Source organism: Variovorax pasteuri (genome assembly GCF_051216435.1).
In the GTDB taxonomy this organism is placed as follows: Bacteria; Pseudomonadota; Gammaproteobacteria; order Burkholderiales; family Burkholderiaceae_C; genus Variovorax.
On the sequence record NZ_JBPJZS010000002.1, the window covers coordinates 1,222,358 to 1,277,365 of the forward strand.

Genomic DNA, 55,008 nt, shown 5'->3' on the forward strand with positions numbered 1-55,008 from the left:
CGGCCACCGTCTCGGCCACCGTCACCGCACGGCCCAGCGGACGCACGATGCCCAGCGTCAGGCGCCACGCGAACAGCGCGCCCAGCACCAGCGCAATGGCGGCCAGCACCATCAGCATGGTGCGTCCGCTCTTGAAGTCGGTGTCGATGCCCTGGGCCGTTGCGTCGATCTTCTCGCGCTGGTGGTTGGCCAGCGCTTCCACGGCGCCGCTGTAGACAGCCAGCGCCTCCGTGAACTTGGTGTCGACCAGCGTGTTGGCTTCGGCCTGCTGGCCGCTGTCCTTGAGCTTGTTGAGCACGCCCACCGTCTCGAGCACCACGGCGCGCGAAGCCGCCACCTTGGCATAGAGCGCCTTTTCCTCGGGCGTGCTGAGCATCGATTCGAGCTTCTTCTGCGCCGGGCTGATGCGTGCGGAGCCGGCGGCCTGCGTCTTGGCGAAGTAGGCGGCGATCTGCGGATCGGTGGTCTTGACCATGGCGAAATTGGCCACGGTGTTCGAGCGGAGATTCGCGAGCCATTCAGTCGCGAGCCGCTCCTTGACCAGCGCCTGCTCCACCATCTCGTCGGTGGCATTGCCCACGTGGGTCAGCCGCAGCACGCCGATGCCCGCGATGAGTGCCATCAGCAGCAGCATCACCGTGAAGCCGAAGCCCAGGCGGGTGCCGATTTTCAGATCTTTCAAACTCACAGCTCCATTCCTTCCGTCACAGGGCGACAGGGCCACCGCGGCAATGCCGTCATCCTGTTATCGGCAACGGACCGCCAGACTTGAGACCTTTGTTCTCAAAAGAAGGAAAGATCGGCGCCGCACGCACAAAGCCGCCCGGCTGCGCGTGCGCTGCAGCGTCTTCCAGCTTGAAGACACTCACGGTCTTCACGAGGCTGCCGGCCTGTTCCTGCAGCGACTGGGCGGCCGCCGAGGCCTCTTCCACCAGCGCGGCGTTCTGCTGCGTGACCTGGTCCATCTGGCTGATGGCCTGGTTGATCTGCTCGATGCCCGAGGTCTGCTCCTGGCTCGCCGCCGTGATCTCGCCCATGATGTCGGTCACGCGCTTCACGCTGCCGACGATCTCTTCCATGGTGCGGCCGGCTTCTTCCACCTGCTTGCTGCCCTCTTCGACCTTCTCCACCGAGTCGCCGATCAAGGTCTTGATTTCCTTGGCCGCTGCTGCGGAGCGCTGCGCGAGGCTGCGAACTTCCGAGGCCACGACCGCGAAGCCACGGCCCTGTTCGCCGGCGCGAGCGGCTTCCACCGCCGCGTTCAGCGCCAGGATGTTGGTCTGGAATGCGATGCCGTCGATGACACCGATGATGTCCACGATCTTTTTCGACGAGGCATTGATCGAGCCCATGGTGTCGACCACCTGCCCGACCACGCTGCCGCCGCGCACCGCGACCTCGGAGGCCGACACAGCCAGCTGGTTGGCCTGGCGGGCGTTGTCGGCGTTCTGCTTCACGGTGGAGGTCAGCTCTTCCATCGACGCGGCTGTTTCTTCGAGCGAACTGGCCTGCTCTTCGGTACGCGACGACAGGTCCTGGTTGCCCGAGGCGATCTGGCTCGACGCGGTAGCGATGGTGTCCGTGCCCGTGCGCACTTCGCGCACGATGCGCACCAGGCTGGCGCGCATGGTTTCCACGGCGCGGGTGATCACGCCGATCTCGTCGCGGCGCTGCGAGGCCAGCCGGCCCGACAGGTCGCCGCCGCCGATGGCCGCGACATGCGCGCTCAGCGCGCTGATGGGGCGCACCGTGCGCCGGATGAACGCCACCAGCCCGAAACCCAGCACCAGCGCGGCGATCGCGATGCAGCCGCCCAGCCATGCCAGCTGGCGGCGCAGGCCGGCCATCACCTCGTCGGCCGGCACCTCGGCCACCACCAGCCAGCCGGTGGCTTCGCTGCGGGCGACCGACGCATGGTGCGCGCCCGCCGCGCCCGGCGCCAATACCGCCGGTGCGTCGTCGATCCAGAAGGCGTCGCCGCCCTTCAGGCGCTCCAGCCATGCATTGGCATCGCCCTTCAACACATCCGACAACGGCTTGCCGGCCGCGCTGGGATGGAACACGAGCGTGGGCCCGGGCGCCGCGCCGGGGCCGCCGGCGCCCGCGCCAGCCGGGTTGACGATGTACAGGCCGCCTTGCGTGTAGATGCGCGTGCCCTTCACCGCCTCGGCAAAGGCGGCCTGCTGCTGCGAGATGTCCAGCCCGATGTAGAGCACGGCCACCACGCGGCCGGCCGCGTCGCGCACCGGCTCGTACACCGTGATGTAGGGGCGCCCGAACAGGGTCACGCGCCCCACGAAGCGCCTGCCTTCGCGCAGCAACGGATAGGCCGCGCTCTTGCGGTCGAGCAGCGTGCCCACGGCACGCTCGCCGTTTTCTTTCTTCACCGAGGTGGTCACGCGCCGGAAATCTTCGGCTTGCGCGACGAACACGGTGGCGTTGGCACCGGGGAAGTCGCTCGCGAAGCGGTCGACCTCGCTGGTGGTGGCGGCGTCAATGGGCGTGCCGTCGCTGGAAAGGATGCCCGAGGCATCGAGCGCCAGCGTCTGCGCGAACTGCCGCCGGAACACGCCGAAGGCGTTGCCGGCGGTCGACTGCATGGTCTGGTCGAAGATGTCCAGGGACCGCGCGATGGCCTCCGCCTTCGCGTTGGCATATTGGGCGGCGCCGCGCTGCTGCTGCTGCGACGCCAGTGCGTAGAAGATGCACAGCATCAGCCCCGTGACCCCGAGGATCGCCACGCCCGCGCGGATGCTCAGCGTGCGCGCGAGCGATACAAAGGCGGGCGGCGGTGCGTCGTGTGGCTGCGCACCAGGTCGTTCGAGGCTCATCGGTTCTCTTTCAGGTCAAGGGAACGGCCCCTGCTTCGCGGCCGGACGCCGCGGCATCGCCGTGTTCCTGTATCGGCATCGCAGCGCCGGAGTTGAGGGCTTTTTTCTCAAAACTCGGTCCAGTCGCCTTGGTTGCCGCCGGCCATGGCGAGTTGTGGGGCGGACGCGGCCTTGCGATGGGCGGGCAGCGCCTTGGCCGCCGGCCGGACGGTCTTCGAGACGGGGGCAACGGGCCTGATGGGGGTGATTCGTGTGAAGCCCGGGCGCGCGAGCGCCCGCTCTTCGCCGCCCAGCTTGAAGACACTCACGGTCTTCACGAGGCTGCCGGCCTGTTCCTGCAGCGACTGGGCTGCCGCCGACGCCTCTTCCACCAGCGCGGCGTTCTGCTGCGTGACCTGGTCCATCTGGCTGATGGCCTGGTTGATCTGCTCGATGCCCGAGGTCTGCTCCTGGCTCGCCGCCGTGATCTCGCCCATGATGTCCGTCACGCGCTTCACGCTGCCGACGATCTCTTCCATGGTGCGGCCGGCTTCTTCCACCTGCTTGCTGCCCTCTTCGACCTTCTCCACCGAGTCGCCGATCAAGGTCTTGATTTCCTTGGCCGCTGCTGCGGAGCGCTGCGCGAGGCTGCGAACTTCCGAGGCCACGACCGCGAAGCCACGGCCCTGTTCGCCGGCGCGAGCGGCTTCCACCGCCGCGTTCAGTGCCAGGATGTTGGTCTGGAATGCGATGCCGTCGATGACACCGATGATGTCCACGATCTTCTTGGACGACGCATTGATCGAGCCCATGGTGTCGACCACCTGCCCGACCACGTTGCCGCCGCGCACCGCGACCTCGGAGGCCGACACAGCCAGCTGGTTGGCCTGGCGTGCGTTGTCCGCGTTCTGCTTCACAGTGCTCGTGAGTTCTTCCATCGAAGCCGCCGTCTCTTCGAGCGAACTCGCCTGCTCTTCGGTGCGCGACGACAGGTCCTGGTTGCCCGAGGCGATCTGGCTCGACGCGGTAGCGATGGTGTCCGTGCCCGTGCGCACTTCGCGCACGATGCGCACCAGGCTCTCGTTCATCGCCTTGAGCGCGGCCATCAGCCGGCCGGTTTCGTCCTTCGAATGCACGTCGATGCGCGAGCTGATGTCGCCTGCGGCCACCTTCTCGGCCACCTGCACGGCTTCGCCGATCGGGCGCGTGATGGTGCGCGTGATGAACCACGCGATGGCGGCGCCCGCCGCGACGGCCAGCGCGCCCAGCGCCAGCATCAGGTTGCGCGCCCACGCGTAGCCGGTGCCGGCTTCGTCGTTCGCCGCGCGGGACAGGCGGCTTTCGTGCGCGTCCAGGTTGTCGAGCTCCACGAGCACGGCCTTCACGGCCGGCTGGAACTTGGTGATGAAGAGCATCGTCGCTTCGTCGTTCTTGTTCTGCAGCGCCAGCTCCGACAGGGCGGTGTTCAGCGGCACGAGCACGCCCACCTTCTCGTCGATGCCGGCCAGCAGCGCCTTGCCCGCCGGCGAGGCGAGCAGCTTGACCAGGGTCTCACGAGCTTCGGAGAAGCGGTCTCGCGCGCCGGAGATCTTCTTGGCTTCCTCGCGCATGGCGGCGTCGTCGCTCAACAAGATGAGGTTGCTGTCGAGGATGGCGATGTCGCGGATCGCGTCCGCCATCTTGTTGACGGCGGCCACCTTGGCGTTGTTGCCGGTGACGATGCCGTTCAGCCGACGCTGGATGTCGGCCATCGAGTCGAGGCCCAGGCCGACCAGGCCGGCCAGCAACAGGAGCACCGCGGCAAAGCCGATGCCGAGGCGGGTGCCGATTCTGAGATTGAGGATGGAGTTCATGGAAAGTGTCAGGAGTCGCTTGCTTTTAGATTCTTGAAAACGCTGTCCAGGCGCCGGGACACCAGTTCGGCGTCGCGCGACGAGCGGGCAATGGAGCGCGTGACGCACCAGGCAACGAGCACGCCGGCCAGCAGCGCGGCAACGCCCAGGCCGAACACGGCGTGGCGCGCCCATTCGAAACCGGCGCCGGCCTGGAAGCCAAGGCTCAACGCCGCGGCCAGCACGAACAACGACACGGCGAAACCGGTGCCCAGGCGAAGGGCGATCTTGGGACTGAGACGAATGCGCACGGTTGCTTCAGGCCCCCAGCAAGAGGGGTTCGTCGGCGTCGAGCTTGAACGTGCTCACAGCCCGCATCAAGTCGTCGGCCTGCTCCTGCAGCGACTGCGCGGCGGCAGAAGCCTGCTCCACCAGCGCGGCGTTCTGCTGCGTGACCTGGTCCATCTGGCTGATGGCCTGGTTGATCTGTTCGATGCCGGAGGTCTGCTCCTGGCTGGCCGAGGTGATCTCGCCCATGATGTCGGTCACGCGGCGCACGCTGCCCACGATCTCGTCCATGGTGCGGCCCGCTTCGGCCACCTGCTTGCTGCCCTCTGCGACCTTGTCGACCGAGTCGCCGATCAGCGTCTTGATTTCCTTGGCGGCGGACGCGGAGCGCTGCGCGAGGCTGCGCACTTCCGAGGCCACCACGGCGAAGCCCTTGCCTTGTTCGCCTGCGCGCGCCGCTTCCACGGCCGCATTCAGCGCCAGGATGTTGGTCTGGAACGCAATGCCGTCGATGACACCGATGATGTCCACGATCTTTTTCGACGACGCATTGATCGAGCCCATGGTGTCGACCACCTGCGAAACGACATGGCCGCCCTTCACCGCGACTTCCGATGCCGACACGGCCAGCTGGTTCGCCTGGCGCGCGTTGTCCGCGTTCTGCTTGACGGTGCTCGTGAGTTCTTCCATCGAAGCCGCCGTCTGTTCGAGCGAACTGGCCTGCTCTTCGGTACGCGACGACAGGTCCTGGTTGCCCGCTGCAATCTGTCGCGAAGCAACCGCGATCGAATCGGTCGAGGCCTTGATGCGGGTCACCAGGTCGGTCAGCGTGTCTTCCATCTCGCCCATGCCGCGCAGCAGCCGGCCGAAGTCGCCGCCGCGCTCGGTCTCGAAGTCCTTGCTCAGGTCGCCCGAGGCGACGGTCTCGGCAATCAGCAGCGCCTCGCCGATCGGGTCGACGATGCTGCGGGTCAGCGCCCATGCGACCACCGTGCCCACCACGAGCGAGAACATGGTCAGCGTCAGCACGTAGATGCGGCCCGAACGGTACTGCGTGTCGATGTCGGCGGCGGTGGTGTCGATGTCCTGCTGTTGCTGCGCCAGCATGGCGCGAATGCTCGCGTCGTAGGCTTCCAGCGCGGGCAGCATCTGGGCGTCGGTGAGCCGGGCGGCCTCGTCGCCGCGGCCCTCGGCCTTGAGCTTGAAGATGCGGTTGCGCAGTTCGACATAGTCGCCGCGCTTTTTCTTGATGTCGGCGCTCAGCGCCAGCTCGGCCGGCGTCTGCAGCATGGCCTCCAGCTTCTTCTGCGTCTCGCTGATGCCGGCGCTGGTGGCGTCGATGTTCTTCTGCAGATAGGCCTGCACCGCAGGGTCGTTGGTCTTGAGCAGCGACAGGGTGCGCACGCCGTTGGTGCTGGTGCCCAACTGCCAGGCCGCGGCCAGGCGCTCCTTCGCGAGCGAGCGCTTGGCCATCGACTCCGTGGCCTCGCCCACGCCCTGCAGGCGCAGCACGGCAATGCCCGCGGTGATGAGCGCCAGCGCCAGCACCAGTGCAAAGCCGGCGGCCATGCGCCGCCCGATCTTCCAGTTTTTCATGTGTTGCTCCTCGCAGGCCCTTGTGTCTTTGTCGTAGTCGTTGTCTTGCTTGTCGCGGCCTTCATGCGGCCTTCATGCGGCCATCTTTTCGACGAGGCCCATTTCGTCGCTGGACATGAGCCGGTCGATGTCCACCAGGATCAGCATCCGCTCGTCCAGCGTGCCCAGCCCGATCAGGTAGTCCGCGTCCAGCACCGAACCCATCTCCGGCGCAGGCTTGATCTGCTCGCCCGTCAGCGTGATCACGTCCGACACGCTGTCCACCACCATCCCCACCACACGCCCACCGATGTTCAGCACGATCACCACCGTGAACTGGTCGTACGTCGGGTCGCCCAGCTTGAACTTGATGCGCATGTCGATGATCGGAACAATGATCCCGCGCAGGTTCACCACACCCTTGATGTAGTCCGGCGCGTTCGCAATGCGCGTCACCGCGTCGTACCCGCGCAGCTCCTGCACCTTCTGGATGTCGATGCCGTATTCCTCTTCGCCCAGCTTGAAGGTCACGACCTCCAGGCGCGCGGCGACGATGTGTTGCGACTGCTGCTTGTGGGCGATGCCCGCGATCTCTGTCATGGCGTTTCTCGGTAGGGTGTAGCCCGCCCCGAAGCCGCGGGCAGGCGGACGGGCCGGGTGCGGCTCAACCGAACTTCTGCATGATGCGAACCAGCTTCTCGCCGTACTTCGGATCGGTGGCATAGCCCGCGCGCTGCAGGCCGTGCGCGGCCGCGGCGGGGTCGTCGGTGGCCAGCACGTTGGCGTAGCGCGGGTTGCGCGTGATGAACTGCGCGTAGTCGGTGAAGGCCTCTTCGTACGAGCCATAGGCCCTGAACCTGGCGCGCATCTTCTGCGGTTCGCCGTCGACGTATTCGGTGGTGGTGGTTTCGACCGTCGCGCCCTTCCAGCTCTTGTCGGCCTTGATGCCGAACAGGTTGAAGCTCTGCGTGCCGTCGTCGGCGCGGATCTCGCGCTTGCCCCAGCCCGACTCCAGCGCGGCCTGCGCCAGGATCAGCGGCGCGGGCACGCCGCTGGCCGTGCTGGCCGCCTGCGCGGAGGCGCCCATGCGGCCCACGAAGTCGTCGACCTTGCCCTGCAGCGAAGCGTCGCCGCCACCGCCCGTGCCGTTGCCTCGGCGGTCGCTGTTGAACTGGTAAACGCTCAGATCGGCCTGCGTGCCCACGCGGCTGCTGGGCGCCGAGCCCAGCGGAATGCCCGCGTTCGGCGCATACGGGAAGCCGCCGCGCGGCTCCAGCGACATGGGCTTGGTGCCGATGGCCGCGTCGGCCTCGAAATCGGTCGGACCCGAGGGCAGCTGGCGGCGCAGCTGCGCGAGCATCGACTCGGCCAGCCCCACGCCGCGCCCCGAGAGGTTCTGCGTGAGCTGCTGGTCGAACATCGACATGTAGACCTTCTGGTCCTGGCTGTCGAGCAGGCCGCTGGAGGGCGTGGCCTCGCGCATGCTCTTGAGCACCATGTTCATGAACAGCGCCTCGAACTGCCGCGAGACCTGCTTCAGGCCTTCTTCGGGCGAGGAGCGCACGGTGTGGCGCAGGGCGTCGACGCCCTGCACGTCGAGCGCGAAGCGCTGGTCGAGCGCACCGGTGCGGCTGGCCGCGTCGGCGCCGCTCCAGGCGCTGGAGGTGGATACCGTCATTGCGTCGTCCTCAGATGATCTCGAGCTCGGCGCTCAGGGCGCCGGCCGACTTCATGGCCTGCAGGATCGACACCAGGTCCTGCGGATTCGCGCCCAGGGCGTTCAGCCCCTTCACCACGTCCGCCAGCGAGGCGCCGCCGCGCACCATCTGGATCGCACCGCCGCCCTGGTTCACTGAAATCTGCGAGGTCTGCGCCACCACCGTGCTGCCGCCCGAGAGCGCGCCCGGCTGGCTGATGACCGGCTCGGTGTTGATCACCACCGACAGGCTGCCGTGCGCAATGGCGCAGTCGCGCACGCGAACCGCCTGGTTCATGACCACCGAGCCGGTGCGCGCGTTGACCACCACGCGGGCCGCGGCCTGCGTGGGCGTGACCTCGAGGTCTTCCAGCCGCGCGAGGAAGCCCACGCGCTGCTGCGGCTCGGGCGCCCGCACGCGGATCGCCCGCGCGTCGATGGCCTCGGCCGTGCCGGGGCCGAACTGCCGGTTGATGGCGTCCACCGCGCGCTGCGTGGTGCCGAAGTCGGAGCGGTTGAGCTCGATGGCGAAGGTGCCTTCCGCGCCCACGGGCGCTTCCACCGTGCGCTCCACCAGCGCGCCGGCCGGAATGCGGCCCGAGCTCAGCTGGTTGATCTGCACCTTGCTGCCGTTGGCCGCGGCGCCGGCGCCGCCGATCACCATGTTGCCCTGTGCCACCGCGTAGGTCGCGCCGTCCACGCCCTTCAGCGGCGTCATCAGCAGCGTGCCGCCGCGCAGGCTCTTGGCATTGCCCATGGACGACACGGTGACGTCGATGTTCTGCCCCGGCCGCGCGAACGAAGGCAGCGTGGCCGTGACCATCACCGCCGCCACGTTCTTCAGCTGCATGTTCACGCCCTGCGGGATCGTGATGCCCAGCTGCTGCAGCATGTTGTTCAGGCTCTGCGTGGTGAACGGCGTCTGCATGGTCTGGTCGCCGGTGCCGTCCAGGCCCACCATCAGGCCGTAGCCGATCAACGGGTTGTCGCGCACGCCCTGGATGCTGGCGAGCTCCTTGAGCCGCTCGGCATGAACGGGTGCGAGGCACAAGGTGCCGAGGACCGCGAAAGCCGCGGTGCGCAGGAGCGCCGAGGTGCGCGAAGCCAGGATGTTTTTCATGTTCAGAATGGCATCACGTTGAGGAAGATGCGCTGCATCCATCCCATCGTCTGCGCCTCGTCGATGTAGCCCTTGGCCGAGTACTCGATGCGTGCATCGGCCACCAGCGTGGAGGGCACGGTGTTGTTGCCCGACACGGTGCGCGGGTTCACCACGCCCGAGAAGCGGATGTACTCGGTGCCCTGGTTGATGCCCATCTGCTTCTCGCCGCTCACGAGCAGGTTGCCGTTGCCCATCACGTCCGTCACCGTGACCGTGATCACGCCGTTGAAGGTGTTGTTGGCGTTGGCGCCGCCCTTGGCGGTGAGCGTGTTGGTGCCGCTGAGCTTGGAGTCCTGTCCGTCGAGCAGGCCGCCGATGAGCTTCGGAATGACGGCGAACACGCTGGCGGTGCTGCCCGCACGGCTGGCGTTCGCGCCGGAGTTCTTGGTGGCGTTGACCTTCTCGCTGATGAGAATGGTCAGGATGTCGCCGACGTTGCGCGGACGGCGGTCCTCGAACAGCGCGTTGGCGCCGGGGCCGTCCTGGAAGATCGCGCCCGGAGCGCGTCGCGGCTGCAGGGCCGCGTAGCTTTCGGCGCGCGCCGTCATCGGCTGGTGCACCAGCGGCTCGCGCGGCAGTTGCGCGCAGCCCGCGCCCAGCGCGGTGACGCACACCAGCACCAGCGCGCGAGACATCGCGCTGCCGCCTCGCACGGCCCGATGAAGAAGACGCACGCCCCGCATCACATCTGCGCCAGGCGCTGCAGCATCTGGTCGGAGGTCTGCACGGCCTTGCTGTTGATTTCGTACGAACGCTGGGTGGCGATCATGTTGACCAGCTCTTCCACCACGTTGACGTTCGACGCTTCCACATAGCCCTGGCTCAGCGTGCCCGCGCCGTCGACGCCGGGATTCACCTGGTTGGGTGCGCCCGAGGCATCGGTTTCGGCGTACAGGTTCTCGCCCTTGCTTTCCAGGCCGGTGGGGTTCATGAAGGTCGCGAGCTGGAGCTGGCCGACCTGCACGGTGTTGGTGCTGCCCGCCTGCACGACCGAGACGATGCCGTCGCGGCCCACGGTGATGCTGGTGGCGTTGGCCGGAATGGTGATCGCGGGCTGCACCGGGAAGCCGCTGGCGGTCACGAGCTGGCCGTCGCGGTCTTTCTGGAACGAGCCGTCGCGCGTGTACGAGGTGGTGCCGTCGGGCATCAGCACCTGGAAGAAGCCGCCGCCGTTGATGGCCACGTCGGTGGGCTTGTCGGTCTTGGTGAGGTTGCCTTGCGAGTGGATGCGCTCGGTGGCGACCACGTGCACGCCGGTGCCGACCTGCAGGCCCGAAGGCAGGCGGGTCTGGTCGGACGACTGGCCGCCGCTCTGGCGCAGGTTCTGGTAGACCAGGTCCTCGAACACGGCGCGGCTGCGCTTGAAGCCGGTGGTGCCGACGTTGGCCAGGTTGTTGGAGACCACGTCGAGCTGCGTCTGCTGCGCGTCGAGGCCGGTCTTGGCGATGTAAAGGGAGCGAATCATTTCTTGGGAGTCCTGCGTGTGTGGCGAGGCGGGTGGCGACTGAAGCGGGCGCGTGGGCTGCGAATCAGCCGTACGACAGCAGCTTGTTGGCCGACTGCGCGTTGATGTCGGCGCTCTGCAGCGACTTCATCTGCATCTCGAAGCTGCGCGCGTTGGCGATCATGGCCACCATGGCCTCGACCGGATTGACGTTGCTGCCCTCGATGGCGCCGCTGACCAGCGTGACGGCCTCGTCGGCCTGCGCCGGCTGCTGGCCCGCGCGCATGCGAAACAGACCGTCGTCGCCGCGCTCGAGGTCGGCGTTGTCCGGGTTCACCAGCTTCAGGCGGCCCACTTCGGCAATGCCGGTGGAGGTGCCCGAGGCGGGGTCGCGCGCCGCGACCAGCCCGTTGGAGGCGATGGTCAGCGCGGAGCCGGGCGGCACGGTCATCGCGCCGTTGTCGCCCATCACCGGGCGTCCGCCCATGGTGGTCAGCTGGCCGTCGGCACCGATCTGCAGGTTGCCCACACGGGTGTAGGCCTCCCCGCCATCGGGTGTCTGCACCACCAGCCAGCCGGGGCCGCTCACGGCCACGTCGAGCGGGCGGCCGGTCTCGGTGAGCGGGCCGTGGGAAAAGTCCGCGCCCGGCGTGGTGGCGGCGACGAAGGCGCGCGTGGGCGCTTCCCCGCCGACCACGGGCACCGCGCGGAAGTTGGCAATCTGCGCACGGAAGCCAGGCGTCGAGACGTTCGCCATGTTGTTGGCGACCGAGGCCTGCTGTTCCATGATCTGCTTGGCGCCGCTCATGGCGACATACAACATGCGATCCACTGGGTGTTCCTGGTGTGAGTCGTTGGGGGGCGGTGCGTCAGCGGATGTTCATCAGCGTCTGCATCACCTGGTCCTGCGTCTTCACGGTCTGCGCATTGGCCTGGTAGTTGCGCTGCGCGACGATCAGGTTGACCAGTTCGGACGTGAGGTCGACGTTGGACGACTCCAGCGCGCCGGACTGCAGCGCGCCGAGCTTGGTGCCCTCGCCCGGCGTGCCGGTGAGCGCGGCGCCCGAGGCGGCCGTTTCGGCCCACACGTTGTCGCCCTTGGGCTCCAGGCCGTTGGGGTTGGAGAACGACGACAGCACGATCTGGCCGAGCAGCTTGGTCTGCTCGTTGGAGAACTTGCCGGTCAGCGTGCCGTCTGCGTTGATCGAGAACGAGGTGAGCTCGCCCGAACGGTAGCCGTCCTGGCTGAGCTTGCTCATGGCGTTGGCCGCGCCGAACTGGGTGGTGCCCGAGAGGTCGATCTTGGCCGTGAGCGGCGCGGAGCCGTTGGCGAAGTTGAGCGGGCCGATGTTCACCGAGCCGCCGGCGGGCGCCGTCATGACGCCCTTGGTGTCGAAGGTCACGCCCGTGAGGATGGGGCCGGTGCCGATGGCCGCGCCGTCGGAGGAGCCGTACACGTCCCAGGTGTTGGCCGCGGTCTTCACGAAGTACACGGCAACGTCGTGCGGGTTGCCCAGCGAGTCGTAGATCGGGCCGACGGCGTTCGAGTAGTTGAAGGTGTCGGAGTCGGCCGCGTTGAACGGCGTCTTCGTGGGGGCGGTCACGCGCGCGTCGATGTTGAACTCGGCCTTGATGTTGCTGGTCGGGTTGGGCGTCATGGCCGCGGTCGGGATCTGCAGGGCGGTGGGCGTGCCGCCGCTGATGCCGCCGCTGGCGTTCACACCGTAGCCCGTGAGCCGCAGGCCCTGGGCGTTGGTGATGTAGCCGTCCTTGTCCTTGGTGAACTGGCCGTTGCGCGAGTACATGATTTCGCCGCTGGCGCTGGCCATGCGGAAGAAGCCTTCACCGTTCAGGATAGCCACGTCCAGCGGGCGGCTGCTCGACTGCGTGGTGCCCTGCGTGAAGTTCTGCGACACGCCCGACACCGAGGCGCCCAGGCCCACCCGCGAGCCGGCGTACACGTCCTGGAAGGTGGCGGCGGCCGACTTGAAGCCGACGGTGCCCGAGTTGGCAATGTTGTTGCCGATGACGTCGAGGTTGGCGGCGGCCACGCCGAGTCCGCTGATGCCCTGGGAAAAAGCCATGATGGTTCCTTAATTCGTTTGCGTTGGATGCGTTGGATGACTCAGAGGAACAGGCGCACGTCGGCCAGGCCGATGTTGTTGCCCGAAGACAATTCGAGCGTGACGCCGTCGGTGCCCTGCTTCACCGCAGCCACCTGTGTGAAGGTGAGCGCGGTGGCCTGCACGGCAGTGCTGCCGTTGGTGGCGTCCACGGTGAAGCGGTAGGCGCCCTCGGCCACCGCATTGCCCGCGTCGTCCTTGCCGTCCCAGGTGACGGCGTTGACGCCTTCCTTCATGGCGCCGGCGTTGATGGTGCGCACCACGTTGCCGGAGGCGTCGAGGATCTTGATGTCGACGTTGGCGGCCGTGCCCGGCAGCTCCACGGCGAAGGCCTGCGTGGCCGGGTCCTTGCCGTCCTCGGGCTTCTTGGTGGTGAGCACGTCGCCGGGCGACAGCACGTTGTAACCAATGAGCGAGGCGGCCTGCAGCACCTGGTTGGAGCCGGTCTGGTTCACCAGTCCCGACAGCGTGGTGTTGAGCTTCTCGATGCCGCTCACGGTGCTCATCTGCGCCAGCTGCGAGGTGAGCTCGGCGTTCTGCATCGGGTTGAGCGGGTCCTGGTTGTTGAGCTGCGTGACCAGCAGCTTGAGGAAGCGCTGCTCGCTGTCTTCGTTGGAGACGCTGCTGTTGCTGGAGGCTGCGGCGCTGGTGGCGTTCTGCCCGGTGATGGACGAGGTGTCGGAGATGGCCATGGTGTTGAGGGGGGGTCTGTGGAAGAGAGGGATTACTGGCCGAGCGTCAGCGTCTTGACCATCAGCGTCTTGGCGGTGTTGAGCACTTCGACGTTGGCCTGGTAGCTGCGCGAGGCCGAGATCATGTTGGTCATCTCCTCGACCACATTGACGTTGGGCATGGCCACGTAGCCCTGGGCGTTGGCGTTCGGGCTCTTGGGGTCGAACACCATCCGGGGCGGCGAGGAGTCCTCGATGACGCCGGACACCCGCACGCCGCCGATGTCCTGCATGCCCGAGGGAGCGACCTCGAACACCACCTGCTTGGCACGGTACGGCATGCCGTCGGGGCCGGCCACGCTCTCGGCGTTGGCCATGTTGCTGGCGGTCACGTTCATGCGCTGCGATTGCGCGGTCATGGCGGAACCCGCCACGTTGAAGATGTTCATGGATGTGCTGGGAAACGGCATGCGTGCCTCCTGGGCTTAGGGTGCGACCGCCGAAAGCATCGACTTGATCTTGGCGTTGAGCACCGTGAGGTTCGACTCGTAGCGCAGCGCGTTGTCGGCAAAGGCGATGCGCTCCACGTCCATCTCGACCGTGTTGCCGTCGATGCTCGACTGGTTGGGGGTGCGGTAGAGCAGGTCCTTGTCGGAGGCCGTCTGCGCCTGGCCCTCGATGTGGCGCGCGGACGTGGTGGCCATCGACATCGACTGCGACGAGCGTCCGCGTTCCACGGCCTCGCTCAGGCGGGCGCTGAAGTCGAAGTCGCGCGCCTTGTAGTTGGGCGTGTCGGCATGGGCGATATTGGCCGCAATCACCTCCTGGCGTTCCGCCCGGAGGTTGAGGGCTTCGCGGTTGAAGCGAAACGCCGCATCCAGCTTGTCGATCATGTGTGTTCCATCCGTTGAAGCGTCGCGAATGCGCAAGGCGCGGCGACAGATGGAAAGCGAGTCTATGCATGACCCGCGTTTGCAATCGTTCGAACAAAGGGGGTTTTCGCCTGCTGCTCGCACCTTCGATCACCCGGGGAATTTCTAGAATTTCGGGGCGGTGGCTTGTGCCCCCTGTACAGGACGCACCGCATTCCACGCCCCTATCCAGACGCCTCCGATGACCCTCTTCAAGCTGCGCACCCGCCTGCTGCACACCGTGCTGGCCATGCTGCCGGCGGCCTGCTGCCCGGTGTCCGCACTGGCGGCGCAGCCCGCGCAGCAGCCCGTTCAGCAGCCCGCTCAGGATGTGCCGAACCCGGCCGCGGAAGCCGCCATTGCAAAGTACCTGCAGGTGCAGACCGCCGGCCTGCCGGGCAAGGTGACGGTGCGCCTGGAAGGCCACGGCACCGCCGCCCTGCCCGCCTGCGATGCGCCCGAAGTGTTCTTGCCGCCGGGCGCGACGCCCTGGGGCCGCGTGTCGGTGGGCGTGCGCTGCCAGACCGAACGGCCCTGGACGCGCTTCGTGCAGGCCCATGTGTCGGTGGAAGGCAGCTATTTCGTGGCCGCGCGCGCCATCGACGCGGGCCGGCCGCTGGGCGCGGGCGACTTCGCCGAACGCACGGGCGACCTGTCGCGGCTGCCGCGCTCGGTGATCACCAGTGCCGGCGAACTGAACGGCGTGGTGGCGTCCAACCGCATTGCACCGGGTGCGCCGCTGCGCAAGGAGCTGGTGCGCGGCGTCACCGTGATCCAGCAGGGCCAGTCCGTGAAGGTGGTGGCGCAGGGCCAGGGTTTCGTGGTCAGCACCGACGCCAAGGCCATGAGCGGCGCCGCAGTGGGCGCCGTGGTGCAGGCCAAGACGCTCGACGGGCGGCTGGTCAGCGGCGTGGCGGACATGCAGGGGCAGATCCAGCTGGCCCAGTGAACCGAGCGGCCCGTGAAGACTTGCCGTACGCTTTGTTGCAAGCCGCTTCTAAAGTTCTTGCCCGTGCTGCCGATATATGGGTCAGCCCCTGAGGAATCACCTTGAAAATCGATCAACCCGCCCCTTCGGCCACGCCCCTTCCCCGACCGCCCGCCACGGGCGCGGCCGCGACGAGCGCCGCCGCCACCACGGCAGCTGCTGCTGCTGCCGCGCGCCCCAAGGAAGCGGCACAGCCCTCCGCGCACGTCCACACCATGCCCAGCGCCGTGGGTGGGAACGATTTCGATGCCGCCCGGGTGGCCGCGATCCGCGAGGACATCCGGGCCGGGCGCTACCAGATCCGCCCCGAGCGCATCGCCGACGGCCTGCTGGCCAGCGTGCGCGACCTGCTCGACGCCCCGGTCGAGGCCAAACCCGATCCGAAAGGCCGCGAATGACCGCCTCCTTGCTGACGCACCTGCGCACCGAAGCCGCCAGCATCCAGGAATTCCTGGCGCTGCTGGACCGCGAGGCCAAGGCGATGTCTGACCACGTGTTCGGCGACCTGGCGGGCATTGCCGCGGAGAAAACCCGCCTGCTGGACCGCATGGCGGCGCTGGACATCGAACGCGAGGCGCTGCAGGTGGCGCTGGGCTTTGCGCCCGGCCGGGCCGGCGCGGACGCCGCCGCGGCGGCCGACGGCAAGCCCGTGCAGCAGGCCTGGGCCGAGCTGCTGGTGCTGGCCGTGCAGGCCCGCAGCCACAACATGCGCAACGGCTCCATGGTGTATGCGCACCTCGACTTCACGCAGCAGGCCCTGCATTTCCTGCAGGCCAGCGCACAACTCTTCTACGGCCCGGACGGCGTTCGCAAGACCCAGCCGGGCGCCGGCACACGCCTCGCAGCGGGCTGAACACCGGCCCCAACCCCTGAGATCCGATGGAAGCTATCGACACGAAGAATGCCCAGGGCTCGCGCCAGGTGGCCATGGTGGGCTGCGACGAAGCCCAGACCCAGTCGTGGGGCCACAGGCTGCGCCTGATGGGCTGCACCCCGGTGCGCTTCGACAGCAGCTCCGAGTTCCTGCTGGCCGTGACCCACGGCAGCCAGTTCGGCCTGCTCCTGGTGGTGCTGAAGGACGAAGGGGCATGGCCGGTGCTGACCTCGATGTGCAAGGCGCTGCGCCTGCCGATCTTCCTGGTGGCCAATGCGCTGCAGCGCGAGCTGCTGGCGGCGGTGCTGTCGTCGGTCGACAGCGAGCCGAACGGCGCCTCCATCGACTTCGCGGTGCTGCCGGTGGACGATTTCGAGGTGGAACTGCGTGCGCGCGAGGCGCTGCGCCGCAACCAGACGCTGCTGCATCCGCAGACGGTGAGTGCGAGCTTCGGCGACTACCAGTTCCTGGGCAGCCGCAAGCTGGTGATGCACAAGGGCGAGGACATCCGCCTGAAGCCCCGCGAGTTCGAGCTGGCGCTGCTGCTGTTCCGCAATGCCGGCAGGCTGCTGGAGCGCGACTGGCTGCTGGCCTCGCTGTGGATGGACTCGCGCATCGAACGCAAGAGCCGCGTGCTCGACTGCTGCGTGGCGAACATCCGGCGCAAGCTGGCGCTGCACAAGCAGAGCGAGTTCGTGCTGCATTCGGTGTACGGGCGGGGCTACGAGCTGCGCCACCTCCCGGTGACGCCGGCGCCTGCCGACACCACGGGGCACGGTTCGGCGTTTCCCGCCACGCCGACCGAGCCGAACTGGCGCACGGAAGCGCCGGCGCTGGCCTGGGCCTGAACCGGGTCGAACCGGCCTGGGCCGGCCGGAACAGGCCTGAATCGGGTGGGGCGGAGGTTGTCCCCGCCGATTGGGGACAACACTGGGGACAACCGTGCGAAGTTCGCGCGGAATCGTTGCCTGGCTTGGCCTGCAACACGGTGCCTGCGAAACGGGCAGCGTGGAAAACCCTCGCTGCCACCCCCGCACCGACCTCGAAGATGGGACGATCACCGGCTTCGAGGAACCACCCCTGTGGGGCGGGTGCCTGAGCGACCTCTACCAGCGCCAGCTGACCGTCCCGACCAGTATCGCCCGCCCACCTTAAGCCGGGCTGAAGCGCGGCGGCCGGGGGGAGCGGAATTTCAGGGCTGCTTGCGGTCCGCCGGCGCAATGAGCACCATGGCGCCGTCCTGGCCGCGGCGGATGCGCAGGCGGGTACCCTCCAGCAGGCGGTCCAGCGCCGCCTCGGGCGCGATCTTTCCCTTGACGCCGCGCGTGGACAGGTCCTTGACATCCTCCACCTTGTAGATGAGCTGCACGCCCGACTGGGCGATGAAAGTGTCGAGCGCGGGCTTGAGCGCGCCGCTGCCCACGTCAAACTCGCGGGCCGGCACCGAAGCCGGCGACGGCAAGGCCAGCAGGACGCCGCTCAACGCAAGGGCCAAGGCCATGTGCCGCCGGACTCCGACAGGGGGGGTGACGCTCTGCCTCCCGATTCGATTCATTTGGATGTGCTTCCCGCGATGTGATTTTTCTTGTGACCCTTGTGAGACGAGCCAGCCCACGGTTTCCGGTATTTCCGTCGTGCGTTACCGGAAATCCTGTCGGCGTTCGTCTCACTGTCTGTCGCCAATCCCGGCGGCCCGTCGTCATCCCATCCGGCCATTCCCAGGAGCGCTCTTTTGGTTCTCAGTGACTTGGACACCTGGTTCGTCAGCGAAGTGCTGCCGATGGAGGCCGCGCTCACGCGGTTCCTTCGCCGCAACTGGCGGGACGACGCCGAAATACCCGACCTGCGCCAGGACGTTTACGTGCGTATCTATGAATCGGCTGCCAAAGCCCTCCCCGACCTGGTCAAGCCCTTTGTCTTCGCCACCGCCCGCAACCTGCTGATCGACCGCGCGCGGCGGGCACAGATCGTGTCCATCGAAATCATTGCCGACCTGGACGCGCTCGACTTCTCGGCCGACGAACTCACGCCCGAGCGCCATGCCGCGGGCCGCGGCGAGTTGCGGCTGCTGCAGACGGCGCTCGACGCCCTGCCCTCGAAGTGCCGCCGCGTGGTGGAAATGCGCAAGATCGACGGCCTCTCGCAACGCGAGGTGGCCACGCAACTGGGCATCACCGAAGACACGGTCGAGCGCCAGGTGTCGCGCGGCGTGCGGGCATTGGCCGACGCCATGCTCGCCAGCGGCGTGCAGCTAGACACCAAGGCCTTCGGCCGGGCACAGAACGACAAGAGGCTCTCGCCATGACCGACGCCGAACGCATCGAATCCGCCGCCGCCGACTGGCTGGCCCGCCGCGACAGCGGCAGCTGGGGCGACACCGACCAGCAGCAGCTGGACGCCTGGATCGCCGAGTCGGTCGCGCACCGCATCGCGTGGCTGCGGCTGTCAAGCGCCTGGCAGCGTGCCGACCGCTTGAGCGCCCTGCGCGCGCCACCGGCCCCGGCCCCGGCCCCGACCTCGGCGCCTGCGCCCGCGCCTGCGCCCTCCCCCGCGACGGTCCCCATTCCGCTGCCGGTGCGCGCTCCCGCGTCCGGCCCCTCGCCGCGGCAAGCCGGCGCTCGCTGGCTGCCGCGCTTTTCCACGCAACGCATCGCGGCCGGCCTGCTGCTCACGGCCTGCGCCTGCAGCTGGCTGGGCTGGCGGTACACGCAAGACTGGCAGAGCGAGCACTACGCCACCGCGGTGGGCGCGCGCCAGCAGGTGGCGCTGGCCGACGGCTCGGTGCTCACGCTGAACACCGCCACGCAGTTGCGCACGCTGGTGAACGACAGCGGGCGCAAGGTGTGGCTGGAAGACGGCGAGGCCTACTTCGACATCGCGCACGACAAGAAGCGCCCCTTCGTGGTGATCGCGGGCGAGCGCCGCATCACCGTGCTGGGCACGCGCTTCGTGGTCCGCCGCCAGGGCGACCAGGTCAACGTGGTGGTGGAGGAAGGCCGCGTGCAGATCGCGTCGGCCCAGGCCGCCAGCGGCGTCGCGCCCACCGTGCTCGTGCGCAACCAGGCGGCAGTGGCCAGCGCAGGCAACGTGCTGGTGATGCCCAAGGCACCCAAGCAGATCGACGACGAGCTCAGCTGGCGCCAGGGCAAGCTCGTGTTCGACCAGACCACGCTGGGCGACGCGGCCACCCAGTTCAACCGCTACAACACGCGCAAGCTCGTCATCACCGATGCGGCGGTTGCGCAGATCCGGATCGGCGGCAGTTTCGACGCCAGCAACATGGGCGGCTTCGTGGCGTTGCTCAAGCAGGGCTTCGGCCTGGTGGTGCAGGACAGCGGCAACGAAACAAGAATTTCGAACTAGCTTATTACCGGAATGTGACGAGGCATTCGTCTCAGTGGGTACCCCAACAAATACCACGCTGTAGATCATGAATCGAATCGAGCAAAGCGCTACCCTGCCTTCCGTGCCGTCCGTGAAGAAAAGCAAACGCGTGGCCCTTCGCCCCTGGGTCATCGCGGGCAGTTGCGCGCTGATCGGCGGGCTGTCCGCGCAGGCCCAGGCCCAGGCGCAGGGTCAAGGCCAGGTGCAGGCGCAGCAGAGCTTCGACATCGCCGGTGGCGACCTGAAGAGCGCGCTGGACACCTACGTCGCCCAGGGCGGCGTGCAGCTGATCTACAAGGTGGACGACGTGAAGGGCCTGGCCACGCGCGGCGTGAAGGGCGCGCTGTCGCCGCAGGAGGCGCTCGCGCGCATCCTCGAAGGCACGCCGCTGCTCACGCGCCGCGGCGACGACGGTGCGATCGTGGTGTACACCGCCGCACCCGCGGTGGCCCCGAGACCGGCGGTCGACGAGCCCCAGTCGCTCGACAGCGTGACCGTGACGGCCACGCGCCGCCGCGAGCCGGTGCGCGAAATTCCGATGCAGGTCAACGTGATGAAGGCCGAGGCGCTGGAGCGCGCCGGTGCCAGGAACCTGGCCGACTACGTCGCCGAGCAGCCGGGCGTGAACCTCACGAGCAGCGGCAGCGTGGGCGGCATCCTGACCATGCGCGGGCTGACCACCGGCCCGGTACAGGGCATTGCCACCGTGGGCGTGTACGTGGACGACGTGGCCACGGGGCTGAGCTCGTCCGGCTCGCTCGGCGGCTTCACGCCGCTGGACATGGGCATGCTCGACCTGAACCACATCGAGGTGCTGCGCGGCCCGCAGGGCACGCTGTACGGCGCGGGCGCCATGAGCGGCGTGCTCAAGTACGTGACCAACCAGCCCGACACCATGGAGTTCGCGGGCTCGGTGAAGTTCGGTACCTCGTGGACGCAGGGTGGCGGCCCGGGCTTCACGACCGGCGCGGTGCTCAACGTGCCCATCAAGGAAGACGTGGCGGCCGTGCGCATCGCCGCCTTCACCGACCAGCTCGGCGGCAGCTACGACGCCTCGGGTCCGGCACGGGGCACGAACATCGACCGCGGCCACACCGACGGCGGCCGGGTGTCGCTGCTGCTGACGCCCACGCGCGAACTCACGGTGCGCCTCACGGGCACCGTGCAGGACGTCAAGCGCAAGGGCCTGGGCTTCGAGGACATCGACGCGCGAACCGGCCGCCCCTGGGGCCTGGACCGCACGCGCGAGCTGTCGCTGCGCGAGCCGTACAGCAACAAGACTCAGCTGTTCGGCCTGGACGTGGAGTACGACTTCGGCTGGGCGCGCCTGAACGCCATCACCTCCGCGCAGGACGTGAAGATTTCCAGCACGGCCGACCTCACCGCCCTCTACGCACCTCTGGCGAGCGCGCTGCGCCTGCCGGTCGTCGCGGTGCCGGTGGACAGCAACGTGGAGCAGCACCGCATCAGCCAGGAGTTTCGACTGACCTCGCGCTCGGGCACCGCCGTCGAGTGGCTGGCAGGCCTGTACCTGAACCGTGAACGCGGCAGCACCGATGGCGGCATCGAAGCGGGCCTGGCCGGCGGGCTGGGCAGCCTGAACCTGTTGACCTCCTCGCAGTTCTCGCGCTACCGCGAAACGGCCGCCTACGGCGACGTGACGTGGAACGTGACGCCCGCGCTGTCGCTCACCGGCGGCGTGCGGCTGGCGCGCAACAACCAGAGCTACGGCAGCCGCCAGAGCGGGATGCTGGTCGGCGCGGCCGGCACCACCGCCAGTGGCACCTCGTCGGAAAGCCCGACCACCTACCTCGCCGCGGCCAAGTACACGCTGTCGGAAACCAGCACCGCGTATTTCCGCGCGGCCAGCGGCTACCGCCCGGGCGGGCCCAACATGCTGAAGCCCAACACCGACCGCAGCATCGTGCAGCCGATGTTCAAGTCCGACTCGCTGTGGAGCTACGAGCTCGGCTACAAGGCCGACCTGCTGGACCGCACGCTGTCGCTGGAGGCCGCGCTGTACGACATCGAGTGGCGCGACGTGCAGCAGCCGCTGCGCAACGGCGGCTTCGTGTTCGTGACCAACGCCGGTGCGGCGCGCATCAAGGGCGGCGAACTCACGCTCAACTGGAAGCCCAGCAAGGAGTGGCGCTTCACCGGCAACGCCGCGCTCATCGATGCGCGCCTGACCGAGGACGCGAAGGGCCTGGACGCCACGGCCGGCACCCGCCTGCCGCAGACGCCGCGCTTCGCGGCCACGCTGGGCGTGACGCGCAACTTCAGCATTGCCGACCGGCCGGCCTACTTCGGCATCAGCGCGCGCTACACCGGCAAGCGCGACGCAGGCTACCGCGGCAGCGCGACCATTCCGAGCATCAACATGCCGGCGTTCACGGTGGTCGACCTGCAGGCGGGCATCGACTTCCAGCGCTTCAGCCTCTCGGCCTATGTGCGCAACCTGGCCAACAAGCGCGGCATCCTGTCGGTCGACACCGGCCACACAGCGAACCCGAACCTGGTGCAGGCGGCGCTGTCGCCGTCGCGCACCATCGGCATGACCGTCACCGTGCCGTTCTGAGATGGCCGCCCTCACTCCGCTGGCGGCCGCATTGCCGCCGGACGCGACGGGGCCCGCAGCACACGAGACGACACAGAAAGCACTGCCCAGCGCCTGGTACGCGCTGGCAGTGCTGGTCATCGCGACGGTGCTAGGTTCGGTCGACAAGGTCATCCTCACGCTGCTGACCGAGCCGATGCGCATCGCGCTGACGCTCTCCGACACGCAGCTGGGCTTGCTGCAGGGCGCGGGCATCGTGCTGTTCACGGGCATTGCCACGCTGCCGCTGGGCTGGCTGAGCGACCGCTACGACCGGCGCGTGGTGCTCGCGGCCTGCGTGGTGCTGTGGAGCGCGGCCACCGCCATGCGCGGCACCGCGATGGACTACAGCGTGCTGTTCATCGCCTCCATCGGCCTGGGCGTGGGCGAAGCCGGCCTCACGCCCATCACCAACAGCATGATTCCCGACCTGTTCCCGCGCGCGCAACGGGTGCTGGCGAATGCGGTGTTCGCGCTGTCGGCCATCTTCGGCAGCGCGCTGGGCGCCCTGCTGGGCGGCACCGTGGTGCACCTGACGGACGACCTGCGGCACTGGCTGCCCGTGTCGATGCAGCACCTGGAGCCGTGGCGGCTGACCTTCTTCGTGATGGCGTCCGCGGGCGTGCCGGTGGCGCTGCTGGTGTTGTCGATACGGCGCACGCGGCGAACGGAAATGCAGCCGGCGGCAGCGTCCGCCAAGGCCGCGGTCAATGCGCAGGACGACAGGTCTTCCTCGGGCTTCGCCCCTCTGGCCACGCTGTCCGGCCTGCCGGACACGGCCGGCGCCGTGAGCTTTCGCGAGCACCTGCGCACGCACTGGCGCACCTTCGCCGGGCTGGTCGTGGGCCTGGGTCTGGCGAGCATCGGGCTGAGCTCGATCGGCACCTGGCTGCCGATCGTCGCGGCGCGCGAGTACGGCGCCACGCCGGCGCAGATGGGGCAAGGCATGGGCCTGGCCTTTCTATGCGGCACGGTGGTGGGCGGTCTGCTCGGCGTGGCGGCCATGCGCTTCGTGCAGCCGCGCATGGGGCCGGCCGCGGCGCTGCGCATCATCATGCTGGGCAACCTCACGGCCGCGCTGCTGTCCACGCTGCTGCTGTTCACGCGCTCGTCGACCGACGCGTTCATGCTGCTGGCCCTGCTGGTGGTGCCGCTCATCAGCGGTGCGGTGCTGCTGCCCAACGTGCTGCAGGACGCGGCGCCTGCGCACCTGCGCGCCCGCACCATCGCGCTGCTCACCATGACCAGCCTGCCCTTCGGCGTGCTGGGGCCGCTGGTGGTGGGCATGTTGTCGGACGCCCTCAAGTCGGTGCCCAACGGGCTGGCGATTTCCATCGTGGCCACCACGCTGGTCGGCGGCTGCCTCGGCGCCATGGTGCTGCGCGCCACCGAAGGTGCGTTCGTGCGCCTGATGCGCGCGGCGCAAGCCAACTGATCTTTTCCCCGGTTTCGCTCATACCCCTTTTCGTTGTCTTCCATGTCACAACAAGATTCCCCTCCCCTTCCCGACAGCGCTTCCAGACCCGACGCCACAGCCGACTCCACAGCCGCTGCTACAGCCGCTGCGCTCGCCGCCATCGACGCGCTGGTGGCCCCCTTCGCCCGCAGCGACGCACCCGGCATGGCGATCGGCATTGCGCAGCACGGCCGCCTGCTGTACCGCCGCGCCGTCGGCATGGCCAGCCTGGAGATGGGTGTGGCCCTCACGCCGACCACGCGCATGCGCATCGCCTCCACCAGCAAGCACTTCACGGCCATGGCCGTGCTGCTGCTGGCCGAAGACGGCCGGCTCGACGTGGAAGACCCGGTGCACAAGCACCTGCCCGAGATGCCGCGGCTGAGCGCCAACGGCCCCACGCTGCGCCACCTGCTGGCGCACACCAGCGGCTGGCGCGGCCACGACGAGCTGTGGGCCATTGCGCACGGCCTCACCTTCACGCCGCCCGGCCCGGGGCTGCCCGCCATGGCGCGCCAAAGCGAGCTGAACTTCGAGCCCGGCACGCACATGGTCTACAGCAACGGCGGCTACCACCTGCTGGCGAAGATCGTCGAGCGCGTGAGCGGCCAGAGCTTCAACGACTTCTTGAAGGCGCGCCTCTTCGGCCCGTTGGGCATGCCTGACACCTTCTCCGTGGCGACCGACCTCGACGTGGTGCCCGGCCTGGCCGGCCTCTACATGCCCGCGCCCGGCGGCGGTTGGCAGCGCGGCGTGTACCCGTGCGAGCTCGACGGCGGCGGCTCGCTGGTGTCGACGGTGGACGACATGCTGCGCTGGCAGGCGCACATGCGCGCCAGCGACAAGATCGTGGGCAGCGCGAAGAGCTGGGCCCTGCTGTCCGAACCCACCACGCTGTCTTCGGGCTCCAGGGTGACCTACGGCTTCGGGCTGGCGCGCCACCCGTACCGCGGCGTGGAGATCGTCCATCACGCGGGCGCGGTGCTGGGCGCCACGTCGCAGATGCTCAGCGTGCCCAGCCACGGGCTGGACATCATCGTGATGGTGAACGGCGCCGCGGTGGCGCCCTCGCCGTTGGCCCTCAAGGTGGTCGAGCTGCTACTGGGCGACGCGCTCGCGCCGCCCGAGGTGCGCCCGCTGGCCAGCGACTTCCCCGCGCTGGTCGGCCAGCACTACCACGCGCCGTCCACCGGCAGCGTGCTCGGCTTTGCAGACGTCGCGGGCAAGCTGGCCATGTCCTGGCAGGCCTCGCCCGCGCACCCGATGCACCAGGGCGACGGCAAGCTGTGGCTGGGCCTGCAGGACCTGCCCGTGAACGATCTCGTGCTCGACGCGAGCGACATCGACCCCCGGCGCGCACCCGACAGCCTGGTGCTGCACGAAGGCGGCCTGCCGCGCCGCTTCGAACGCCTGGCCGACACGGCGCCTGACGCCGCCTCGCTCGCCGAGCAGCTGTGCGGTGACTACACCAGCGCCGACCTCGACGCGACCGCGCACATGGCACTGGTCGACGGCACGCTGCTGCTCACGGTGCAGGGCCGCCATGGCCAGCACGTGTGCGCGCTCGCGCCGCTGTCGGCCGACGTGATGACGCTCACCTCGACCGACCCGGTGCTGGCCCGCATGGGCAAGTCGGTTCTCAACGTGGAGCGCAAGGCGGGCCGGGTCGTGGGACTGCGGCTGGACACGCTGCGCACCCGAAACATCCACCTCGCCCGCCAGGAGCCACGCGCATGAAGTTCTTCACCACCCTTTTGGCCACCGAGACCAACACCTTCGTCTCCGCCCCCACCGGGCAGGGCAGCTTCGACGAATACGGCGTGTTCCACGGCGACGCCAGCACGCGCGACGCCAACGGCTACGGCATGTACGCGGTGGAGGTGCGCAAGCAACTGGCCGCCGAGGGCCACGAGACGGTCGAGAGCGTGCTGGCCTTCGCGCAGCCGCTGGGGCGCACCGTGCGCACGGTGTACGAGCGCCTGCGCGACGAGATCCTGGACGACCTGCGCAAGGCCGGCCCGGTGGACGGCGTGATCCTCGTGCTGCACGGCGCGATGGTGGCCGACGGCTACGACGATTGCGAAGGCGACGTGATCTCGCGCGTGCGCGAGATCGTCGGGCCGAAGGTGCCCATCGGCGTGTCGCTCGACCTGCACTGCCACTTCACGCAGCAGATGCTGACCGAGTCGGACGTGATCATTTGCTACAAGGAATATCCGCACACCGACGCGTTCGATCGCCTGAGCGAACTGATCCGCATCGTCGTCGACACCGCGCAGGGCCGCGTGCACCCCGTGACGGCCGTGCACGACTGCCGCATGGTCGGCAAGTGGCACACGACGCGCGAACCGATGGCCGGCTTCGTGCGCCGCATGCAGGCTGCCGAACAGCTGCCGGGCGTGCTCTCGGTGTCGCTGGGCCATGGCTTCCCCTGGGCCGACGTGCCCGAGTCGGGCGCCAAGCTGTGGGTGGTGACCGACAACGACCCCGCGCTCGCCGCCAGGCTCGCGGAGGAACTGGGCCGCGCCTTCTGGGACCTGCGCCATGAGACCGGCGTGCCCTCGCTCTCGATCGAAGAGACGCTCGCCAAAGCCATGGCCACGCCCGACGGCCCCGTGGTCATTGCCGACACCGCCGACAACGCCGGCGGCGGCGCCACCAGCGACAGCACCTTCATGCTGCGTGCGGTGGTCGAGCGCGGCATCGGCGATGTGGCCTTCGGCGGCGTGTGGGACCTGGGCGCGGTGCAGCTGTGCCGCGACGCGGGCGAGGGCGCGAGCTTCGAGCTGCGCCTGGGCGGCAAGTGCGGCCCGGCCTCGGGCGACCCGATCGACCTGCACGTGACCGTCAAGCGCGTGGTGGAGGCGCATTCGCAGGGCGGCCTCTCGGGCGTGCGCACGCCCATGGGCCCGTGCGTGTGGGTGCAGGCCGCCGACGGCGTGGACATCGTGCTCATCAGCAAGCGCAACCAGGTCATCGGCACCGACCTCTTCACGGGCCTGGGCATCGACCTCGCGACCAAGAAGCTGGTCATCGTGAAGTCGGCGCAACACTTTCATGCCGAGTTCGGCCCCATCGCCAAGTCGGTGCTGTATGTGTCGACGCCGGCCTCGCTGAGCACCGACTTCGCCAACCTGCCGTACCGCGTGCGCGACCTCGACTACTGGCCGCGCGTGGAAGCGCCCAGGCGCCTGCCGACGCAGGCGGCCAAGCCATGGAAGATCGCCGCGCCCGGCGAGCTGTACGACATCGGCGGGCTCGCCATGCACCTGCAGCGCAGCGGCCCGGCACCGGCCGGCGCGCTGCAGCCGACGCTGGTGATCGAGGCCGGCGGCGGCTGCGCCTCGGCGACCTACGGGCGGCTGCGGCAGGCGCTGTCGGCCAGGTACCCGGTGGTTGCCTACGACCGCCCCGGCATGGGCTGGAGCGACACCGACCCCGAGCCCTTCGACGGCCAGCGCAATGCGCACCGGCTGCACGCGCTGCTGACGGCGGCCGGCGTGACCGGGCCGGTCGTGCTGGTCGGCCATTCGATGGGCGGGCTGCTCAACCGCATCTACACGGGGCTGTATCCCGAGCAGGTGGTGGGGCTGGTGATGCTCGATGCCAGCCACCCGGACCAGTGCGAATCGTTCAGGCAGCCCCTGCCGCAGGCGCACCTGGCCGCCGAGCGCGAGAAACGCATCGCCTTCCAGGCCGGCGGCGCGCCGCCGCCGGAGATGGCGCCGATCGAGGCGATGTTCGCCGACATGCCCGAGGTCGTGCGGCAGCTGAAGGCGACCTACACGCCCGAGGCCATCGACACGATGGTCTCGGAGCACACGGGCCTGCCGCAGGTCACGCAGCAGGCCGCGGCATCGCCCGACCTGGGCGCGCGTCCGCTCGCGGTGCTGTGGGCGGCGCTGGACAAGTTGCCGGCCGGTGCCGAAGGCGCCACGGAGGTCCAGCGACGCTGGCCCGAATACCAGCAGGACCATGCGGGGCTGTCGACGCGGGGCCGCGTGCAGCTGGTGGAGGGCTCCGCGCACATGACGCTGGTACTGTTGCCACCCTTCGTGCAGCAGATCGCGCAAGCGGTCGACCTGATGATGGCGGAGCTCGGATGGGCGCGATGATGGAACTCGGCCGCACGGTGCTGGCCGAACTCACCACGCCCGCGCTGCTGCTGGACCGCACGGTGCTCGAGCGCAACTGCGAGGCGATGGCGCAGCGCGCGGCGCGCCACGGCGTGGCGCTGCGCCCGCACCTGAAGACCTCCAAATCGGTGGAGGTCGCGCGCCTGGCCACGCGCGGGCACAGCGGCGCCATCACGGTGTCGACCGTGGCCGAGGCGGACTACTTCGCCAGCCACGGCTTCCTCGACATCACCTACGCGGTGGGCATCGACGCGGGCAAGATCGATGCGCTGCACCTGGTGCAGCGCACGCACGGCGCGCGCGTGACCTTGCTCGCCGATTGCGTGGAGGCGGTGCAGGCCGCGGCCGCGCGTGCGCGCGCACTGGGTGCGAAGTTCGCCCTGCTGATCGAGATCGACACCGGCGGCGGGCGCGGTGGCGTCGCGCCCGACGACGAGGCACTGCTGGCCATTGCGCGAGAAGTGCAAGACAGCGAGCCGCTGCAACTGGCCGGCGTGCTCACGCATGCGGGCCACAGCTACCACGCCGCCGGGCTGGCGGCGATCCGCGGCATTGCCGAGGGCGAGCGGGCCGGCGCGGTGCATGCGGCCGCACGGCTGCGCGCGGCCGGCTTCGAGGTGGGCACGGTCAGCGTGGGCGCCACGCCGACGGCGGTGTGCGCCGACCGGCTCGACGGCGTCACCGAAATGCGCCCCGGCGTCTACACCTTCTTCGATCTGGACCAGGCCGCGCGCGGCATCTGCCGCATCGAGGACATCGCGTTGTCGGTGCTGGCCACGGTGATCGGGCACAACCCGCGCTCGCGCCGGGTGCTGATCGACGCGGGCGCGCTCGCGCTGTCGAAGGACGCGTCGGGCGCGGAGTTTCGCGACGGCCTGGGCTTCGGGCTGGTGTGCCATGCGCAGGGCACGACGCCGCTGCCCGGCTTGCGCGTGGCGGAGCTGCACCAGGAGCACGGCCTGGTCGCCTGCGAAGGCGACGGCAAGGCGGCCGTGCAGGCCATGTTCGACGCCCTGCCCCTGGGCAGCCGCGTGCGCATCCTGCCGCACCACGCCTGCATGACGGCCGCGCCCTACGACCGCTACCACGTCGTGCGCGGCAACGGTGCGGGCGTGCACGCCGTCTGGGGCAAGGCCCTGGGTTGGCATGCGGCCAAGCCCGCGGCCTGAAGCTGGACACGTATTGTTTTTTTGGAGTCACTCATGATGAAAACCTTCTGCGCAAAGCTGATGGCCGCGGCCGCCCCGTTCGTTCTGGCACTCACACTGGCCGCCACGCCGCACGCTGCCAAAGCACAGGCCGCCGCGGCCCCTGCAGCGGCGGCCGAACCCGCGGCCGCAGCCGCTTCCGCGCCGGCAGCCTCGGCAGCTGCAACGCCGACCGCGGCACCCGCCGTGTCGGCACCCGCCGCAGCCAAGGTCGACAACCCCTACGGCGTGGGCGCGCTCTGGGCGCAGAGCGACCTGGTGGCCAAGACCGTGCTGCTCATCCTGGCGATCATGTCGATGGGCAGCTGGTACGTGATCGTCACCAAGCTGCTCGAGCAGATGCGCATGGGCCGCCAGGCGAAAGAGGTCGACAACGCGTTCTGGAACGAAGGCACCGTGCAGGCCGGCACCGAGCGGCTGGCCGAGGGCAGCCCCTTCCGCTTCATCGCCGACGCGGGCGTGCACGCCACGCGCAAGCACGACGGCCTGCGCGGCAAGGTCGACTTTGCAGACTTCGTCGACCTGTGCATCCACCGCGCGACGGAGCGCGTGCAGCGCCGCCTGAGCAACGGCATGTCGCTGCTGGCCACCGTGGGCTCCACCGCGCCCTTCGTCGGCCTGTTCGGCACGGTCTGGGGCATCTACCACGCGCTCACCGCCATCGGCATCGCGGGGCAGGCGTCGATCGACAAGGTGGCCGGGCCGGTGGGCGAGTCGCTCATCATGACGGCCATCGGCCTGGCCGTGGCGGTGCCCGCGGTGCTGGGCTACAACTGGCTCCTGCGCCGCAACATCACCGTGATGGACGACGTGCGCGAGTTCAGCGGCGAGCTGCACTCGGTGATCCTGGCCGGCAGCGCCCCGGCCTGAGCGCCGCGACACCGCACGCAAGCGAGCGACCCACACCATGGCGATGAACATCCCATCCGCCGGGGGCGACGAGGAACAGGCCATTGCCGCCATCAACACCACGCCGCTGGTCGACGTGATGCTGGTGCTGCTGATCATCTTCCTCATCACCATTCCGGTGGTCAATTACTCGGTGCCGGTGGACGTGCCGAAGCAGCGCAACGAGGTGCGCGAAAGCAAGCCCGAGACCGTGGTGCTGTCGGTGGACGCCGCGGGGCGCATCTACTGGTACGACACCCCCGTGCGCGACGTGACGAGCCTGGCCGAGCGGCTGAAGAAGGTGGCCGCGATGACGCCGCAGCCCGAGGTGCACATCCGCGGCGACTGGCATTCCGACTACGAGCCGGTGGGCAAGATCATCTTCGCGTGCCAGTCGGCCGGCATCGTGAAGGTGGGCTTCATCACCGAGCCCCCCGCGCGCAACTGAGAAGGCACAGCCATGCGAAAAGAAAAACAGGGGCGCCGCAGCGGCGCGCCGTCCGACGAGCCCATGATGGACATCAACACCACCCCGCTGATCGACGTGATGCTGGTGCTGCTGATCATGCTGATCATCACCATCCCGATCCAGCTGCACGCGGTGAACCTCAACATGCCCAACGGCAACCCGCCGCCGAGCGACATCAAGCCCGAGGTGCTGCGCATCGACATCGACGCACGCAGCACCGTGCTGTGGAACGGCGAGGCCGTGGGCGAGCTGGCCGAGGTGGAGCGGCGCTTCGAGCAGGTCGCTGCGCAGCCGGTGCAGCCCGAGGTGCACCTGAGGCCCGACAAGCTGGCCAAGTACAACGTGGTGGCCGGCGTGATGGCCTCTGCGCAGCGCTCGGGCCTGACCAAGCTGGGCATCATGGGTTCGGAGCAGTTCGTTCCATGAGCCGCGCCAACGACTTCGACCCCAAGTCGCGCTTCGGCCCCGTGGGCATCGGCGTGATGGTGCTGTTCCATGTGCTGGTCGGCTATGCGCTGGTCTCGGGCCTGGCCCGCCAGGCGGTGGAGATGATCAAGAAGCCGATGGACGCGACGATCATCGCGGAGGTCAAGCTGCCGCCGCCACCTCCTCCCCCACCGCCGCCGCCGAAGAAGGTCATCAAGCAGGAAACGCCCAAGGCCCCGCCGCCGCCGAAGCCGGCCTACGTGCCACCGCCGGCCGTGACACCGCCGCCGAGCACCGCGCCTGCGGTCACGGCGGTGCAAAGCCAGGAGCCGGTCGCGCTGCCGCCGGCCGCACCGCCTGCGCCACCCGCGCCGCCGGCTCCCCCGGCGCAGTCGACTTCGACGGACATTGCCGTTGCGTGCCCGAAGCAGGTCAAGCCCGAAATGCCGCGCAAGGCGCTGGACGAAGGCACGAGCGGCGTGGTGAAGGCAGAGGTGCGCATCAAGGGCGGACGTGTGACGGAGGTGCGCTTCCTGTCGGGGCCGAAGGTGTACCAGTCGGCCGTGCGCTCGGCCATGATGCGCTACGAATGCCAGACGACGGGGGATGCGGAGATCCTGGCGACGCAGGAGTTCGTGTTCAGGATCGAATAGGCCGGGCGGGCTGAATTTCAGCGACCGGGGCGTTGCGCCGGGGCCGGTCCCCGCGCAACGCCTTTTTTGCGGGCTCGGGAACGTACAGGCAAAAAAATAGCCCCTTGCGGGGCCATTCTTGGAGGAGAGGGAGGGATTCGAACCCTCGGTACTATCGCTAGTACGCCTGATTTCGAGTCAGGTACATTCGACCACTCTGCCACCTCTCCGGTGTCTGTCGAGCCTTCGATTATACGGGTAATTGAAGGCGTTTCTACAAAAAGAATCAGGCGCGCAAGATTTCAGCGCCGCCGATGTACGGGCGCAACGCAGCCGGCACGTTGATCGAGCCGTCTTCGTTCTGGTGGTTCTCCAGCACCGCCACCAGCGCGCGGCCCACGGCCAGGCCGGAGCCGTTCAGGGTGTGCACCAGTTCGTTCTTGCCGTTGGCATTCTTGAAGCGGGCCTGCAGGCGGCGCGCCTGGAAGGCTTCGCAGTTCGACACCGAGCTGATCTCGCGGTAGGTGTCCTGCGCCGGCAGCCACACTTCCAGGTCGTAGGTCTTGGTGGCGCCGAAACCCATGTCGCCGGTGCACAGCAGCACCACGCGGTAGGGCAGCTCCAGCGCCTGCAGCACCGCCTCGGCGTGGCCGGTCATCTGCTCGAGCGCGTCGTAGCTGGTGTCGGGGTGCACGACCTGCACCATCTCGACCTTGTCGAACTGGTGCTGGCGGATCATGCCGCGCGTGTCGCGGCCTGCGCTGCCCGCTTCGGAGCGGAAGCACGGCGTGTGGGCCGTGAGCTTGATGGGCAGTTGCGACTCGGCCACCACCTCGTCGCGCACGAAGTTGGTCAGCGGAACTTCGCTGGTCGGAATGAGGTACAGCGCCGAATGGTCGGGCGCGGGCTCGCCGTCCTGGCCGCCCTTCTTCGCGGCGAACAGGTCGCCCTCGAACTTGGGCAGCTGGCCGGTGCCGCTGAGCGTGGCGGCGTTGACGATGTAGGGCACGTAGCACTCGGTGTAGCCGTGCTTCTCGGTCTGCGTGTCGATCATGAACTGCGCCAGCGCGCGGTGCAGCCGCGCGATCGGGCCCTTCATGACGGTGAAGCGCGAGCCGGCGAGCTTGGCGCCCATCTCGAAGTCGAGGCCCAGCGGCGCGCCCAGGTCGACGTGATCCTTGGGCGCGAAGGCCAAGGGCACGGCGTTGGCGCCGGCGCCGCCTTGCGGGGCCCAGCGGCGCACTTCGACGTTGCCGGTTTCGTCTTCGCCCAGCGGCACGCTGGCGTGCGGCAGGTTGGGCACGGCGAGCAGCAGCGCATGCAGCTCGGGCTGGATCTCGTCGAGGCGCTTCGATTGCGACTCTTGCTCGGCCTTCAGCGCATTGACTTCGGCCATCAGCGCATCGGTGGACTCGCCCTTGGCCTTGAGCGGGCCGATCTGCTTGTTCAGCGTGTTGCGGCGCGCCTGGATTTCCTCGCTGCGGGTCTGCACGGTCTTGCGCTCGGCCTCGAGCGCGGTGAACGCCGACACGTCGAGGTAGGGCTGGTTCTTCTTGCGTTTTTCGAGGCCGGCCACAGCGGAGGCCAGGTCTTTGCGGAGCAGGGTGATGTCGAGCATCGGTCGATTCTAGAGTTCGGGTTTCTGGGGCTGTCAGGCGACGGTGGCGGGGTCGACATTGGCGCCGCAGACGATCAGGCACACCTTCTCGCCCGCGCGCGGCACGTAGGCGCCGGTCTGCAGCGCCGCCAGCGGCAGCGCGGCGGCCGGCTCCACGGCGAGCTTGAGTTCCTTCCACAGCCACTGCTGCGCGGTGCGGATGGCTTCGTCGGACAGCAGCAGCGCGTGTTCCACCTGCTGCTGCGTGATCTCCCAGGCGATGTGGCCGATGCGGCGCGCGCCCAGCGAATCGGCGGCGATGCCGCTCACATCCACGTCGACCGGCTCGCCGGCTTCGCGGGCACGGTACAGCGTGGGGGCCTTGTCGGGCTCGAGCGCCACCACGCGGGCGCGCTTCTCGAACCAGCCGGCCAGGCCGCCGATGAGGCCGCCGCCGCCCACGCTCACGAGCACCGCGTCGGGCACGCCACCCTGCGCTTCGATTTCGCGGCCCAGCGTGCCGGCACCGGCCACCACTTCGGGCTGGTCGTAGGCATGGGTGAGCAAGGCGCCCGATTCCTTCTGGCGCGTGAGGCAGGCGGCCAGCGCGTCGGGGTACAGCTGGCCGACCACCACCACTTCGGCGCCGAGCGCACGCAGGCGCGCGCGCTTGGCTTCGGGCGACACGCCGGGCAGGAACACCTGGCAGGGCACGCCCAGCGCCTGCGCCGCGGCGGCGGTGGCAATGCCGGCGTTGCCGCCCGAGGCCACGACCACGCCGCTGGCGGGAATGTCGTTGGCCAGCAGCCGGTTCATCATGCCGCGCGCCTTGAAGCTGCCGCTGACCTGCATGTGCTCCAGCTTGAGCCAGACCTCGGCGCCCGGCGCGTCGACGCCGAATGCGGCGGCCGGCAGCTTCCACAGCGGGGTTTGGCGCAAAAAGTGCCCAGCACGGGCGTCCAGCCTGGCAGCGGCGCTATCGATTTCAGAGCGCCAGTGATTCGTTGTCGTGTCGTTCAAGAGATGTGTCCGGGAGGGGGAATGTCGTCGAGCTTGAGGCCCTTGGGGAGCGGAAACTTGATGGTTTCCTCGATGCCGTCCATCTTGCGCACCGACACCGCGCCCAACGCGCGCACGCGGTCGATCACCTCGCGCACCAGCACTTCGGGCGCCGAGGCGCCGGCCGTGAGGCCGATGCGGGTCTTGCCTTCGAACCATTCGGGCTGGAGCTCTTCGGCGGAATCGACCATGTAGCTCTCGGTGCCCAGGCGCTCGGCCAGCTCGCGCAGGCGGTTGCTGTTGGAGCTGGTGGGGCTGCCGACCACGATCACCAGGTCGACCTGCGGGCTCATGATCTTCACCGCGTCCTGGCGGTTCTGGGTGGCGTAGCAGATGTCTTGCTGCTTGGGCTCGCGCACCTTCGGAAAGCGCGCACGCACGGCGGCGGCGATCTCGGCGGCGTCGTCCACGCTGAGCGTGGTCTGCGTGACCACGGCGAGCTTGTCCGTCTGGCCCGGCGAGACCCTGGCCACGTCGGCCACGTCTTCCACCAGGTGGATGCCGCTCGTGAGCTGGCCCATCGTGCCCTCGACCTCGGGGTGGCCCTTGTGGCCGATCATGATGAACTCGTAGCCCTCTTTGGCGAGCTTGGCCACCTCGACGTGCACCTTGGTCACCAGCGGGCAGGTGGCGTCGAAGATCTCGAAGCCGCGGTCGCGCGCCTCCTGCTCCACCACCTTGCTCACGCCGTGCGCGCTGAACACCAGCGTGGCGCCGGGCGGCACGTCGGACAGCTCCTCGATGAAGATCGCGCCCTTGGCCTTGAGTTCGTTCACCACGTAGGTGTTGTGCACGATCTCGTGGCGCACATAGATCGGTGCGCCGAACTTGGCCAGCGCGCGCTCCACGATCTCGATGGCGCGGTCGACGCCGGCGCAGAAACCGCGCGGCTCGGCAAGGAGGACTTCGGAAATGGCCGGGTTCATAGCACGCCGATCAGCTTCACTTCGAAAGTCACGGGCTGGCCGGCCAGCGGGTGGTTGAAGTCGAAGCGCACCGCCGTGTCGCTGGCTTCCACCACCGCACCGGCGTAGCTGCCGGTGCCGTCGGGCGTGGGGAACTGCACCACGTCGCCCGTGGCGTACTTCTCGTCGGGGTCGCCCATCTTCGCGAGCAGCGTGCGGGCCACCCACTGCTGCATGTCGGGGTTGCGCTCGCCGAAGGCCTCGCCGGCGGGCAGCTCGAAGGTGGCGTGCGTGCCCTCTTCCAGGCCCATCAGGCGCTGCTCCATGGCGGGAGAAAGCTCGCCGGTGCCCAGCGACAGGGTCGCGGGCTTGTCGGCGAAGGTGTTGATGATGTCGCCCGCGGGGCCGGCCAGCCGGTAGTGCAGGGTCAGGAAGGAGCCGGAAGTCACAACTTGGGACATGGGGGCATCAGAGGTGGGCAAAGACAAGGTGGGTGTCCCGATAAACTGGCCCTCATTTTAAGGAGCGGGACTTCCACCCGGCTCCGCCAAGGTTTCACCCAGGGTTTCATGGCATTCAAGGACCTCCCTCTCGCCGCCCGCCCGCGCGAAAAACTCATCTCGCGCGGGGCCGCCGCGCTTGCGGACGCCGAGCTGCTGGCCCTGCTGCTGCGCACCGGGGTGGCGGGCCAGAACGTGCTGCAGCTGGCGCAGCAGTTGCTCGAACGCTTCGGCGGCCTGTCGGGCCTGCTGCACACCGGCGCCGACGAGCTCAAGACCGTGAAGGGCATGGGCGGCAGCGCCAAGCGCTCCGAGCTGATCGCGGTGCTCGAGCTGGCCCGCCGCGCCATGGGCGAGCAGCTGCGCGAACGCACGGTGTTCGACTCCCCCGATACGGTCAAGCAATACCTCCAGCTGCACATCGGCTCGCGCCCCCACGAAGTGTTCGCGGTGGTGTTCCTCGACGTGCAGCACCGCCTGATCGCGCTGGAAGAGCTGTTTCGCGGCACGCTCACGCAGACCAGCGTCTACCCGCGCGAAGTGGTCACTCGCGCCATTCACCACCAGGCCGCGGCCGTGGTGCTGTCGCACAACCACCCGAGCGGCAGCATCGAGCCCTCGCGCGCGGACGAGTCGCTCACGCAAACGCTGCGCGCCGCGCTGGCCCTGGTGGATGTGCGGGTGCTCGACCACGTCATCGTGAGCCCCGGGCAGAGTTTCTCGATGGCCGAGAAAGGGCTGCTCTGATGGCATCGCGTCCCCCCTCCCTCAAGAACCTGGCCGACCTGAAGCAGGTGCAGCGCGTGCTTGCCGAAACGCGCGAACGCGAAGCCGCCGAAGCGGCTGCCCAGGCCGCGGCCGAACGCAGGCGCGCGGCCGAAAAGGACCTGTTCGCCCGCGCCATCGGTGCCACCGAGCCGCTGCGCCGCAAGGCGTCGGTGCCGCTCGCGCCCGATCGGCCCGCGCCCATCCCGGTGCAGCACCAGCTCGACGAGCAGCGCGTGCTGCGCGAGTCGCTGTCCGACGAGTTCGACGTGACCACGCTGCTCGACGTGGACGACGCCATGAGCTTCCGCCGCCCCGGCATCGGCACCGGCGTGACGGCACGGCTGCGCAAGGGCGAATGGTCCATCCAGGCGCACCTCGACCTGCACGGCCTGCGCAGCGACGAGGCGCGCGAGGCGCTCGGCGGCTTCATCCGCACCGCCCACAAGCAGGGGCTGCGTTGCGTGCGCGTGGTGCACGGCAAGGGGCTGGGCTCGCCGGGCAAGCAGCCGGTGCTGAAGACGAAGGCGCAGCGCTGGCTGATCCAGAAGAACGAAGTCATCGCCTTCGTGCAGGCCAAGCCGGCCGAAGGCGGGGCGGGGGCGCTGGTGGTGCTGCTGGCGCCCGTGCGGCGCTGAGTCTGGCCCCTTCCGCCTTTGGGGGAAGGCGGGGATGGGGGCACGCGGCCTTTGCACAGGCTGCGATGTCTTGATCGCCGGCGAGCCCCCACCCCAACCCTCCCCCAGCGGGGGAGGGAGCAAGACGCGGCGGCTTCAGGCCAAGTGGTTCTTCAACGGCACCGACACGTCAGCCACAGCCGCCGCATCCGGGCTGCGCCCCGCTTCGAGCAGCTTGCGGCTCATCATGTGATCGACCGGCGCGTTCACCGACTCCACGCACACGAGCTGCCCGTCGACATAGTGGAACAGCGAGAACGCCTCGGGCTTGGGGCCGGGGCGGCGCACGCTGGTCAGGCCCGGCGTGCCTTCGGCCGGCATCAGGCCCGCCATCTGCAGGCGCATGCTGCCCTGGTCGGACCAGAACCACGCCACCGCATCGTGATCGCGGCCCGCGCCGGTCAGCGTGGCGACGGCCGTGCGGGCCTGGTCGTTGGCGTTCTGCACCGATTCGAGCCGCAACACGCGGCCCGCGCGGCGGTCGGGAAAGCGTGTGCAGTCGCCCACCGCCAGCACACCGGCCGCGCTGGTCTGCATCTGTGCGTCGACCACGATGCCGTCGGCGCATTCGATGCCGGCCGCCTGCGCGAGCGCGGTCTCGGGCACCGCGCCGATGCCCAGCAGCAGCAGGTCGACCGGCTGCTTCACGCCGTTGACCTGCACCGACAACAGCCGGTCGCCCTCGACCTCGAACGCGCCGGTCTGCGCGCCGAGCACGATGTCGATGCCCGCCGCGCGGTGCGTGGCGAGCACGTGTGCCGACAGCTCGGGCGACACGGCGCGGCCCAGCAGGCGCGGCGCGCTTTCGATCACCTGCACCGACTTGCCGAGCGCCTGGGCGGTGGCCGCCACTTCGAGCCCGATGAAACCGCCGCCCAGCACGGTGACGCGCTCGGCCGAGGCGAGCCGCGCGCGCAGGCGATGCGCCTCGTCGGCGGCGCGCAGGCTGGCGACGTTCTCCAGGCCCGGCTTCAGGTCAGGCATCTGGCGCGCACGCGTGCCGGTGGCCAGCACCAGGCGCTCCCACGGCAGCACCGCGCCGGAGCGCAGCGTGACGGTGTGCGCCTCGCGGTCGATGGCCACGGCCGCATCGCCCAGGTGCAGCGTGATGCCCGCTTCGCGGTACCAGTCGGCGGCCTTGTGCGGCTGCGTGACCTCTTCGGCGCTCTTGAGGAAGGCCTTGGACAGCGGCGGGCGGTGGTACGGCTCGCAGGCCTCTTCGCAGACCAGGTGCACGCGCGCGCCCTGCCCTGCTTCCGCAAGGCCGGCGCACAACTGGGCCGCGGCGTGGCCGCCGCCGATGATGACGATGGAATTCATGATGAGGGAAGCGTCTTTCGAAATCGTTGTGGGGTCGGTCATTCGCCGCGATTGCGCATCCAGTCAGCGGTCTTGAAAAAAGAGTCGCGCAGGCGTTCGCGCAGGTCTTCCGGCACGCCCGTCTCGCCCATGGCCTGGTCCATGCAGGCCAGCCACTGGTCGCGCTCCTTGATGCCGATGGAGTGCCCACCGATGCTCTGCGGCAGATGGCGCGCGCGCAGCATCGGATGGCCGAAGCGGTCGGTGTAGTGCTGCGGGCCGCCGAGCCAGCCGCACAGGAACCAGAACAGGCGCTGGCGTGCGTTGTCCAGGCTGGTGCCGTGCACGGCGCGCAGCTGCGCGTAGCCGGGCTCGAGGTCCATCAGGTCGTAGAAGCGCTCGACCAGCGCCTCCACTTTGGGTTCGCCGCCGATCCACTCGAAGGGCGTGCCGGCGGGCGGCTTGTCTTGAATCTGCATGGGCGGGAGTATCTCCTCGGGTCTGTTCGTTTGCTTTTCAGACCTGCACGAGGCCGGGAATGTCCACGTCGGTGTTCACGTCGGCCGCGTAGTCGACACCGTCCACCGCGAAGCCGAACAGCCGCAGGAACTCGGTCTTGTAGCTGGCGAAATCGGTGAGTTCGTAGAGGTTGTCGTTGGTCACCTGCGGCCAGAGTTCCTGCACGCGCGACTGCACCTGCGGCGCCAGTTCCTTGTAGTCCGCGCGCAGGCGGCCTTCGCCGTCGATGTGCGGTGCGCTGCCGTAGAGGCTCTCGGCATACAGGCCGTGCACCTGCTCGATGCAGCCCTCGTGCGTGCCCTGCTCCTTCATCACCTTGAACAGCAGCGACAGGTACAGCGGCATCATCGGAATGGCCGAGCTGGCCTGCGTGACCACTGCCTTGAGCACCGACACGCGCGCGTCGCCGCCCTTCGCGGCCAACGTCTTGCGAAGGCCGAGCACCTTCTGGTCGAGGTCTTTCTTCGCCGCGCCGATGGAGCCGTTCCAGTAGATGTCGTGGGTGATCTGCTCGCCCAGGTAGGTGAAGGCCGTGGTCTTCGCGCCTTCGGCCAGCACGCCCGCCGCTTGCATCGCGTCGATCCACATCTGCCAGTCTTCACCGCCCATCACGGCCACGGTGTTGTCGATTTCTTCCTGCGTGGCCGCTTCGAGCACGGTCTCCTTCACGGTCTCGTTGTCGGTGTCGAGGCCGCGCAGGTTCACCGGCTTGCCGATGGGCTTGAGGACCGAGTTGAAGACCTGCCCCGTCTTCGGGTGCGTGCGCCGCGGCGCGGCCAGGCTGTAGACGACCAGGTCGACCTGGCCGAGGTCGGAGCGGATGGTGTCGATGGTCTGCTGCTTCACCGCGTCGGAAAAGCCGTCGCCGTTGATGCTCTTCGCATAGCGGCCTTCGGCGGCGGCGGCGCGGTGGAAGGCGGCGGTGTTGTACCAGCCGGGCGAACCGGGTTTGGTCTCGCTGCCCGCGCGTTCGAAGAACACGCCCAGCGTGTCGGCCCCGCAGCCGAAGGCCGCGGTGATGCGCGCGGCCAGACCGTAGCCGGTCGATGCACCGATCACCAGCACCTTCTTCGGCCCGCCCGCGATGGGCGCCTGGGCCTTCACGTAGGCGATCTGCTGGTTGACGTTGGCCTCGCAGCCGGTGGGATGGGTCGTGACGCAGATGAAGCCGCGCACGCGGGGTTTGATGATCATGGGGAGCTCGCTGGATGGGACGCGGGACGCAGGCCGCAGGAGAGCGGCAGGAGCGCCGCAGCGCGTGGGGCGCCGCGAATTTAACCCAGGCAGGCGGCGGCACCTTCAGCAGCCACACAGGCAGGAGGCAGCCGTGGCCCACGCCGGCCTCATAGCCACGCACACATGTCGATATATGAATTGACCATTTAATGATCTGAGGTTTTATTGATATGGTCTCGCCCTGCCATCCCTCAAGGAGAAGAACATGCGCTTGAACCTGATTGCCGCGGCCGTCGCCGCGTCCACCCTGCTGCTGGGCACCGTCGCCCACGCCGACCAGCTGGCCGACATCAAGAAGAAGGGCGAGCTGGTCGTCGGCGTGCTCGGCACCGACGAGCCCGCGACCTTCGTCGACCCGAAGACGCGCCAGATCGTCGGCTACGAGGTCGACCTGGTGAACGCCATCGCCAGGAAGATCGGCGTGAAGCCGGTGCTCAAGCAGATTGCCGTGGCCGCGCGCATTCCCGAGCTGCAGCAGGGCCATGTGGACCTGGTGGCCGCCGGCCTCACGCACAACAAGGAGCGCGAGGCGCAGATCGACTTCTCGCTCACCACCTTCGTCACCGGCCAGAAGGCCATCGTGAAGAAGGACAGCGGCATCACCGAGGTGCCGCAGCTCGCGGGCAAGAAGGTGCTGACCATCCGCGGCGGCACGCAGGAGCCCAACATCCGCAAGGCGGTGCCCAACGTCGAGGTCGTGACCTTCGACACCAGCCAGCAGGCCTTCCAGGCGCTGCAGCAGGGCAAGGGCGTGGGCTACGTGGACGACGAGGCGGCGCTGCTGCGCAGCTACGCCAAGCTGGGCCCGCAGAAGGCGCAGTACGTGGTCCTCAAGCAGAACCTGAGCACCGAGGCGCTGGCCATCGGCATCAAGAAGGGCGAGAGCGGCCTGAAGGCGGTGGTGGACGACACGCTGCGCGAGCTCGAGAAGTCGGGTGAGGCGCAGAAGATCTTCGTGAAGTGGTACGGGCCGACGACGGCCTCGGGCTTCCAGACGCGCGACTTCAAGCTCGACAGCGACAAGATCGACTGACCCCCGGTCTTCGGTCTTTCTCCTTCCCCCGCTGGGGGAAGGCCGGGATGGGGGCACGCGGCCTCCATATAGGAGGCACCGCGCCGTAACAGCCGCCGCCGTGCCCCCGCCCCAACCCTCCCCCAGCGGGGGAGGGAGCGAATCCCCCACGCGGCAGTGATACTGTCGCCCCCCATGCCCCTGTTCGACTATTCCTTGCTGCTCACCGGCAAGTACCACGACATGCTGGTCGCGGGCCTGCTGCTGTCGCTGCAGCTGCTCGTGGCCGCGCTGGTGCTGGCCCTGCCCATCGCGCTGGTGGTGGCCATGCTGCGGCTGTCGCCCTTCGCGCCGCTGCGCTGGCTGGGCTTTGCCTACGTGGAGTCGATACGCAACATCCCGCTGCTCGCCCACATGCTGTTCTGGTATTTCGGTGCGCCCGAGCTGCTGCCTGAGGGCATCAAGCAATGGCTCTATGCGGGCCACATCGAGGCCTACAGCGCCATCATCGCGCTCGCGCTCTACACCGCGGCCTTCATGGCGGAAGACATACGCAGCGGCATCCGCGCGATTCCCACCGTGCAGTTCGAGGCGGGCCGCGCCATGGGCTTCAGCTACCTCGCCACCATGCGCCGCGTGGTGCTGCCGCAGGCGCTGCGCGTGACGGTGCCGCCACTCATTTCGCAGACACTGAGCCTGTGGAAGAACACCTCCATCGCCACCGTGATCGGCGTGGCCGAGCTGATGTACCAGGCCGGCCAGGTCGAGAGCGCGACCTTTCGCAGCTTCGAGTCCTTCGCGTTCGCGAGCGCGGCATACCTGACGGTGTCGCTGGTCATCACGGGGCTGGCCACGTGGTACCACCACCGCTTTCCGGTGAGGACGATATGACGGCGTTCGAGCGACGCCGGGCCGCCCCAAGGCGCGAGCGGCCCCCTCGGGGGGCAGCGAGCACACGCGGTGCCGAGCGTGGGGGCCATTGCCGATGATCGAAATCATCAACGACTACTGGGTGTACTTCCTCATCGGGCAGTACCCCAACGGCCCGCTCGGCGGGCTGGTGCTCACGCTGCTGCTGGCCTCGTGCGGCCTGGTGCTGGCACTGCCGCTGGGCATCTTGCTGGGCCTGGCGCGCGTGAGCCCGTGGCGCTGGCTGCGCTGGCCGGTCACCGGCTTCGTGTTCGTGGTGCGCGGGGTGCCGCTGCTGATGGTCATCTTCTGGGCCTACTTCTTCCTGCCCAGCGTCACCGGCGTGAAGACCGACCAGTTCACCACCATGCTGATCGCGCTGGTCATCTTCGATGCGGCCTACCTCGCGGAGATCGTGCGCGCCGGCATCCAGGGCCTGCCGCGCGGACAGATGGAAACCGCCCGTGCGCTGGGGCTGGGCTACGGCCGCGCGATGCGCCTGGTGGTGCTGCCGCAGGCGCTGCGCAGCATGCTGCCCTCGCTGGTGAACCAGTTCGTCTCGACCATCAAGGAGACCTCGCTGGGCTACATCATCGGACTGGCCGAGGTGTCGTTCATCGCCACGCAGATCAACACGCAGGTGTTCACCAAGCCGGCCCAGATCTACCTGATCCTGGGCGGCACGTACTTCATTCTTTGCTTCGGCCTGTCGCGCTTCGCCTACTGGCTGGAACGCCGGCTCGCGCGCCGCGGCATCTCCACCGCCACCGCCAAGGTGACCGCATGATCGAACTCGACAAAGTCAACAAGTGGTACGGCAGCTATCACGCCCTGGTCGATGTGACCGAGACCATCCACAAGGGCGAGGTGGTGGTCGTGTGCGGCCCCTCGGGCTCGGGCAAGTCGACGCTGATCCGCACCTTCAACCGGCTGGAGCCGATCCAGTCGGGCCGCATCGTGGTCGACGGCCAGGACATCCACGCGAGCGGCCTGGACGTGAACGCCTTCCGCTCGCGCATCGGCTTCGTGTTCCAGCAGTTCAACCTGTTCCCGCACCTCACGGTGCTGCAGAACTGCACGATGGCGCCGATGCAGCTGCGCGGCCTGTCGCGCCAGGAGGCCGACGAGCGCGCGATGGCGCTGCTGCACCGCGTGGGCCTGTCCAACAAGGCCGATGCGTGGCCGAGCGAACTCTCGGGCGGCCAGCAGCAGCGCGTGGCGATCGCCCGGGCGTTGGCCATGCAGCCGCCGCTGATGCTGTTCGACGAGCCCACCAGCGCGCTCGACCCCGAGATGGTCGGCGAGGTGCTGCTGGTGATGCGCGACCTCACGCGCGACGGCATGACCATGGTCTGCGTCACGCACGAGATGGGCTTCGCGCGCGAAGTGGCGGACCGCGTGCTGTTCATGGACGAAGGCAAGGTGCTGGAGCGCGCCACGCCCGACGACTTCTTCAACCGCCCGCAGCATCCGCGTGCGCAGCAGTTCCTGTCCGACATCCGCTCCCCTTTTGCACGCGACGCATGACGAACCTCGCATCCCTCCCCCTCATCGACGTGGCGCCCCTCGTGGCGGGCACGTCCGGCCGCGATGCGGTGGCCGCGCAGATCGGCGCGGCCTGCCGCGCGCACGGCTTCTTCTACGTGACGGGCCACGGCGTCGATGCGGCGCTGGTGCAGCGGCTCGAAGACCTGAGCCACCGCTTCTTCGCGCTGCCGGAGGACACCAAGATGCGGTGGCGCATGGCGCTGGGCGGTCGTGCGTGGCGTGGCTACTTTCCGCTCGGCGGCGAGCTGACCTCGGGCCGGCCCGACTGGAAGGAAGGCCTCTATCTCGGCACCGAGCTGCCCGCCACCCACCCGCTGGTGCTGGCGAAGACGCCGGTGCACGGGCCCAACCTGTTCCCCGACCTGCCGGACTTTCGCGAAACCATCCTCGACTACATGGCGGCGGTCACGCAACTGGGCCACCGTTTGATGGAAGGCATTGCGCTGAGCCTGGGCCTCCCTGCGGCCTACTTCTCCGAGCGCTACACGGCCGATCCGCTCATTCTTTTCCGGCTGTTCAACTACCCGACGCAGCCCGTGCCCGAAGGCCTCGACGTGCAATGGGGCGTGGGCGAGCACACCGACTACGGGCTGCTGACCGTGCTGCACCAGGACCACATCGGCGGCCTCGCGGCGCACACGCCGGACGGCTGGGTCGACGCGCCGCCCGTGCCAGGCTCGTTCGTCTGCAACATCGGCGACATGCTCGACCGCATGACCGGCGGGCTGTACAGATCGACGCCGCACCGGGTCAAGCGCAACACCTCGGGCCACGACCGGCTGTCGTTCCCGCTGTTCTTCGACCCGAACTTCGACGCGCGCGTGCAGCGCATCGAGGGCCTCGAAGGCGTCAAGGGGGCCCAGGCGCGCGACGACAGCGCCGAGCGCTGGGACCGCGCCAACGTGCACGCCTTCAGCGGGCGCTACGGCGACTACCTGCTCGCCAAGGTATCGAAGGTGTTTCCGCAGTTGCGCGACGAAGTGCTCTGAATCGCGCGGGTTGCGGCCGGCTTTTCAAGAAAGGCGCGTGCCGCACCTGATCACGGCAGCCTCGCCGCCTCCGCCGGAAACCAGCGAGGCAGGTGCGGCACCGCGTCGTTGAGCGACTCGAGCACATGGAACGCCCGCTCGACGATCGCCGCGGGCGGGTGCTTCAGGTCGGGCACCACGACCACGCGCAGGCCCGCGGCCAGCGCGGCCTTGGCGCCGTTCTCGCTGTCCTCGAAGGCAATGCATTCCGCCGGGTCCACGCCCAGGCGCTCGGCCGCGAGCAGGTAGAGCGCCGGATCGGGCTTGGCGCGCGCCACCTCGTCGCCGCCCGCAAAGGCCGAGAAATGGTGCAGCACGCCGAGACTGCCCAGGCAGGCCTCGATCTGCCCGCGGGTGGACGACGAGGCCACGGCGCAGCGCGTGCCACGCTGGCGCAACGCGCCCAGCAGCTCGGCCGCGCCGGGCTTGATGGGAAACAGCGGCGTGCCGTCCGAGCGCTCCAGCTGCAGGCGCTGGCGGACATGGTCGACGGCATGGCTGTAGGCCTCGGTGCCGCCCAGCAGCCCGGCCAGGATGAGCCGAGATTCCGACATCGCCAGCCCCACCACCTGCAGGTACTGGCTGTGCGAAAGCTCGATGTCGAGCGTGCGGGCGGCCTCGATCCAGGCGGCCATGATGGGGCGCTCGGAATCGATGAGCAGCCCGTCCATGTCGAAAATTGCAGCGGCGAACATCCGGTCATCCTCATGAAAAAGGGGCCGAAAGGCCCCTTTTGAAAGAAACGTGGCGGCAGTGCGGGCGGTCAGTCGCGCACCAGCGCCCGGTTCAGCCCCAGCGCCACCAGCGTGGCGACGGCGCCCGACAGCAGGTAGATGCTGACGTAGGCCAGCCCGAAGTGGGCCGACAGGCCCAGCGCGACCAGCGGTGCGAACGCCGCACCGACCAGCCAGGCCAGGTCGGCCGTGAGGGCCGCGCCGACGTAGCGGTACTTGGGTGCGAAGTTGGAAGTCACGGCGCCGGCCGCCTGGCCGTACGACAGGCCCAGCAGCACGAAGCCCAGCAGGATGAAGATGTCCTGGCCGACCCGGCCGCCGTCGAGCAGCGTGGGCGCAAAGCCGCTGAACGCGGCGATCACGGCAGCCAGGCCACCCAGCGTGAAGCGGCGGCCGATGCGGTCGGCCAGCAGGCCCGAGGCCACGATGCCGGCGGCGCACAGCACCGCGCCGATCATCTGCACCACCAGGAATTCGGAGACCGACTGGTCGGAGTACAGCGTGATCCACGACAGCGGGAACACGGTGATCAGGTGGAACAGCGCATAGCTGGCCAGCGCGGCGAAGGCGCCGATCAGCAGGTTGCTGCCCTGCGAGCGCACCAGCTCGACCACGCTGGTGGGCTGCAGTTCGCGCTCTTCGAGCAGGCGCGAATACTCTTCGGTGGCCACCAGGCGCAGGCGGGCGAACAGCGCCACCACGTTGATCGCGAAGGCCACGTAGAAGCTGTAGCGCCAGCCCCAGTCGAGGAAGTCCTCGCGCGGCAGGCTCGAATACAGGTAGGCGAACAGTGCGCTGGCAATGAAGAAGCCGATAGGCGCGCCCAGCTGGCCCAGCATGGCGTACCAGCCGCGGCGGTTGGCCGGTGCGTTCAGCGCCAGCAGCGACGGCAGGCCGTCCCACGAGCCGCCCAGCGCCAGGCCCTGGCCGAAGCGGAACACCGACAGCAGCACGATGGCCGTGAAGCCCAGGCTGGCATAGCCCGGCAGGAACGCGATGCCGGCGGTGGACGTGCCCAGCACGAACAGCGCCAGCGTCAGCTTGGCTTCCCGCCCGAATCGTCGCTGGATGGCCATCGAGATGACAGTTCCGAACGGACGCGCGATGAACGCGAAGGAAAAGATCAGGAAGGAGTACAGCACGCCTTCGAGGTGCTGCTCGAACGGAAAGAAGACCGCCGGAAACACCAGCACCGAGGCGATGCCGTAGACGAAGAAGTCGAAATATTCGGAGGCGCGGCCGATGATCACGCCGACGGCGATTTCGCCGGGGGCGATGTGCGAGTGGTCGTCACCCGGGCGGGCGTCGCGTTCAGGCGAGCTCGGCTGCGGATGGGCGCCTGGCGGAGTGATGCTGGACGTCGTCATTGCTTGCTGTATTTCGAATGTCGCCGGGGGGCGCGACACATAAGGATCATGGACAACCTGTAGCGTCTCACCGAAACACGTTTACCGCCATAGGACAAAACGTCCAATAGGCAAAACCCGTCTCACGGCGTAGATTGTGGGGTCATTTTGCGCCGACCCTGCACCTCTTTTCCCCACGGCATGCACATCCTAAAGAACCTTCGCCGATCACTCCTGCTGCTTCCAGTCGCCCTCCTGGCCGGCTGTAACACGGTGTTGATGAACCCCTCCGGCGACATCGCCCATCAGCAGGGACGACTCATCGTCGTCTCCACCGTGCTGATGCTGATCATCATCATCCCGGTGGTCGCCCTGACCATTCTTTTCGCCTGGCGATACCGCCAGTCGAACAAGGAGGCGGTCTACAGCCCCGACTGGGACCACTCCACCCAGCTCGAGCTGGCGATCTGGGCGGCGCCGCTGCTCATCATCATCGCGCTCGGCGCGATCACCTGGATCAGCACCCACACGCTGGACCCCTACCAGCCGCTGCGCCGCATCGACGCCCAGCGCGCCATTCCCGCGGACACGCAACCGCTGGTGGTCGAAGTGGTGGCGCTCGACTGGAAGTGGCTCTTCATCTACCCCGAGCAGGGCATTGCCACGGTGAACGAGCTGGCCGCCCCGGTGGACCGCCCGATCCTGTTCAAGATCACGGCCTCCTCGGTGATGAACTCCTTCTTCATTCCCGCGCTGGCCGGCCAGATCTACGCCATGCCCGGCATGGAGACCAAGCTGAACGCGGTCATCAACAAGCCGGGCGAGTTCGAAGGCTTCTCCGCCAACTACAGCGGCGCCGGCTTCTCGGGCATGCGCTTCAAGTTCCACGGCCTGAGCCACGGCGACTTCGACCAGTGGGTCGCCAAGGTCAGGACCGGCACCGAAGGCGAACTCAGCCGCGCGCTCTACCAGAAGCTCGAGGCGCCCAGCGAACGCGAGCCGGTGCGCCACTACGCGAGCGTCGCGCCCGACCTGTACGACGCCATCCTGAACCGCTGCGTCGACAGCAGCAAGATGTGCATGAAGCAGATGATGGCCATCGATGCCGACGGCGGACTGGGCAAGCCCGGCGCCTTCAACGTGGCCACCATGCAACCCTGGCAGCCCGACAACATCAATTCGCCGAAGCGTAAGTACGTCACGGCAATGTGCACTACCGAAGAATAACGATGCTCGAACACCTCGACCTCACGAAGCTGGTCTTCGGCCGCCTCTCCTGGGAGGCGATTCCCTTCCACGAGCCCATCCTGCTCGCAACCTTCGGCGGCGTGGTGCTGGGCGGCCTCGCCGTCCTCATCGCCCTGACGTACTTCAAGCTGTGGGGCCCCTTGTGGCGTGACTGGATCACCAGCATCGACCACAAGAAGATCGGCATCATGTACATCATCCTGGGCCTGGTGATGCTGCTGCGCGGCTTTGCCGACGCGCTGATGATGCGCGCCCAGCAGGCCATGGCCTTCGGCGACAACGCCGGCTTCCTGCCGCCGCACCACTACGACCAGGTCTTCACCGCCCACGGCGTGATCATGATCTTCTTCGTGGCGATGCCGCTGGTCACGGGCCTCATGAACTTCGTGGTGCCGCTGCAGATCGGCGCGCGCGACGTGGCCTTCCCGTTCCTGAACAACTTCAGCTTCTGGATGACCACCTTCGGCGCCGGCCTCGTGATGGCGTCGCTGTTCGTGGGCGAGTTCGCCAAGACCGGCTGGCTGGCATACCCGCCGCTGTCGGGCATCATCTTCAGCCCCGACGTGGGGGTCGACTACTACATATGGTCGTTGCAGATAGCGGGGGTAGGCACGTTGCTCTCGGGCGTGAACCTGCTGGCGACCATCGTGAAGATGCGCGCACCCGGCATGACCATGATGAAGATGCCCGTCTTCACCTGGACCGCCCTGTGCACCAACGTGCTGATCGTCGCCGCCTTCCCGGTGCTGACCGCCGTGCTGGCCCTGCTGTCGCTCGACCGCTACGTCGGCACCAACTTCTTCACGAACGACATGGGCGGCAACGCCATGATGTACGTGAACCTGATCTGGATCTGGGGCCACCCCGAGGTGTACATCCTGATCCTGCCGGCCTTCGGCATCTTCTCGGAAGTGGTCTCCACCTTCTCCGGCAAGCGCCTGTTCGGCTACGCCTCGATGGTGTACGCCACGGTGGTGATCACCATCCTGTCGTACCTCGTGTGGCTGCACCACTTCTTCACAATGGGCTCCGGCGCCAGCGTGAACTCGTTCTTCGGCATCACGACCATGATCATCTCGATCCCGACCGGGGCGAAGATCTTCAACTGGCTCTTCACCATGTACCGCGGCCGGATCCGTTTCGAGCTGCCCATGATGTGGACCATCGGCTTCATGATCACCTTCGTGTTCGGCGGCATGACCGGCGTGCTGCTGGCGGTACCCCCGGCCGACTTCGTGCTGCACAACAGCCTGTTCCTGATTGCCCACTTCCACAACGTGATCATCGGCGGCGTGCTGTTCGGCATGCTGGCGGGCATCACCTACTGGTTCCCGAAGGCCTTCGGCTACAAGCTCGACCCGTTCTGGGGCAAGTGCTCGTTCTGGTTCTGGATCGTCGGCTTCTGGACCGCCTTCATGCCGCTGTACGTGCTCGGCCTGATGGGCGTCACGCGCCGCATGAGCCACTTCCAGGACATGTCGCTGCAGATCTGGTTCCAGGTCGCCGCCTTCGGCGCCGTGCTGATCGCACTGGGCATTGCGTGCTTCATCATCCAGCTGGTGGTGAGCTACATCCGCCGCGATTCGCTGCGCGACACCACGGGCGACCCGTGGGACGGCCGCACGCTCGAATGGTCGACCTCGTCGCCCCCGCCGGCCTACAACTTCGCGTTCACCCCGCGCATCCATGACAACGACGCCTGGTCGGACATGAAGGCCCGCGGCTACCAGCGTGCACTGGACGGCTTCAGCCCGATCCACATGCCCAAGAACACGGCCGCCGGCTTCGTCATCGCCGCACTGAGCGCGGTGCTCGGCTTCGCCATGATCTGGCAGATGTGGCTGCTGGCCGGCGTGAGCTTCGTCGCCATGCTGGTCGCCATCATCGTCCACACCTTCAACTACAAGCGCGACTACCACATCCCCGCGGATGAAGTGGTTCGCACCGAAGACGCGCGCACGCGCCTCCTGGCTGCCCATGTCTAACAGCACCACCCTCCCCTCCAGCCACACGAACACCGTGGGCAACGCCTCGAGCGTGCCCACCTTCGAGCTGTTCAACGTCCGCAACGAAGACCACCATCCGGAGAACGGGACCCTGCTGGGGTTCTGGCTCTACCTGATGAGCGACTGCCTGATCTTCGCGTGCCTGTTCGCGGTGTACGGCGTGCTGGGCCGCAGCTACGCAGCCGGCCCCTCGGGCGCCGACCTGTTCGACCTGCCGCTGGTGGCGATCAACACCTCGCTGCTGCTGCTGTCGTCCATCACCTACGGCTTCGCCATGCTGCAGATGCAGCAGCGCCGCATGGGCGGCGTGCTGGTCTGGCTGGCCATCACCGGCCTGCTGGGCGCGGGCTTCATCGGCCTGGAGCTGTATGAATTCGCGCACCTGATCCACGAAGGCGCCGGCCCGCAGCGCAGCGCCTTCCTGTCGTCGTTCTTCGCGCTGGTGGGCACCCACGGCCTGCACGTGACCTTCGGCATCATCTGGCTCATCGTGCTGATGGTGCAGCTGCCCAAGCACGGCTTCACCGCCGCCAACCGCCGCCGCCTGATGTGCCTGTCGATGTTCTGGCACTTTCTGGACGTGGTCTGGATCGGCGTCTTCACCTTCGTGTACCTGATGGGATCGCTGCAATGAGCGCGCATATCGACAACGCCGGCCACGGCGCACATGGCCACGACGACCATGACGACGGCCCCGTGAGCCACAGCACCTTCAAGGGCTACATGACCGGCTTCGTGCTGGCCGTGATCCTGACCGCCATTCCGTTCTGGCTGGTGATGGCCAAGGTGTTCGACAAGCCCAACACCACCGCCCTGGTCATCCTGGCTTTCGCCGTGGTGCAGATCGTGGTGCACATGGTGTATTTCCTGCACATGGACGCCAAGTCCGAAGGCGGCTGGAACCTGCTGGCACTCATCTTCACCATCGTGGTCGTGGTCATCACGCTGGCCGGCTCGCTGTGGGTCATGTATCACATGAACACCAACATGATGCCGTCCATGCACGACATGAAGAACATGCCTTGACGGCGAGCGCAGTCCGCCACCACCGCTCAGCCGCCGCGCGGGTGGCGCTGGCGGCCTGCGCCGTCATCGCCTTCGCCGGGTTCTTCGCACTCGGCACCTGGCAAGTCGAGCGCCGCGCATGGAAGCTCGATCTCATCGCCCGCGTCGACCAGCGCGTGCACGCCCCGGCCTCCGCGGCCCCTGGGCAAGGCGAATGGTCCGCCATCAGCGCGGCCAACGACGAGTACCGGCACCTTCGCATCGCCGGCACCTTCCTCCATGACAAAGAGACCCTGGTGCAGGCCAGCACCCGGCTCGGCGCCGGCTTCTGGGTGCTCACCCCGCTGAAGGCCGCCGACGGCACCACGGTGCTGGTCAACCGCGGCTTCGTGCCACCCGAAGCGCGTGAACGCAAGGCGCGCACCGCCCCCGAGCCCCAGGGCGAGACCACCGTCAACGGCCTGCTGCGCCTCACCGAGCCGAACGGCGGCTTCCTGCGCAAGAACGACCCCGCGGCCGACCGCTGGTTCTCGCGCGACGTGCAGGCCATTGCCGCGGCGCGCGGCCTGACGAACGTGGCGCCCTACTTCATCGACGCCGAAGCGGCACCGGCGCAGGCAGCGCAGTCCACCGACACACCCGAATGGCCCGCCGGCGGCCTGACGGTCATCGCCTTTCCCAACAGCCACGCGGTCTATGCCTTCACCTGGTACGGCCTGGCGCTGATGGTGCTGGGCGCGGCGTGGTTCGTCTGGCGCGACGAGAAGCGCCGAGGGTCACCGGAGTGAGCCCCAAGGGTGCGGCGAAAATGCAGGCCATGCCGACGCCCACCCCACCCAAGATGTTCGCCACGACCGAGGCTGTCGCGGGCGAGCTGCCTGCCCCCCGCGTCGGGTTCTCGAACCTGGACAACGCCACCGGCCACCAGAACATGCTGCAGCTGATCCAGCTGCGCTGGTTCGCCGTGGTCGGGCAGGTGGTCACCATTTTGCTGGTGCACTACGGCTTCGCCATCCGGCTGCCGCTGGACCACATGCTGCAGGTGCTGACCTGCCTGGCGCTCTTCAACATGGTCAGCCTGTGGCGCTCGCGCAGCCCCCGGCGCGTGACCAACGGCGAACTGTTCCTGGCGCTGCTGATCGACGTGGCCACGCTCACGGCGCAGCTCTACCTGAGCGGCGGCGCGACCAACCCCTTCGTGTTTCTGTTCCTGCTGCAGGTGACGCTGGGCGCGGTGCTGCTCAAGCCCTGGTCAACCTGGACCATCGTGGTCATCACCAGCCTGTGCTTTGCGCTGCTGGCGCTGTTCTCGCGTCCGCTCGCGCTGCCGCTGGACCACGACCGCGGCCTGTGGAGCCCCTACATCCAGGGCATGCTGGTGTGCTTTGCGCTGAACGCGGCGCTGCTGGTGATCTTCATCACCCGCATCAGCCGCAACCTGCGCGCACGCGATGCGCGGCTGGCCGACATGCGCCAGCGCGCCTCGGAAGAAGAACACATCGTGCGCATGGGCCTGCTGGCCTCGGGCGCGGCGCATGAGCTGGGCACGCCGCTGGCCACGCTGGCGGTGATCCTGGGCGACTGGCGCCGGCTGCCGCACTTCAGCTCCGACCCCGAGCTGCTGACCGAGGTGGCCGAAATGGAACTGCAGATCCAGCGCTGCAAGAGCATCGTGAGCGGCATCCTGCTGTCGGCCGGCGAGGCGCGCGGCGAGTCGTCCGAGGAAACCACCGTCAGCACCTTCCTGGACGCCCTGGTCGCGGAATGGCGCACCACCCGCCCCATCGAGGACTTCGAGTACGACAACCGCTTTGGCCGCGACCTGCCCATGGTCTCCGACTCGGCGCTCAAGCAGATGATCTGCAACGTCCTCGACAATGCACTGGAAGCGTCGCCGCACTGGCTGCGCCTGGAAGCGGCGCACGACGCCGACACGCTGACCATCACCGTCACCGACGCGGGCCCCGGCTTCCTGCCGGCCATCCTGAAGGAGTTCGGCAAACCCTACCAGTCGAGCAAGGGCCGCCCCGGCGGCGGCCTGGGGCTGTTTCTGGTCGTCAACGTGGCGCGCACGGTGGGCGGACGCGTCGCGGCGCTCAACCGGCCCGAAGGCGGCGCCATCGTGAAGATCACGCTGCCGCTGGCGGCGATCGTGCTGGAAGAGGAAGAAGAGGAAGAGGAGGACGTCGCGTTCGTCGGGAACGACGCCCTCCCGCAGAGCGGAACCATCGAATCGGAAGGCCATGACAGACACCGAAGCTGAGCGCCAGTTGCTGATCGTCGAGGACGACGACGCTTTCGCGCGCGCGCTCGGCCGCTCGTTCGAGCGCCGCGGCTACGGCGTGGCGCAGGCGACCAACCTCGCGGAGGTCGAGTCCCTGCTGGCCGCCAGGTCGCCCGGCTTCGCGGTGGTCGACCTGAAGCTCAACGGCGAGGCCTCGGGCCTGGCCTGCGTGCAGATCCTGCACCGTCACAACCCCAAGATGCTGATCGTGGTGCTCACGGGCTTCGCCAGCATCGCCACCGCGGTGGAGGCCATCAAGCTGGGCGCCTGCCACTACCTGGCCAAGCCGTCGAACACCGACGACATCGAGGCCGCCTTCGGCCGTGCGGCCGGCACCACCGAGGTGGAGCTGACCAACCGCTCGACCTCGATCAAGACGCTCGAATGGGAGCGCATCCACGAAACGCTGGCCGAGACCGGCTTCAACATCTCGGAGACCGCGCGCAGGCTCGGCATGCACCGGCGCACGCTGGCGCGCAAGCTGGGCAAGCAGCAGGTCAAATAGGGCCGGGCCAAACCGGCACGGTGCGGTTCTTGCAAACCGGCTCCCCACATCCACCCCACGCGCATGAGGTATCGATGACAGCTCCTTCACAGACGCAACCCGCGGCACGCAGCACCCTCCTGGCGGCACGCGACCAGACGGCGATGGAAGAACTCTTCAACGCGCTGAGCCACGGCCTGGGCCTGGTGCTGGCCATTGCCTCGTTGCCGGTGCTGGTCTACAGCGCGGCGCAGAAGGGGCAGGCCGCGGGCGTGGTCGGCGCCTGCATGTTCGCGGGCACGGCGATCGTGCTGTACCTGGTTTCCACGCTGTACCACGCGCTGCCCATGGGCCGCGCCAAGGCCTGGTTCAACCGGCTGGACCACGCGGCCATCTACCTGTTCATCGCGGGCAGCTACATGCCCTTCCTGTTCGGCGTGCTGCGCGGGCCGCTGGGCTGGACGCTGTTCGGCGCCATTTGCGCGGCCGCGGTGCTGGGCGTGAGCGCCAAGCTGTTCAACCGGTTGCAGCATCCGCTGTGGTCGACCGGGCTGTACGTGGCCATGGGCTGGATGGCGCTGATGGCGGCCGTGCCGCTGTACGAGCGCATGTCGGCGGCGGGGCTGGGCTGGCTGGTGGCCGGCGGGCTCTTCTACACGGCGGGCGCCGTGGTGTTCCTGTTCGACAACAAGGTGCGCTTTGCGCATTCGGTGTGGCACCTGTTCGTGCTCGCGGGCAGCACCTGCCACTTCTTCGCCGTGCTCTGGCACGCGCACGGCTGAGCGCCTGCCTCGGCGCGCACGGCTGAGCCTGCGCCTCAGTAATGCGGCGGCAACTCGTCGCGAGGATTGCTCCCCGAGCCGTCCTGCATCGCGTTCTGGCTCTGCTCGCGCAGTTGCGCAACCTGCCGGATCAGCCGGTCGATCTGTTCCTGCTGGCGGTAGATCGTCATGTTCAGTTGCTCGAGCAGGTCGTCGGCGTAGCTGGCCTTGATTTCGAGCTCGGTCAGCCGCTCTGCGAGCGCGTTCGGTGAATGGTCCATGCCGCTATTGGACAGGAAGATCGAGTGCTTCCTTGTGACGCCCTGCCCTGCTCCCTACCCTTCCGGGGGAGGGCTGGGGTGGGGGCAAGCGGCATGTCAAACACCAGCGGCTTTTGCGAAGGCCGCGTGCCCCCATCCCAGCCTTCCCCCGTGAGGGGAAGGAGCAAGACGTCCCCTCAGCAAGCCGGCGACTTCAACGCCCCCGCCGCCTCTTGCGTCTGCGCCTCGCCGCGCAG

Annotated in this window: 57 protein-coding genes and 1 tRNA gene (2 of these 58 only partly in view); 30 read left to right on the forward strand and 28 right to left on the reverse strand. The window is 68.3% G+C overall.

Annotated elements, in window-relative coordinates:
- The 15 genes from ACSFBM_RS12820 to flgB form a co-directional block, all read right to left on the reverse strand.
- Positions 1-688, reverse strand: the 5' end (the start) of a protein-coding gene (locus tag ACSFBM_RS12820) for a methyl-accepting chemotaxis protein (protein ID WP_435484671.1). The gene continues 911 nt to the left of window position 1, outside the view; only the first 688 of its 1,599 coding nucleotides appear in the window; the start codon lies at positions 686-688; its stop codon lies beyond the left edge, outside the window.
- A 49-nt stretch (positions 689-737) separates the two neighbouring features.
- On the reverse strand, positions 738-2,831 hold the full coding sequence (locus tag ACSFBM_RS12825; protein WP_435484672.1) for a methyl-accepting chemotaxis protein: 2,094 nt from the start codon (positions 2,829-2,831) through the stop codon (positions 738-740).
- A 107-nt stretch (positions 2,832-2,938) separates the two neighbouring features.
- Positions 2,939-4,663: a methyl-accepting chemotaxis protein gene (locus ACSFBM_RS12830; protein ID WP_435484673.1), complete on the reverse strand. Its 1,725-nt coding sequence runs from the start codon at positions 4,661-4,663 to the stop codon at positions 2,939-2,941.
- 8 nt (positions 4,664-4,671) lie between these two features.
- Entirely contained in the window at positions 4,672-4,953 is a 282-nt protein-coding gene (locus tag ACSFBM_RS12835; protein ID WP_435484674.1) for a hypothetical protein, read from the reverse strand.
- A 7-nt stretch (positions 4,954-4,960) separates the two neighbouring features.
- Positions 4,961-6,526 carry a methyl-accepting chemotaxis protein gene (locus ACSFBM_RS12840; protein WP_435484675.1) on the reverse strand — a complete coding sequence of 522 codons (1,566 nt, stop codon included), beginning with the start codon at positions 6,524-6,526 and terminating at the stop codon, positions 4,961-4,963.
- A gap of 72 nt (positions 6,527-6,598) precedes the next feature.
- On the reverse strand, positions 6,599-7,105 hold the full coding sequence (locus ACSFBM_RS12845; RefSeq protein ID WP_435484676.1) for a chemotaxis protein CheW: 507 nt from the start codon (positions 7,103-7,105) through the stop codon (positions 6,599-6,601).
- Between the two features lie 64 nt (positions 7,106-7,169).
- Positions 7,170-8,183: a flagellar assembly peptidoglycan hydrolase FlgJ gene (flgJ, locus tag ACSFBM_RS12850; protein ID WP_435484677.1), complete on the reverse strand. Its 1,014-nt coding sequence runs from the start codon at positions 8,181-8,183 to the stop codon at positions 7,170-7,172.
- A gap of 10 nt (positions 8,184-8,193) precedes the next feature.
- The gene (locus ACSFBM_RS12855; RefSeq protein WP_435436164.1) at positions 8,194-9,321 is read right to left on the reverse strand and encodes a flagellar basal body P-ring protein FlgI; all 1,128 of its coding nucleotides are present in this window, start codon (positions 9,319-9,321) and stop codon (positions 8,194-8,196) included.
- A gap of 2 nt (positions 9,322-9,323) precedes the next feature.
- Positions 9,324-10,046, reverse strand: a complete 723-nt coding sequence (locus tag ACSFBM_RS12860) for a flagellar basal body L-ring protein FlgH (RefSeq protein WP_435484678.1) — start codon at positions 10,044-10,046, stop codon at positions 9,324-9,326.
- The gene (gene flgG, locus ACSFBM_RS12865; protein WP_116910947.1) at positions 10,046-10,828 is read right to left on the reverse strand and encodes a flagellar basal-body rod protein FlgG; all 783 of its coding nucleotides are present in this window, start codon (positions 10,826-10,828) and stop codon (positions 10,046-10,048) included. The genes ACSFBM_RS12860 and flgG overlap by 1 nt, the downstream gene beginning before the upstream one ends.
- A 64-nt stretch (positions 10,829-10,892) precedes the next feature.
- Positions 10,893-11,639: a flagellar basal-body rod protein FlgF gene (gene flgF / locus ACSFBM_RS12870; protein WP_435436162.1), complete on the reverse strand. Its 747-nt coding sequence runs from the start codon at positions 11,637-11,639 to the stop codon at positions 10,893-10,895.
- Between the two features lie 37 nt (positions 11,640-11,676).
- The gene (flgE, locus tag ACSFBM_RS12875) at positions 11,677-12,891 is read right to left on the reverse strand and encodes a flagellar hook protein FlgE (protein ID WP_435484679.1); all 1,215 of its coding nucleotides are present in this window, start codon (positions 12,889-12,891) and stop codon (positions 11,677-11,679) included.
- A gap of 41 nt (positions 12,892-12,932) precedes the next feature.
- Positions 12,933-13,622: a flagellar hook assembly protein FlgD gene (locus ACSFBM_RS12880; RefSeq protein WP_435484680.1), complete on the reverse strand. Its 690-nt coding sequence runs from the start codon at positions 13,620-13,622 to the stop codon at positions 12,933-12,935.
- Positions 13,623-13,654: 32 nt separating this feature from the next.
- Positions 13,655-14,071: a flagellar basal body rod protein FlgC gene (gene flgC, locus ACSFBM_RS12885; protein ID WP_435436159.1), complete on the reverse strand. Its 417-nt coding sequence runs from the start codon at positions 14,069-14,071 to the stop codon at positions 13,655-13,657.
- A 15-nt stretch (positions 14,072-14,086) separates the two neighbouring features.
- Entirely contained in the window at positions 14,087-14,494 is a 408-nt protein-coding gene (gene flgB, locus ACSFBM_RS12890; protein ID WP_435436158.1) for a flagellar basal body rod protein FlgB, read from the reverse strand.
- A gap of 220 nt (positions 14,495-14,714) precedes the next feature.
- On the opposite strand from flgB, the gene flgA reads away from it, so the two are divergent.
- The 4 genes from flgA to ACSFBM_RS12910 all read left to right on the forward strand — a co-directional run bounded on the left by flgA (position 14,715) and on the right by ACSFBM_RS12910 (position 17,222).
- A complete protein-coding gene (gene flgA / locus ACSFBM_RS12895) occupies positions 14,715-15,461 on the forward strand; it encodes a flagellar basal body P-ring formation chaperone FlgA (protein ID WP_435484681.1) in 747 nt (248 codons plus the stop codon).
- A gap of 101 nt (positions 15,462-15,562) precedes the next feature.
- The gene (gene flgM / locus ACSFBM_RS12900; RefSeq protein WP_435484682.1) at positions 15,563-15,898 is read left to right on the forward strand and encodes a flagellar biosynthesis anti-sigma factor FlgM; all 336 of its coding nucleotides are present in this window, start codon (positions 15,563-15,565) and stop codon (positions 15,896-15,898) included.
- Positions 15,895-16,353, forward strand: coding sequence for a flagella synthesis protein FlgN (locus tag ACSFBM_RS12905; protein ID WP_435436155.1), 459 nt, complete (start codon positions 15,895-15,897; stop codon positions 16,351-16,353). The genes flgM and ACSFBM_RS12905 overlap by 4 nt, the downstream gene beginning before the upstream one ends.
- Before the next feature lie 26 nt (positions 16,354-16,379).
- Positions 16,380-17,222 (forward strand): winged helix-turn-helix domain-containing protein, encoded by an 843-nt coding sequence (locus ACSFBM_RS12910; RefSeq protein WP_435484683.1) that lies wholly within the window; start codon positions 16,380-16,382, stop codon positions 17,220-17,222.
- Positions 17,223-17,566: 344 nt separating this feature from the next.
- Here the strand turns inward: ACSFBM_RS12910 and ACSFBM_RS12915 are convergent, their stop codons facing one another.
- Complete coding sequence (locus tag ACSFBM_RS12915) at positions 17,567-17,875, reverse strand: STN domain-containing protein (RefSeq protein ID WP_435484684.1); 309 nt, start codon at positions 17,873-17,875, stop codon at positions 17,567-17,569.
- 246 nt (positions 17,876-18,121) lie between these two features.
- Here ACSFBM_RS12915 and ACSFBM_RS12920 point away from each other — a divergent pair, with 246 nt between their 5' ends.
- The 11 genes from ACSFBM_RS12920 (at position 18,122) to ACSFBM_RS12970 (ending at position 31,590) form a co-directional block, all read left to right on the forward strand.
- On the forward strand, positions 18,122-18,679 hold the full coding sequence (locus ACSFBM_RS12920; protein ID WP_435436152.1) for an RNA polymerase sigma factor: 558 nt from the start codon (positions 18,122-18,124) through the stop codon (positions 18,677-18,679).
- Positions 18,676-19,737 (forward strand): FecR family protein, encoded by a 1,062-nt coding sequence (locus tag ACSFBM_RS12925; RefSeq protein WP_435484685.1) that lies wholly within the window; start codon positions 18,676-18,678, stop codon positions 19,735-19,737. Before ACSFBM_RS12920 ends, ACSFBM_RS12925 begins: the two co-directional genes overlap by 4 nt.
- A 130-nt stretch (positions 19,738-19,867) precedes the next feature.
- Positions 19,868-22,336, forward strand: a complete 2,469-nt coding sequence (locus ACSFBM_RS12930) for a TonB-dependent receptor (RefSeq protein ID WP_435484686.1) — start codon at positions 19,868-19,870, stop codon at positions 22,334-22,336.
- Between the two features lies 1 nt (position 22,337).
- On the forward strand, positions 22,338-23,789 hold the full coding sequence (locus tag ACSFBM_RS12935; RefSeq protein WP_435484687.1) for an MFS transporter: 1,452 nt from the start codon (positions 22,338-22,340) through the stop codon (positions 23,787-23,789).
- Positions 23,790-23,831: 42 nt separating this feature from the next.
- Positions 23,832-25,547, forward strand: a complete 1,716-nt coding sequence (locus ACSFBM_RS12940) for a serine hydrolase domain-containing protein (RefSeq protein ID WP_435484688.1) — start codon at positions 23,832-23,834, stop codon at positions 25,545-25,547.
- Entirely contained in the window at positions 25,544-27,925 is a 2,382-nt protein-coding gene (locus tag ACSFBM_RS12945; RefSeq protein WP_435484689.1) for an alpha/beta fold hydrolase, read from the forward strand. The genes ACSFBM_RS12940 and ACSFBM_RS12945 overlap by 4 nt, the downstream gene beginning before the upstream one ends.
- A complete protein-coding gene (locus tag ACSFBM_RS12950) occupies positions 27,913-29,115 on the forward strand; it encodes an alanine racemase (protein WP_435484690.1) in 1,203 nt (400 codons plus the stop codon). Before ACSFBM_RS12945 ends, ACSFBM_RS12950 begins: the two co-directional genes overlap by 13 nt.
- 33 nt (positions 29,116-29,148) lie before the next feature.
- A complete protein-coding gene (locus ACSFBM_RS12955) occupies positions 29,149-30,024 on the forward strand; it encodes a MotA/TolQ/ExbB proton channel family protein (protein WP_435484691.1) in 876 nt (291 codons plus the stop codon).
- Between the two features lie 37 nt (positions 30,025-30,061).
- Positions 30,062-30,490: an ExbD/TolR family protein gene (locus ACSFBM_RS12960; protein ID WP_435484692.1), complete on the forward strand. Its 429-nt coding sequence runs from the start codon at positions 30,062-30,064 to the stop codon at positions 30,488-30,490.
- A gap of 12 nt (positions 30,491-30,502) precedes the next feature.
- A complete protein-coding gene (locus ACSFBM_RS12965) occupies positions 30,503-30,937 on the forward strand; it encodes an ExbD/TolR family protein (protein ID WP_435436141.1) in 435 nt (144 codons plus the stop codon).
- A complete protein-coding gene (locus ACSFBM_RS12970; protein ID WP_435484693.1) occupies positions 30,934-31,590 on the forward strand; it encodes an energy transducer TonB in 657 nt (218 codons plus the stop codon). The genes ACSFBM_RS12965 and ACSFBM_RS12970 overlap by 4 nt, the downstream gene beginning before the upstream one ends.
- 119 nt (positions 31,591-31,709) lie before the next feature.
- Here the strand turns inward: ACSFBM_RS12970 and ACSFBM_RS12975 are convergent.
- The 5 genes from ACSFBM_RS12975 to ACSFBM_RS12995 all read right to left on the reverse strand — a co-directional run bounded on the left by ACSFBM_RS12975 (position 31,710) and on the right by ACSFBM_RS12995 (position 35,591).
- Positions 31,710-31,799, reverse strand: a tRNA-Ser gene (locus ACSFBM_RS12975).
- Between the two features lie 56 nt (positions 31,800-31,855).
- Entirely contained in the window at positions 31,856-33,187 is a 1,332-nt protein-coding gene (gene serS / locus ACSFBM_RS12980; protein WP_435484694.1) for a serine--tRNA ligase, read from the reverse strand.
- A gap of 33 nt (positions 33,188-33,220) precedes the next feature.
- A complete protein-coding gene (locus ACSFBM_RS12985) occupies positions 33,221-34,186 on the reverse strand; it encodes a threonine/serine dehydratase (protein WP_435484695.1) in 966 nt (321 codons plus the stop codon).
- On the reverse strand, positions 34,183-35,151 hold the full coding sequence (gene ispH / locus ACSFBM_RS12990) for a 4-hydroxy-3-methylbut-2-enyl diphosphate reductase (RefSeq protein ID WP_435484696.1): 969 nt from the start codon (positions 35,149-35,151) through the stop codon (positions 34,183-34,185). Before ispH ends, ACSFBM_RS12985 begins: the two co-directional genes overlap by 4 nt.
- Entirely contained in the window at positions 35,148-35,591 is a 444-nt protein-coding gene (locus tag ACSFBM_RS12995) for an FKBP-type peptidyl-prolyl cis-trans isomerase (protein WP_435436136.1), read from the reverse strand. The genes ispH and ACSFBM_RS12995 overlap by 4 nt, the downstream gene beginning before the upstream one ends.
- 108 nt (positions 35,592-35,699) lie before the next feature.
- Here ACSFBM_RS12995 and radC point away from each other — a divergent pair, with 108 nt between their 5' ends.
- Both radC and ACSFBM_RS13005 read left to right on the forward strand, forming a co-directional pair.
- A complete protein-coding gene (gene radC, locus ACSFBM_RS13000) occupies positions 35,700-36,377 on the forward strand; it encodes a RadC family protein (protein WP_435484697.1) in 678 nt (225 codons plus the stop codon).
- Complete coding sequence (locus ACSFBM_RS13005) at positions 36,377-37,033, forward strand: Smr/MutS family protein (RefSeq protein WP_435436134.1); 657 nt, start codon at positions 36,377-36,379, stop codon at positions 37,031-37,033. Before radC ends, ACSFBM_RS13005 begins: the two co-directional genes overlap by 1 nt.
- A 135-nt stretch (positions 37,034-37,168) precedes the next feature.
- Here ACSFBM_RS13005 and ACSFBM_RS13010 read toward each other — a convergent pair whose 3' ends face one another.
- From ACSFBM_RS13010 to fabV, 3 genes are read right to left on the reverse strand one after another with little or no spacing between them, the layout of a single operon-like run.
- Entirely contained in the window at positions 37,169-38,392 is a 1,224-nt protein-coding gene (locus ACSFBM_RS13010; RefSeq protein ID WP_435484698.1) for an NAD(P)/FAD-dependent oxidoreductase, read from the reverse strand.
- Positions 38,393-38,430: 38 nt separating this feature from the next.
- A complete protein-coding gene (locus tag ACSFBM_RS13015) occupies positions 38,431-38,850 on the reverse strand; it encodes a group II truncated hemoglobin (RefSeq protein WP_435436132.1) in 420 nt (139 codons plus the stop codon).
- A 37-nt stretch (positions 38,851-38,887) separates the two neighbouring features.
- Positions 38,888-40,084, reverse strand: coding sequence for an enoyl-ACP reductase FabV (gene fabV / locus ACSFBM_RS13020; RefSeq protein ID WP_435484699.1), 1,197 nt, complete (start codon positions 40,082-40,084; stop codon positions 38,888-38,890).
- A 247-nt stretch (positions 40,085-40,331) separates the two neighbouring features.
- Here fabV and ACSFBM_RS13025 point away from each other — a divergent pair, with 247 nt between their 5' ends.
- The 5 genes from ACSFBM_RS13025 to ACSFBM_RS13045 all read left to right on the forward strand — a co-directional run bounded on the left by ACSFBM_RS13025 (position 40,332) and on the right by ACSFBM_RS13045 (position 44,584).
- Positions 40,332-41,159 (forward strand): ABC transporter substrate-binding protein, encoded by an 828-nt coding sequence (locus ACSFBM_RS13025; protein ID WP_435484700.1) that lies wholly within the window; start codon positions 40,332-40,334, stop codon positions 41,157-41,159.
- A gap of 174 nt (positions 41,160-41,333) precedes the next feature.
- Positions 41,334-42,029, forward strand: a complete 696-nt coding sequence (locus ACSFBM_RS13030) for an amino acid ABC transporter permease (RefSeq protein WP_435484701.1) — start codon at positions 41,334-41,336, stop codon at positions 42,027-42,029.
- A 94-nt stretch (positions 42,030-42,123) separates the two neighbouring features.
- Positions 42,124-42,834, forward strand: a complete 711-nt coding sequence (locus tag ACSFBM_RS13035) for an amino acid ABC transporter permease (RefSeq protein ID WP_435484702.1) — start codon at positions 42,124-42,126, stop codon at positions 42,832-42,834.
- Positions 42,831-43,574, forward strand: coding sequence for an amino acid ABC transporter ATP-binding protein (locus tag ACSFBM_RS13040; protein ID WP_435484703.1), 744 nt, complete (start codon positions 42,831-42,833; stop codon positions 43,572-43,574). Before ACSFBM_RS13035 ends, ACSFBM_RS13040 begins: the two co-directional genes overlap by 4 nt.
- Complete coding sequence (locus ACSFBM_RS13045) at positions 43,571-44,584, forward strand: isopenicillin N synthase family dioxygenase (protein WP_435484704.1); 1,014 nt, start codon at positions 43,571-43,573, stop codon at positions 44,582-44,584. Before ACSFBM_RS13040 ends, ACSFBM_RS13045 begins: the two co-directional genes overlap by 4 nt.
- A 50-nt stretch (positions 44,585-44,634) precedes the next feature.
- Here ACSFBM_RS13045 and ACSFBM_RS13050 read toward each other — a convergent pair whose 3' ends face one another.
- Together ACSFBM_RS13050 and ACSFBM_RS13055 are read right to left on the reverse strand one after the other, a co-directional pair.
- Positions 44,635-45,318, reverse strand: a complete 684-nt coding sequence (locus tag ACSFBM_RS13050) for an HAD family hydrolase (protein ID WP_435484705.1) — start codon at positions 45,316-45,318, stop codon at positions 44,635-44,637.
- Between the two features lie 68 nt (positions 45,319-45,386).
- Positions 45,387-46,724, reverse strand: coding sequence for an MFS transporter (locus ACSFBM_RS13055; RefSeq protein ID WP_435436124.1), 1,338 nt, complete (start codon positions 46,722-46,724; stop codon positions 45,387-45,389).
- Between the two features lie 180 nt (positions 46,725-46,904).
- On the opposite strand from ACSFBM_RS13055, the gene cyoA reads away from it, so the two are divergent.
- From cyoA to trhA, 8 genes are all read left to right on the forward strand, one after another.
- Positions 46,905-47,930 carry a ubiquinol oxidase subunit II gene (gene cyoA / locus ACSFBM_RS13060; protein WP_435484706.1) on the forward strand — a complete coding sequence of 342 codons (1,026 nt, stop codon included), beginning with the start codon at positions 46,905-46,907 and terminating at the stop codon, positions 47,928-47,930.
- Between the two features lie 2 nt (positions 47,931-47,932).
- Positions 47,933-49,936: a cytochrome o ubiquinol oxidase subunit I gene (cyoB, locus tag ACSFBM_RS13065; RefSeq protein ID WP_435484707.1), complete on the forward strand. Its 2,004-nt coding sequence runs from the start codon at positions 47,933-47,935 to the stop codon at positions 49,934-49,936.
- Positions 49,929-50,591 (forward strand): cytochrome o ubiquinol oxidase subunit III, encoded by a 663-nt coding sequence (cyoC, locus tag ACSFBM_RS13070; protein WP_435484708.1) that lies wholly within the window; start codon positions 49,929-49,931, stop codon positions 50,589-50,591. Before cyoB ends, cyoC begins: the two co-directional genes overlap by 8 nt.
- Positions 50,588-50,983 (forward strand): cytochrome o ubiquinol oxidase subunit IV, encoded by a 396-nt coding sequence (gene cyoD / locus ACSFBM_RS13075; RefSeq protein WP_435484709.1) that lies wholly within the window; start codon positions 50,588-50,590, stop codon positions 50,981-50,983. Before cyoC ends, cyoD begins: the two co-directional genes overlap by 4 nt.
- Entirely contained in the window at positions 50,980-51,750 is a 771-nt protein-coding gene (locus ACSFBM_RS13080; protein ID WP_435484710.1) for an SURF1 family protein, read from the forward strand. Before cyoD ends, ACSFBM_RS13080 begins: the two co-directional genes overlap by 4 nt.
- 29 nt (positions 51,751-51,779) lie before the next feature.
- Positions 51,780-53,225 (forward strand): ATP-binding protein, encoded by a 1,446-nt coding sequence (locus ACSFBM_RS13085; RefSeq protein ID WP_435484711.1) that lies wholly within the window; start codon positions 51,780-51,782, stop codon positions 53,223-53,225.
- A complete protein-coding gene (locus ACSFBM_RS13090) occupies positions 53,206-53,751 on the forward strand; it encodes a response regulator transcription factor (RefSeq protein WP_435484712.1) in 546 nt (181 codons plus the stop codon). Before ACSFBM_RS13085 ends, ACSFBM_RS13090 begins: the two co-directional genes overlap by 20 nt.
- A 74-nt stretch (positions 53,752-53,825) precedes the next feature.
- Entirely contained in the window at positions 53,826-54,512 is a 687-nt protein-coding gene (trhA, locus tag ACSFBM_RS13095; RefSeq protein WP_435484713.1) for a PAQR family membrane homeostasis protein TrhA, read from the forward strand.
- A gap of 35 nt (positions 54,513-54,547) precedes the next feature.
- Here trhA and ACSFBM_RS13100 read toward each other — a convergent pair whose 3' ends face one another.
- The gene (locus tag ACSFBM_RS13100; protein ID WP_435436115.1) at positions 54,548-54,772 is read right to left on the reverse strand and encodes a SlyX family protein; all 225 of its coding nucleotides are present in this window, start codon (positions 54,770-54,772) and stop codon (positions 54,548-54,550) included.
- A gap of 176 nt (positions 54,773-54,948) precedes the next feature.
- Positions 54,949-55,008, reverse strand: the 3' portion of a protein-coding gene (locus tag ACSFBM_RS13105) for an MFS transporter (protein ID WP_435484714.1). It continues 1,458 nt past the right edge of the window; the window shows 60 of its 1,518 coding nt (coding positions 1,459-1,518); its start codon lies off the right edge, out of view; its stop codon occupies positions 54,949-54,951.

What these genes read in the sequence shown, in the direction of transcription:
- ACSFBM_RS12825 (WP_435484672.1), bottom strand. Translation starts at nt 2,831, where the DNA reads ATGAGCCTCGAACGACCTGGTGCGCAGCCACACGACGCACCGCCGCCC.
- ACSFBM_RS12830 (WP_435484673.1), bottom strand. Translation starts at nt 4,663, where the DNA reads ATGAACTCCATCCTCAATCTCAGAATCGGCACCCGCCTCGGCATCGGC.
- ACSFBM_RS12840 (WP_435484675.1), bottom strand. Translation starts at nt 6,526, where the DNA reads ATGAAAAACTGGAAGATCGGGCGGCGCATGGCCGCCGGCTTTGCACTG.
- ACSFBM_RS12845 (WP_435484676.1), bottom strand. Translation starts at nt 7,105, where the DNA reads ATGACAGAGATCGCGGGCATCGCCCACAAGCAGCAGTCGCAACACATC.
- flgJ (WP_435484677.1), bottom strand. Translation starts at nt 8,183, where the DNA reads ATGACGGTATCCACCTCCAGCGCCTGGAGCGGCGCCGACGCGGCCAGC.
- ACSFBM_RS12855 (WP_435436164.1), bottom strand. Translation starts at nt 9,321, where the DNA reads ATGAAAAACATCCTGGCTTCGCGCACCTCGGCGCTCCTGCGCACCGCG.
- ACSFBM_RS12860 (WP_435484678.1), bottom strand. Translation starts at nt 10,046, where the DNA reads ATGCGGGGCGTGCGTCTTCTTCATCGGGCCGTGCGAGGCGGCAGCGCG.
- flgG (WP_116910947.1), bottom strand. Translation starts at nt 10,828, where the DNA reads ATGATTCGCTCCCTTTACATCGCCAAGACCGGCCTCGACGCGCAGCAG.
- flgE (WP_435484679.1), bottom strand. Translation starts at nt 12,891, where the DNA reads ATGGCTTTTTCCCAGGGCATCAGCGGACTCGGCGTGGCCGCCGCCAAC.
- ACSFBM_RS12880 (WP_435484680.1), bottom strand. Translation starts at nt 13,622, where the DNA reads ATGGCCATCTCCGACACCTCGTCCATCACCGGGCAGAACGCCACCAGC.
- flgC (WP_435436159.1), bottom strand. Translation starts at nt 14,071, where the DNA reads ATGCCGTTTCCCAGCACATCCATGAACATCTTCAACGTGGCGGGTTCC.
- flgB (WP_435436158.1), bottom strand. Translation starts at nt 14,494, where the DNA reads ATGATCGACAAGCTGGATGCGGCGTTTCGCTTCAACCGCGAAGCCCTC.
- flgA (WP_435484681.1), top strand. Translation starts at nt 14,715, where the DNA reads ATGACCCTCTTCAAGCTGCGCACCCGCCTGCTGCACACCGTGCTGGCC.
- ACSFBM_RS12905 (WP_435436155.1), top strand. Translation starts at nt 15,895, where the DNA reads ATGACCGCCTCCTTGCTGACGCACCTGCGCACCGAAGCCGCCAGCATC.
- ACSFBM_RS12910 (WP_435484683.1), top strand. Translation starts at nt 16,380, where the DNA reads ATGGAAGCTATCGACACGAAGAATGCCCAGGGCTCGCGCCAGGTGGCC.
- ACSFBM_RS12915 (WP_435484684.1), bottom strand. Translation starts at nt 17,875, where the DNA reads ATGGCCTTGGCCCTTGCGTTGAGCGGCGTCCTGCTGGCCTTGCCGTCG.
- ACSFBM_RS12925 (WP_435484685.1), top strand. Translation starts at nt 18,676, where the DNA reads ATGACCGACGCCGAACGCATCGAATCCGCCGCCGCCGACTGGCTGGCC.
- ACSFBM_RS12935 (WP_435484687.1), top strand. Translation starts at nt 22,338, where the DNA reads ATGGCCGCCCTCACTCCGCTGGCGGCCGCATTGCCGCCGGACGCGACG.
- ACSFBM_RS12940 (WP_435484688.1), top strand. Translation starts at nt 23,832, where the DNA reads ATGTCACAACAAGATTCCCCTCCCCTTCCCGACAGCGCTTCCAGACCC.
- ACSFBM_RS12945 (WP_435484689.1), top strand. Translation starts at nt 25,544, where the DNA reads ATGAAGTTCTTCACCACCCTTTTGGCCACCGAGACCAACACCTTCGTC.
- ACSFBM_RS12950 (WP_435484690.1), top strand. Translation starts at nt 27,913, where the DNA reads ATGGGCGCGATGATGGAACTCGGCCGCACGGTGCTGGCCGAACTCACC.
- ACSFBM_RS12955 (WP_435484691.1), top strand. Translation starts at nt 29,149, where the DNA reads ATGATGAAAACCTTCTGCGCAAAGCTGATGGCCGCGGCCGCCCCGTTC.
- ACSFBM_RS12960 (WP_435484692.1), top strand. Translation starts at nt 30,062, where the DNA reads ATGGCGATGAACATCCCATCCGCCGGGGGCGACGAGGAACAGGCCATT.
- ACSFBM_RS12965 (WP_435436141.1), top strand. Translation starts at nt 30,503, where the DNA reads ATGCGAAAAGAAAAACAGGGGCGCCGCAGCGGCGCGCCGTCCGACGAG.
- ACSFBM_RS12970 (WP_435484693.1), top strand. Translation starts at nt 30,934, where the DNA reads ATGAGCCGCGCCAACGACTTCGACCCCAAGTCGCGCTTCGGCCCCGTG.
- serS (WP_435484694.1), bottom strand. Translation starts at nt 33,187, where the DNA reads ATGCTCGACATCACCCTGCTCCGCAAAGACCTGGCCTCCGCTGTGGCC.
- ispH (WP_435484696.1), bottom strand. Translation starts at nt 35,151, where the DNA reads ATGAACCCGGCCATTTCCGAAGTCCTCCTTGCCGAGCCGCGCGGTTTC.
- ACSFBM_RS12995 (WP_435436136.1), bottom strand. Translation starts at nt 35,591, where the DNA reads ATGTCCCAAGTTGTGACTTCCGGCTCCTTCCTGACCCTGCACTACCGG.
- radC (WP_435484697.1), top strand. Translation starts at nt 35,700, where the DNA reads ATGGCATTCAAGGACCTCCCTCTCGCCGCCCGCCCGCGCGAAAAACTC.
- ACSFBM_RS13005 (WP_435436134.1), top strand. Translation starts at nt 36,377, where the DNA reads ATGGCATCGCGTCCCCCCTCCCTCAAGAACCTGGCCGACCTGAAGCAG.
- ACSFBM_RS13010 (WP_435484698.1), bottom strand. Translation starts at nt 38,392, where the DNA reads ATGAATTCCATCGTCATCATCGGCGGCGGCCACGCCGCGGCCCAGTTG.
- ACSFBM_RS13015 (WP_435436132.1), bottom strand. Translation starts at nt 38,850, where the DNA reads ATGCAGATTCAAGACAAGCCGCCCGCCGGCACGCCCTTCGAGTGGATC.
- fabV (WP_435484699.1), bottom strand. Translation starts at nt 40,084, where the DNA reads ATGATCATCAAACCCCGCGTGCGCGGCTTCATCTGCGTCACGACCCAT.
- ACSFBM_RS13025 (WP_435484700.1), top strand. Translation starts at nt 40,332, where the DNA reads ATGCGCTTGAACCTGATTGCCGCGGCCGTCGCCGCGTCCACCCTGCTG.
- ACSFBM_RS13030 (WP_435484701.1), top strand. Translation starts at nt 41,334, where the DNA reads ATGCCCCTGTTCGACTATTCCTTGCTGCTCACCGGCAAGTACCACGAC.
- ACSFBM_RS13035 (WP_435484702.1), top strand. Translation starts at nt 42,124, where the DNA reads ATGATCGAAATCATCAACGACTACTGGGTGTACTTCCTCATCGGGCAG.
- ACSFBM_RS13040 (WP_435484703.1), top strand. Translation starts at nt 42,831, where the DNA reads ATGATCGAACTCGACAAAGTCAACAAGTGGTACGGCAGCTATCACGCC.
- ACSFBM_RS13045 (WP_435484704.1), top strand. Translation starts at nt 43,571, where the DNA reads ATGACGAACCTCGCATCCCTCCCCCTCATCGACGTGGCGCCCCTCGTG.
- ACSFBM_RS13050 (WP_435484705.1), bottom strand. Translation starts at nt 45,318, where the DNA reads ATGTTCGCCGCTGCAATTTTCGACATGGACGGGCTGCTCATCGATTCC.
- ACSFBM_RS13055 (WP_435436124.1), bottom strand. Translation starts at nt 46,724, where the DNA reads ATGACGACGTCCAGCATCACTCCGCCAGGCGCCCATCCGCAGCCGAGC.
- cyoA (WP_435484706.1), top strand. Translation starts at nt 46,905, where the DNA reads ATGCACATCCTAAAGAACCTTCGCCGATCACTCCTGCTGCTTCCAGTC.
- cyoB (WP_435484707.1), top strand. Translation starts at nt 47,933, where the DNA reads ATGCTCGAACACCTCGACCTCACGAAGCTGGTCTTCGGCCGCCTCTCC.
- cyoC (WP_435484708.1), top strand. Translation starts at nt 49,929, where the DNA reads ATGTCTAACAGCACCACCCTCCCCTCCAGCCACACGAACACCGTGGGC.
- cyoD (WP_435484709.1), top strand. Translation starts at nt 50,588, where the DNA reads ATGAGCGCGCATATCGACAACGCCGGCCACGGCGCACATGGCCACGAC.
- ACSFBM_RS13085 (WP_435484711.1), top strand. Translation starts at nt 51,780, where the DNA reads ATGCCGACGCCCACCCCACCCAAGATGTTCGCCACGACCGAGGCTGTC.
- ACSFBM_RS13090 (WP_435484712.1), top strand. Translation starts at nt 53,206, where the DNA reads ATGACAGACACCGAAGCTGAGCGCCAGTTGCTGATCGTCGAGGACGAC.
- trhA (WP_435484713.1), top strand. Translation starts at nt 53,826, where the DNA reads ATGACAGCTCCTTCACAGACGCAACCCGCGGCACGCAGCACCCTCCTG.
- ACSFBM_RS13100 (WP_435436115.1), bottom strand. Translation starts at nt 54,772, where the DNA reads ATGGACCATTCACCGAACGCGCTCGCAGAGCGGCTGACCGAGCTCGAA.